General features: G+C 55.2%; 40 protein-coding genes, 2 tRNA genes and 1 pseudogene. 28 read left to right on the top strand and 15 right to left on the bottom strand.

What is annotated here, in order from left to right; translation table 11 throughout:
- Window positions 1-202, bottom strand: a pseudogene (locus PSSD_RS14545) (isochorismate synthase); the annotation flags it as partial.
- 176 nt (window positions 203-378) lie between these two features.
- Between PSSD_RS14545 and fepB the strand changes: the two are divergent.
- Window positions 379-1344 (top strand): Fe2+-enterobactin ABC transporter substrate-binding protein, encoded by a 966-nt coding sequence (gene fepB / locus PSSD_RS14540; protein WP_039327531.1) that lies wholly within the window; start codon window positions 379-381, stop codon window positions 1342-1344.
- Here fepB and entS read toward each other — a convergent pair.
- The gene (entS, locus tag PSSD_RS14535) at window positions 1339-2589 is read right to left on the bottom strand and encodes an enterobactin transporter EntS (RefSeq protein WP_058972708.1); all 1251 of its coding nucleotides are present in this window, start codon (window positions 2587-2589) and stop codon (window positions 1339-1341) included. The two genes, fepB and entS, sit on opposite strands and share 6 nt — an antisense overlap.
- Window positions 2590-2728: 139 nt before the next feature.
- On the opposite strand from entS, the gene fepD reads away from it, so the two are divergent.
- The 3 genes from fepD to PSSD_RS14520 are packed head-to-tail and all read left to right on the top strand — an operon-like array spanning window position 2729 to window position 5492.
- The gene (fepD, locus tag PSSD_RS14530) at window positions 2729-3718 is read left to right on the top strand and encodes a Fe(3+)-siderophore ABC transporter permease (protein ID WP_058972707.1); all 990 of its coding nucleotides are present in this window, start codon (window positions 2729-2731) and stop codon (window positions 3716-3718) included.
- Entirely contained in the window at window positions 3715-4698 is a 984-nt protein-coding gene (gene fepG / locus PSSD_RS14525) for an iron-enterobactin ABC transporter permease (protein WP_058972706.1), read from the top strand. Before fepD ends, fepG begins: the two co-directional genes overlap by 4 nt.
- On the top strand, window positions 4695-5492 hold the full coding sequence (locus tag PSSD_RS14520; RefSeq protein WP_058972705.1) for an ATP-binding cassette domain-containing protein: 798 nt from the start codon (window positions 4695-4697) through the stop codon (window positions 5490-5492). Before fepG ends, PSSD_RS14520 begins: the two co-directional genes overlap by 4 nt.
- 63 nt (window positions 5493-5555) lie before the next feature.
- On the opposite strand, the gene PSSD_RS14515 is transcribed toward PSSD_RS14520, so the two are convergent.
- Window positions 5556-9470 (bottom strand): enterobactin synthase subunit F, encoded by a 3915-nt coding sequence (locus PSSD_RS14515; protein WP_058972704.1) that lies wholly within the window; start codon window positions 9468-9470, stop codon window positions 5556-5558.
- Window positions 9471-9503: 33 nt separating this feature from the next.
- Window positions 9504-10715, bottom strand: a complete 1212-nt coding sequence (gene fes, locus PSSD_RS14510) for an enterochelin esterase (RefSeq protein ID WP_058972703.1) — start codon at window positions 10713-10715, stop codon at window positions 9504-9506.
- 261 nt (window positions 10716-10976) lie between these two features.
- Between fes and PSSD_RS14505 the strand changes: the two genes are divergently transcribed.
- A complete protein-coding gene (locus PSSD_RS14505) occupies window positions 10977-13250 on the top strand; it encodes a TonB-dependent siderophore receptor (protein WP_058972702.1) in 2274 nt (757 codons plus the stop codon).
- Here PSSD_RS14505 and pmrB read toward each other — a convergent pair.
- From pmrB to dacB, 3 genes are read right to left on the bottom strand one after another with little or no spacing between them, the layout of a single operon-like run.
- Window positions 13247-14305, bottom strand: coding sequence for a two-component system sensor histidine kinase PmrB (gene pmrB, locus PSSD_RS14500; protein WP_058972701.1), 1059 nt, complete (start codon window positions 14303-14305; stop codon window positions 13247-13249). The two genes, PSSD_RS14505 and pmrB, sit on opposite strands and share 4 nt — an antisense overlap.
- A complete protein-coding gene (gene pmrA, locus PSSD_RS14495; RefSeq protein ID WP_039327545.1) occupies window positions 14302-14964 on the bottom strand; it encodes a two-component system response regulator PmrA in 663 nt (220 codons plus the stop codon). The genes pmrB and pmrA overlap by 4 nt, the downstream gene beginning before the upstream one ends.
- A complete protein-coding gene (gene dacB, locus PSSD_RS14490) occupies window positions 14964-16397 on the bottom strand; it encodes a serine-type D-Ala-D-Ala carboxypeptidase (protein ID WP_039327547.1) in 1434 nt (477 codons plus the stop codon). The genes pmrA and dacB overlap by 1 nt, the downstream gene beginning before the upstream one ends.
- A 246-nt stretch (window positions 16398-16643) precedes the next feature.
- On the opposite strand from dacB, the gene greA reads away from it, so the two are divergent.
- A complete protein-coding gene (gene greA, locus PSSD_RS14485; RefSeq protein ID WP_039327550.1) occupies window positions 16644-17120 on the top strand; it encodes a transcription elongation factor GreA in 477 nt (158 codons plus the stop codon).
- A gap of 127 nt (window positions 17121-17247) precedes the next feature.
- On the opposite strand, the gene yhbY is transcribed toward greA, so the two are convergent.
- Window positions 17248-17541 (bottom strand): ribosome assembly RNA-binding protein YhbY, encoded by a 294-nt coding sequence (gene yhbY, locus PSSD_RS14480; RefSeq protein ID WP_034826542.1) that lies wholly within the window; start codon window positions 17539-17541, stop codon window positions 17248-17250.
- Window positions 17542-17667: 126 nt separating this feature from the next.
- Between yhbY and rlmE the strand changes: the two genes are divergently transcribed.
- From rlmE to PSSD_RS14400, 17 genes are all read left to right on the top strand, one after another.
- Window positions 17668-18297, top strand: a complete 630-nt coding sequence (gene rlmE / locus PSSD_RS14475) for a 23S rRNA (uridine(2552)-2'-O)-methyltransferase RlmE (protein WP_034826540.1) — start codon at window positions 17668-17670, stop codon at window positions 18295-18297.
- A gap of 173 nt (window positions 18298-18470) precedes the next feature.
- Window positions 18471-20402, top strand: a complete 1932-nt coding sequence (gene ftsH, locus PSSD_RS14470; RefSeq protein ID WP_039327554.1) for an ATP-dependent zinc metalloprotease FtsH — start codon at window positions 18471-18473, stop codon at window positions 20400-20402.
- 77 nt (window positions 20403-20479) lie between these two features.
- Complete coding sequence (gene folP / locus PSSD_RS14465; RefSeq protein ID WP_058972700.1) at window positions 20480-21313, top strand: dihydropteroate synthase; 834 nt, start codon at window positions 20480-20482, stop codon at window positions 21311-21313.
- Window positions 21314-21317: 4 nt separating this feature from the next.
- A complete protein-coding gene (gene glmM, locus PSSD_RS14460) occupies window positions 21318-22652 on the top strand; it encodes a phosphoglucosamine mutase (RefSeq protein ID WP_039327558.1) in 1335 nt (444 codons plus the stop codon).
- Between the two features lie 217 nt (window positions 22653-22869).
- The gene (gene secG / locus PSSD_RS14455; RefSeq protein ID WP_039327559.1) at window positions 22870-23205 is read left to right on the top strand and encodes a preprotein translocase subunit SecG; all 336 of its coding nucleotides are present in this window, start codon (window positions 22870-22872) and stop codon (window positions 23203-23205) included.
- Window positions 23206-23252: 47 nt separating this feature from the next.
- Window positions 23253-23339, top strand: a tRNA-Leu gene (locus tag PSSD_RS14450).
- 59 nt (window positions 23340-23398) lie between these two features.
- Window positions 23399-23475 (top strand) — tRNA-Met (locus PSSD_RS14445).
- A 212-nt stretch (window positions 23476-23687) separates the two neighbouring features.
- Complete coding sequence (rimP, locus tag PSSD_RS14440) at window positions 23688-24140, top strand: ribosome maturation factor RimP (RefSeq protein WP_039327562.1); 453 nt, start codon at window positions 23688-23690, stop codon at window positions 24138-24140.
- Window positions 24141-24164: 24 nt separating this feature from the next.
- On the top strand, window positions 24165-25652 hold the full coding sequence (nusA, locus tag PSSD_RS14435) for a transcription termination factor NusA (protein WP_039327563.1): 1488 nt from the start codon (window positions 24165-24167) through the stop codon (window positions 25650-25652).
- A 17-nt stretch (window positions 25653-25669) separates the two neighbouring features.
- Complete coding sequence (gene infB / locus PSSD_RS14430; RefSeq protein ID WP_039327565.1) at window positions 25670-28360, top strand: translation initiation factor IF-2; 2691 nt, start codon at window positions 25670-25672, stop codon at window positions 28358-28360.
- A 65-nt stretch (window positions 28361-28425) separates the two neighbouring features.
- The gene (gene rbfA / locus PSSD_RS14425) at window positions 28426-28833 is read left to right on the top strand and encodes a 30S ribosome-binding factor RbfA (RefSeq protein ID WP_034826517.1); all 408 of its coding nucleotides are present in this window, start codon (window positions 28426-28428) and stop codon (window positions 28831-28833) included.
- Window positions 28833-29777: a tRNA pseudouridine(55) synthase TruB gene (gene truB / locus PSSD_RS14420; protein WP_058972699.1), complete on the top strand. Its 945-nt coding sequence runs from the start codon at window positions 28833-28835 to the stop codon at window positions 29775-29777. Before rbfA ends, truB begins: the two co-directional genes overlap by 1 nt.
- A gap of 134 nt (window positions 29778-29911) precedes the next feature.
- A complete protein-coding gene (gene rpsO, locus PSSD_RS14415; RefSeq protein ID WP_034826514.1) occupies window positions 29912-30181 on the top strand; it encodes a 30S ribosomal protein S15 in 270 nt (89 codons plus the stop codon).
- A gap of 310 nt (window positions 30182-30491) precedes the next feature.
- The gene (gene pnp / locus PSSD_RS14410; RefSeq protein WP_058972698.1) at window positions 30492-32627 is read left to right on the top strand and encodes a polyribonucleotide nucleotidyltransferase; all 2136 of its coding nucleotides are present in this window, start codon (window positions 30492-30494) and stop codon (window positions 32625-32627) included.
- 129 nt (window positions 32628-32756) lie between these two features.
- Window positions 32757-33641, top strand: a complete 885-nt coding sequence (nlpI, locus tag PSSD_RS14405) for a lipoprotein NlpI (RefSeq protein ID WP_039327571.1) — start codon at window positions 32757-32759, stop codon at window positions 33639-33641.
- 102 nt (window positions 33642-33743) lie between these two features.
- Window positions 33744-33800 carry a protein YrbN gene (gene yrbN, locus PSSD_RS28440; RefSeq protein WP_100229640.1) on the top strand — a complete coding sequence of 19 codons (57 nt, stop codon included), beginning with the start codon at window positions 33744-33746 and terminating at the stop codon, window positions 33798-33800.
- Window positions 33801-33816: 16 nt separating this feature from the next.
- Entirely contained in the window at window positions 33817-35703 is a 1887-nt protein-coding gene (locus PSSD_RS14400) for a DEAD/DEAH family ATP-dependent RNA helicase (protein ID WP_058972697.1), read from the top strand.
- Window positions 35704-35767: 64 nt separating this feature from the next.
- Here the strand turns inward: PSSD_RS14400 and PSSD_RS14395 are convergent, their stop codons facing one another.
- A complete protein-coding gene (locus PSSD_RS14395; protein WP_058972696.1) occupies window positions 35768-36514 on the bottom strand; it encodes an SDR family NAD(P)-dependent oxidoreductase in 747 nt (248 codons plus the stop codon).
- A 183-nt stretch (window positions 36515-36697) separates the two neighbouring features.
- Between PSSD_RS14395 and PSSD_RS14390 the strand changes: the two genes are divergently transcribed.
- Window positions 36698-37615, top strand: coding sequence for an AraC family transcriptional regulator (locus PSSD_RS14390; RefSeq protein WP_058972695.1), 918 nt, complete (start codon window positions 36698-36700; stop codon window positions 37613-37615).
- Window positions 37616-37618: 3 nt separating this feature from the next.
- Here the strand turns inward: PSSD_RS14390 and PSSD_RS14385 are convergent, their stop codons facing one another.
- The 3 genes from PSSD_RS14385 to ubiU all read right to left on the bottom strand — a co-directional run bounded on the left by PSSD_RS14385 (window position 37619) and on the right by ubiU (window position 40633).
- A complete protein-coding gene (locus tag PSSD_RS14385) occupies window positions 37619-38605 on the bottom strand; it encodes a luciferase-like monooxygenase (RefSeq protein WP_058972694.1) in 987 nt (328 codons plus the stop codon).
- Window positions 38606-38743: 138 nt separating this feature from the next.
- Window positions 38744-39628 carry a U32 family peptidase gene (locus PSSD_RS14380; protein WP_058972693.1) on the bottom strand — a complete coding sequence of 295 codons (885 nt, stop codon included), beginning with the start codon at window positions 39626-39628 and terminating at the stop codon, window positions 38744-38746.
- 9 nt (window positions 39629-39637) lie between these two features.
- Window positions 39638-40633, bottom strand: coding sequence for a ubiquinone anaerobic biosynthesis protein UbiU (gene ubiU, locus PSSD_RS14375; RefSeq protein WP_058972692.1), 996 nt, complete (start codon window positions 40631-40633; stop codon window positions 39638-39640).
- A 203-nt stretch (window positions 40634-40836) separates the two neighbouring features.
- On the opposite strand from ubiU, the gene ubiT reads away from it, so the two are divergent.
- Entirely contained in the window at window positions 40837-41361 is a 525-nt protein-coding gene (gene ubiT, locus PSSD_RS14370) for a ubiquinone anaerobic biosynthesis accessory factor UbiT (protein WP_058972691.1), read from the top strand.
- Window positions 41355-41861, top strand: a complete 507-nt coding sequence (locus PSSD_RS14365; protein WP_058972690.1) for a GNAT family N-acetyltransferase — start codon at window positions 41355-41357, stop codon at window positions 41859-41861. The genes ubiT and PSSD_RS14365 overlap by 7 nt, the downstream gene beginning before the upstream one ends.
- Here PSSD_RS14365 and PSSD_RS14360 read toward each other — a convergent pair.
- Window positions 41845-42132 carry a GIY-YIG nuclease family protein gene (locus PSSD_RS14360; protein WP_058972689.1) on the bottom strand — a complete coding sequence of 96 codons (288 nt, stop codon included), beginning with the start codon at window positions 42130-42132 and terminating at the stop codon, window positions 41845-41847. The genes PSSD_RS14365 and PSSD_RS14360 overlap by 17 nt on opposite strands.
- Before the next feature lie 79 nt (window positions 42133-42211).
- Between PSSD_RS14360 and PSSD_RS14355 the strand changes: the two genes are divergently transcribed.
- Both PSSD_RS14355 and PSSD_RS14350 read left to right on the top strand, forming a co-directional pair.
- A complete protein-coding gene (locus tag PSSD_RS14355; RefSeq protein ID WP_039327590.1) occupies window positions 42212-42652 on the top strand; it encodes a YhbP family protein in 441 nt (146 codons plus the stop codon).
- A gap of 125 nt (window positions 42653-42777) precedes the next feature.
- On the top strand, window positions 42778-43815 hold the full coding sequence (locus tag PSSD_RS14350; protein ID WP_058972688.1) for a permease: 1038 nt from the start codon (window positions 42778-42780) through the stop codon (window positions 43813-43815).
- Here PSSD_RS14350 and nrdG read toward each other — a convergent pair.
- Window positions 43708-44274, bottom strand: a complete 567-nt coding sequence (nrdG, locus tag PSSD_RS14345) for an anaerobic ribonucleoside-triphosphate reductase-activating protein (RefSeq protein WP_058972687.1) — start codon at window positions 44272-44274, stop codon at window positions 43708-43710. The two genes, PSSD_RS14350 and nrdG, sit on opposite strands and share 108 nt — an antisense overlap.
- Window positions 44271-46409 carry an anaerobic ribonucleoside-triphosphate reductase gene (gene nrdD, locus PSSD_RS14340; RefSeq protein ID WP_058972686.1) on the bottom strand — a complete coding sequence of 713 codons (2139 nt, stop codon included), beginning with the start codon at window positions 46407-46409 and terminating at the stop codon, window positions 44271-44273. Before nrdD ends, nrdG begins: the two co-directional genes overlap by 4 nt.
- Between the last annotated feature and the right edge of the window lie 445 nt (window positions 46410-46854).

The following is a 46854-nucleotide window of genomic DNA, read 5'->3' as shown; positions in this document are numbered from 1 at the left end:
GTTTTTTAGCCGCCGCGAAATGCTGCCGCAACTGTTGTTGAAAATCCCCCTGCAACAGCGCCGCATCAGCAACGGATGCAGTGATGGTGGTATAACACCCCTGCGTTGCGAGGCTGCGCCAGGGCGAGGTAAAAAGGAACCCACGGCATAACGCGGAAAAATCCTTCAATAAGGCATTTTCAAACATGGATGATTCCACCATAATTTTCACCTATAAATGATAAGATTATTAAGAATGATTATCATTTTTATTATGGGCCTGTAACCTACGTCGATTGGGCAAAAGAGTCAATCCATTCGCGGGATTTCCAGCGTGTTTCGGCGTAATCGGACGCTAACGTTACCCAGGGCAATATGCTAAAAAGTGGACCAAAACTTATGAATAAATGCGGTTTATGGGGCCTCTCGGCCCTGATTTTTGTTTTCCAGGCGTTTAGCGGATTGGCACAGGCCGAGCAGGGCTGGCCGCGTACCCTTCAGGGAGCGAATGGTCCCGTGACCATCAGCAAAGCACCGCAGCGCATTGTGTCCACCAGCGTCACTTTGACGGGTTCATTGCTGGCGATTGATGCACCGGTTATTGCCTCCGGCGCGACCGCTCCCAACAGCCGTCTTGCTGACGATCAGGGTTTTTTCCGCCAGTGGGGCGATGTGGCGAAACAGCGCCATCTTAAACGTCTCTATATTGGTGAACCCAGCGCCGAAGCCGTGGCGGCTGAAGCGCCGGATCTGATTCTGGTCAGCGCGACCGGCAACGACTCGGCGATCAAACTTGCCAGCCAGCTCTCTGCTATCGCCCCCACTCTGGTAGTCAATTACGACGACAAAAGCTGGCAGGATGTGGTGACGCTGCTTGGCCAGGCGACCGGCCATGAAGCGCAAGCCGCACAGCGTGTTAAAGCGTTTGACGACCGTGAAGCGGCCTTAAAAAAAGCCATCACGTTGCCGCCACAACCGGTCTCTGCGATGGTGTGGAACGGCGATGGTCGTGCCGTCAACGTATGGACCGCAGAATCGGCACAGGGCAAGCTGTTAGAACAGCTGGGTTTCACCCTCGCCGAACCGCCTGCCTCCGTTCAACAGGGCCACAGCATGGGCCAGCGTAAAGACATCATTCAGTTGTCGGGCGAAAACGTGGGCAGCGGTCTGACGGGCAAGACGTTCCTGCTGTTCGCCGCTGACGAGAAAACCACGCAGTCAGTGCTGAGTAATCCGTTCCTGGCGCAAAATTCAGCGGTGACGCAGAAACAGGTCTTCCCGCTGGGTGTCGATTCGTTCCGTCTGGATTACTACAGCGCCAGCAATCTGCTGGCGCGTCTGGAAAAACTGTTCGTTAAATCATGATGAGGGTTGCGCCAGCTCCGGGGCTGGCGCGTGGTAACGACGCAACCGCCCCATCATCAACCACATCATGATGCCCAGCAGCGCTGCCGCAAAACCAAACACTGCGGCAGCCTGGGGCGGCAGTAACCATGATCCCATCGCACCAATCATTGCCGCGCCAATTGCATCTCCGGTGACGTTTTGTGCCGTCCACAGTCCGTTAATACGCCCCAATAAGTGATCTGGCGTCAGCACCTGGATCATCGCGTACTGCACCAAACTGTTAATGGCGCTGAAATATCCAAAGGCCACCAGACACAGCAGCGCCAGCAGTAAGTTGGGCATCAGGCTGAATAATCCCAGCGCGATAAACGCCGCCACTGCACTCCCCAGCACCAGCTGTCCCGGTCGGGCGGCATGCTTGAGTTTGCCACTGGTCAACGCGCCAATCGCGGCTCCGAGAGGCACAGCGGCATAGAGCATACCAAGTTGGTTGGCGCTTACTGACCAGTGAGGAGCCAATGCTGGATAGAGCACGCGTATTGCACTGGCGAGCGTGACCAGCGCACCAATCAATGCCACCATGCCGACTATCGGGCTGGCAAACAGGAACTGTATGCCTGCAGCGAGTGACCTCAACGGATGCTCACGTGGTTGCGGCGGCGGCGCTAACTGCGGCAGCTTTAACAGCGTTAACACGGTTAACAGCGTGCCGAACGCGGCTAAGCCGTAGTTCCACACCACGCCACCGTGCGCGATCACCAGTCCAGCAATCGCAGGCGAGAGAATCGAACCAAAGCGGACCGTCAACATGGTGATCGCCCCAGCCTGCATAATGTTTTCACGACCGACCAGCGCAGGTGTGGCTGCCAGCAGGGCGGTGACGCCAATGGCGCCGAAGAAGCCATCCCAGAATCCCAGCAGATAAACCGCCATCAACGACGGCTGCGGCAGCGCGGCATTTATCGCCAGGGCGATGAAACCTAAACCGCAGGTTGAACGGGCAATCAGTATCAGCTTTTTACGTTCGTAACGATCGGCGAGCACGCCACCGGTTAACAGACCGATAAACATCCCCGAGGCGGCCAGCGTCACCGCTAATCCTACCAACAGCGGTGATTGCGTCATGTGCTGAATTTGCACCGGCACTGCGACGGCCAGCATCCCCAATGCAACAATCGAGATAAATCGAGCGATAAACACCGCGCGAAATGCCGCATGGGTTTTCAGCAAGGAGAGATCAATAAAGTGGGAGGATTTGTTCATATGTTCGCCTTTTTGCACCAATTTTCCTCATCGTCCGCGAGGCGAGTCATGGTAACATAGGCGAACGCGAGTAATAACGATAACCATTATCAAATTGCGTTGCGTATGCGACGACGTTGAACAGTGAAGGTTTAGAACGATGCGCCAGTTCCATGCATTAGCAGGCTCAGGGATTCTGCTCATGCTCCTCATCGCGCTCAGCTTAATGCTGGGGGCCAAATCAATACCGCTTGCCGATGTCTATCATTCGCTGACCTCCAGCTGTAACAGCGCAGAGTGTGTGATTGTGCGCGACGCGCGCTTGCCGCGAACGCTGGCTGGGCTACTCGCAGGGGTGGCGCTTGGGTTGGCGGGGGCCTTGATGCAAAGCCTGACGCGTAATCCATTGGCCGATCCCGGCATTCTTGGGGTGAATGCCGGTGCCGGATTTGCCGTGGTGATTGGCATTGCGCTGTTTGGCGCCGATTCGCCGCTCGACTGGCTCGGTTTTGCTTTTGCCGGCGCGTTACTGGCCTCGCTGCTGGTGGCGATGACCGGTGCGATTGGCGGTGGCCGCGTCAACCCAGTGCGCCTGACGCTAGCGGGCGTGGCGCTGGGCGCGGTGCTGGATGGCCTGACATCGGGCCTGTCGCTCCTCAATCCTGATATTTATGACCATCTGCGTTTCTGGCACAGCGGCTCACTGGATATTCGCAACTTTGAGGTGCTGCGCACCTTGTTTCCGGCGGTGCTCATCGGAAGCGTGATAGCGTTTTGCCTGTCGCAGGCGCTGAACAGTTTGAGCATGGGCGGCGATATGGCAACGGCGCTCGGAACGCGCGTGGCACGTACGCAGCTGCTGGGGTTGCTGGCGATCGCCCTCCTGTGTGGAGCGGCAACGGCAGCGGTGGGCCCGATTGCTTTTATCGGTCTGATGACACCGCATTTTGCACGCTGGCTGGTGGGTAACGATCACCGCTGGATGCTGCCGGCCACCGCGATCATCACCCCGATTCTGCTGCTGGCGGCGGATATTCTGGGCCGCCTGCTGGTTGCAGGTGAACTGCGTGTCTCAATTGTCACCGCGATGCTGGGCGCTCCCGTGCTGATTGTGCTGGTACGTCGTCAACTCGGTCGAGGTGGCCTATGACGCGCCGTGTTCTGCTGCACACCACATGGCTGACCTTGACCTGCTTGCTGCTGGCTTATCTGGCAATGACGCGCGGCGCATTGCCGATTGGCGCAGAACAGTTCTGGCAGGTGCTGCTGGGGGAAGGGGCCAGTAACGTTAAGCTGATCGTGCTGGAGTGGCGACTGCCGCGCGTGCTGATGGCGCTGCTGATTGGCGCAGCCCTCGGGGTGAGCGGCGCCATTTTCCAGTCTTTACTGCGCAATCCCCTCGGCAGCCCGGATATTCTGGGCTTTAACACCGGTGCCTACAGCGGCGTATTGGTGGCATTGGTGCTGTTCAATCAGGGCATCGCGGCCATGACCGGCGCCGCGCTGGTGGGCGGGGTTGGAACTGCGGCGCTGGTGTACCTGTTTGCCTGGCGCAACGGTGTTGAAACCTTCCGCCTGATTATTGTTGGCATTAGCGTGCGCGCGTTACTGATGGCGCTCAATGCCTGGCTCATTATCAGTGCCTCACTGGAATCGGCGCTGAGTGCCGGTTTATGGAGCGCGGGTTCGCTGAACGGCATCACCTGGGCAAAAACCCCGCCGGTGATTGCGGTGCTGTTGTTGTCATTGTTGTTGATGGCGTTTCTGACGCGGCGGATGCGCCTGCTGGAGATGGGCGATGACACAGCCAGCGCCCTCGGCGTGCCCGTCGAGCGCAGCCGCATGTGGTTGATGCTGATTGGCGTGGTGTTGACGGCAGCGTCAACGGCGCTGGTGGGGCCGATCTCCTTTGTGGCGTTACTGGCCCCGCAGATTGCACGCCGACTGGGCGGCGGTGAGAAAGGTGCTTTGCTGCTGGCATCACTGTGTGGGGCATTGCTGCTGATTGCCGCAGATTTTGCCGCACAGCATCTGTTCCTGCCTTATCAATTACCGGTTGGCGTGATCACCGTCAGCCTGGGTGGACTCTATCTGATTGCGTTACTGGTGCGGGAGGCGCGACGCCAATGATCGATATTCCTTCACGTCTGTATGGCGAAGGCCTGACGCTCGGTTATGACAAAAAAGTGGTGGCGGAAAATTTGTCGGTGGCGATCCCGGAAGGGGAGCTGACGGTGATTATCGGCCCCAATGCCTGTGGTAAATCGACGTTATTACGTACGTTAAGCCGTCTCAATGCTCCGCTAAAAGGCGAAGTGTATTTAGACGGTGAGGCGATTGCGCGCTACCCCACCAAAGAGGTGGCTCGTCGGCTGGGGCTGCTGCCGCAGAGTTCCAATGCGCCTGCGGGCATCAGTGTGACGGAGTTGGTGGCGCGTGGACGCTATCCGCACCAACCGCTGTTTGGTCGCTGGCGGACTGAAGATGAAGAGGCGGTACAGCAGGCGATGCGCGCCACCGGCGTCGCCGATCTGGCGCTGCAGCCGGTGGATACCTTATCCGGTGGGCAGCGCCAGCGTGTGTGGATTGCCATGGTGCTGGCACAGCAGACGCCACTGCTGCTGCTCGATGAGCCGACCACCTGGCTGGATATCACCCATCAGATCGAGCTGCTGGAGTTGATGCAGGAGTTGAATCAGCAGCATGGTCGTACGCTGGTGGTGGTGTTACACGACCTGAACCACGCCTGTCGTTATGCCACGCATTTGATCGCCATGCGCCACGGCAAGATTATCGCCGAAGGTAAGCCAGCGGAGATTGTCACACCCGCATTGATTGAGCAGGTGTATGGTTTGCGCTGCGTGATTGTGGACGATCCGGTGGCGCATACGCCGATGATTGTGCCGCTGGGGCGGGGCAGGTAATCAGGGCGGCATCAATGCCGCCCCTACGATGTAGGGTGCGCATTGATGCGCACCTGGTGCCAATTACTCCAAAATCCGCTGTAACAATGGCCCGATCTGCTCAAACATCTGCGGCGAAATAATCTCCACATGCGCACAATCCATTGGCCATACGTCGAGTTCACCCACATACGGTGCCCAGGCGCGACGTGCATCCTGGCCTGGCTGCTGCGTTTTTTCAGCCAGGAACAGCGTGGCACGACCGTTGAAACGGGCACTGCGCGCAGTCGCCAGCAGGCGAACTGAACTGGCGTAGTTGGCTTCGATGGTATCGAACATCGCGCGCATCTCTTCCCCAGCCTGATGGCGCTGTGCCGCAATAAACTGCTCACGCTCGCGATTCACCTCGTCCAGCACGGCCGGATCAAGCACATTTTCGCCGCGTTTTTCATCCCAGTTCTGCGTTTCCGGCGGCCAGGTGTCGAGCAGGCCGAGGAAGGCCACCTCTTCACCCGCTGCTTCAAGACGTGCAGCGATGCCTTGTGCCAGGGTTCCGCCCAGAGAATAGCCCAGGAAATAGTAAGGTCCGTGCGGTTGCACCTCACGAAGCGTGCGCAGGTGGGCTTCACATACGTCGTCGAGATGCGCGCTCTGGTTCAACGGGCTTTCGGTATCCGGTGACTGAATCCCCACCAGCGACCAGCGCTGATCAAGATAGCGTTGCAGAATACTAAACTGCCAGGCAAAGCCGGATGCCGGATGGAAACAGAACAGCGTTGGTCCGTTGCTCTGACGCAGTGGCAGCACGGCTTCAAAACCCGCCTGCTGATGCGAATGCGCATCGCTGAGCAAACGCGCCAGTTTCTCTACGGTTGAGGCCACCATAATCTGCCCCACCGATACCGGCTGTTGCAGTTCACGGCGCAGCTGTGCGGCCAGGCGCATGGCCAGCAATGAGTGTCCGCCCAGGGCAAAGAAATCATCCTGCGCGCTGACGCTATCGCGTGCCAGCAGCTGGCAGAAGGCTTGCGCCAGCTGGGTTTCTAATCCGGCATGCGGTTCACGTCCCACGTTCTCTGCCGCATTTTGCGGTAGCGGCAGCGCTTTGCGATCCAGTTTTCCGTTGCTGCTGAGCGGGAAGGCATCCAGCTGCACAATCGCCACCGGCACCATATGGGCGGGCAGACGTTGCGCCAACGCTTCGCGCAGTGCTTCACCATCAACAGGCTGCGCCGCAATCACATACCCCACCAACTGACGCGCATCACCGCCTTGCGCCGCGCTGCCCCCCAACACCACGGCATGCGTCACCGCCTGCTCAATGCCGGGCTGAGCACTCAACACATGGTCGATTTCATTAAGTTCGATGCGCTGACCGCGAATCTTCAGCTGATCATCGCTGCGGCCGAGGTATTCCACTGCGCCGTTATCCAGCCAACGAGCGACATCGCCAGTGAGGTACATACGCTCACCTGTGGCAAAAGGGTCGGCGATAAAGCGGCTGGCTGTCAGATCTGGACGGCCGAGATAGCCATGCGCTAACTGCACGCCAGTGAGGTAAAGATCACCGGCGACACCCGGTGGCACTGGCTGCATGCGTGCGTCGAGAATACGCAATCCGGTATTCCACACCGGGAAACCAATTGGCACGCTGGCACCTTCTACTGCCGCCAGCGCCTCACCAAAGGCCGGATACCAGCTGACATCCACCGCTGCTTCGGTTGGGCCATACAGGTTGTGCAGCGGTACATGCGTCAGCTTTTCCCACTCGCGTGACAGATCGGTCGGCAGGGCTTCACCACTGCAGAAAACATTACGCAAGCTGGTGCAGCAGGCGATGGCGGCCGGTGTATCCAGGGCCGCGACAAAGGCCGCCAGCATCGAGGGTACGAAATGCGTGGTGGTGACTTTGTAGCGGGCAAACAGTTGCTGCAGCGCTTCAGGATCGCGGTGCGCCTCCGGCGGAGCCATCACCAACTGCGCGCCGACCAGCAGCGGCCAGAAGAACTCCCATACGGAGACATCAAAGCTACTCGGCGTTTTCTGTAGCACTACGTCGTCGGCTTGCAGCGGATAGCAATCCTGCATCCACAACAGGCGATTGACGATGGCCTCATGCCCCACCAGTACGCCTTTTGGACGGCCCGTTGAACCGGAGGTGTAGATGATGTAAGCCCCATCCTGCGGTGTCGGCGCACTGGCAGGTTGCGGAGCATCCGTGTGGGCGTAGAGCGCATCAAAATGCAGCTGGTTAACCGTGGCGATGGCCTGGAAACGTGCGCTGAGTTCCGCTGAGGTGATCAAGGTTTTCGGTGCGGCGTCTTCCAGCATCAGCTGTAAACGTTCGTCAGGATAGCCGGTATCAAGTGGCAGATAGGCCGCACCCAGCGAAACAATTGCCTGAAGCGCCAATGAAAGCTGCACCGAACGCGGCAGTGCCACCGCCACGATATCGCCGCGCTGTACACCGGCGGCACGCAGATCGTCTGCCAGCGCGAACAGTTGCTGCTGCATTTCGCGGTAGCTAAGTTGATGCACGGCATCCGCCAACGCCGGTGCATCCGGCGTGCGCTCAACCTGTTGTGCCAGCAACGAAGCCAGGGTTTCTGCGGGGACAGGATGTGCCGTCTGGTTGATGCCAGCAATTTGCGCATGTTCTTCGACGGTCAGCAGATCAAGTTCACCCAACGGGCGCTGCGGTTGCTCGGCAAGCTGCTTCAGCAGCAGGTCAAAGCGGCTGGTATGACGGTGCAGCGTGGATTCGCTGTAACGTTGCGCATTGGCCAGCAGCTCCAGCGTCAGTTCACCCTGTTCACTGATATAGATAGCGATCTCCAGATCGCGTACCGGGCCAGAGGCCAACTGATGCGTTATCCCCTCAACGCCGGCAAAATCGAGTTGGTAATCAAACATCTTGAGGTTGATCACTGGGCCGTACAGCGGATCGCCATCGCCCAATCGGCCGAGGTCACGCTGTACCTGTTCGGCATCATAGCGCTGGTGGCGGCGCATTTTCTTCACTTCACCCGCCAGCTGCGCTGCCAGCGCAGAGATCGGTTGAGTGGGATCGTAGTGCACCGCCATCGGCAGCACATTGATCACCGGGCCCGTAGCGCACAGTGCGGCAGAACCAATGCGTCGCATAAAGATGAAGCCGGCGGCGAAGTCGTTCTGACCACTGAGTCGCGCGAGCCACAGCGCAACCAGGGCAAAGGCTAAATCAGCGGCGCTGGATTGCGGATGCTGGTTGATCAAGGTCTGAAACGTGGCGCGATCGAGCGTGACGCTATGACGCAGGATATCGGTGGTGGCGCTTTGCCCGGCCAGTGGTAACGGCGACAGGGAAGCGGGTGAGGGCAGTGCGGCCCCTTTTTCCCGCCAGAAATCGCGGTCACGCGTGAAGGATGAGGATTCCTGATAGCGCTGATACTCTTCCACCACTTCGCTAAACGGAATAAACGGGGTGGGTTCGGCATCCTGTTGCTGAACGGCGGCGCTGTAGAGGTTGGCAATGCGGCGCGTGATGGCGGTAAAGCTGAAACCATCCACCACCAAATGATGGTAGCGCTGATACCAGAACCAGTGCTGATCGCCAATGCGATAAAGGCAGTGATGCCAGAGTTTAGCCCCGCTCAACACGCGTAAATCACCGTTCATATCTTCACGCATTAATGCGCGGGCTTTGGCGGCAGCATCGGCTTCATCGCGCAAATCCACAATCTGCGGTGCGCTGAACGTTTGCGGCTGTGCCCATTGCAGTGCTTCCCCCTCGACTTCACCAAACGCCATGTTGAGCGTATCGGCTTCCTGCATGCCTGCCACGATGGCTTGTGCTAACAAGGCGCTGTTAATCGCACCCTGTAATTCAACAAAGTGCGCCACGGCATAGGCGTTGTGGTGTTGGGTCAGCTGATCGGCAATCCAGATGCCGGGCTGTGCCGCCACCAGAGGCAGAGTGTGTTGGTCAGTCATGGTTTTGTTCATCAGAGATTCAGACATCGTTGCTCCGGTTTGCGTCCTGAGTGAGGAAATTTAAGTCGGATTGCGCCACAGAGCTTGCAGACCGTCGAGCAGCCCACCGCGCCAACATAGCGCGTCGTGACCACCCTCAACCGGTTGGTAATTCACCTGGTAACCGGCAGCAGTAAGTTGTTGTTCTAATTGTTGATTGGCTTGCAGAATCAGGCCTTCTCGTTTGCCGGCTTCCAGCCAGAAACGCAGCGGGTATTGAGGCGCTAAGCCGCCATCTAATGCCTGTAACAGCCAGCCGTGCGGATTGCCACGTTCCGGCCACCAGAACGACCCGGAGAGGCTCAGCGCGTTGCCGAAAGTCTCCGGGAAATGCAGGGCGGCGAAAACCGATGCCAGCCCACCGAAGCTTTGTCCGGCCACCAGCGTGCTGTCTGCCTGCTGGCGATACGGCGCCCATGCCGCGACCTGTGGCAGTAACTCCTGCTGCATGGCCTGCCAGAATTGCGGGTTGCAGGGCAATTCCCGGCTGCGGTGTTCGCGGTCAATGATGTCGATAAACAGATAGACCGCGGCGGGCAATTTGCCGCTGTCTGTGAGCTGCTGCAGCGGGCCAGCAATCGGCATTTGGTTGGCCCAGAATTGCCCATCCAGCAGGATCGCCAGCGGGCGTTGTGCGGGCTCTGACGCGCCGGTTGTGTAAATCCAGACCTTACGGCTGTTGCCTAACAGTGCGCTATCCCACTGATATTGCTGCAGAGATATCTCAGGCGCGCTGCCATCGTCCACCGATTGCCAGATTTGCTGATTGGGTGCCTGCGGCAAGTGCAGCGGAGAAACGCCCATTCCGCGTCCACCCGCCCAGCCACGCAGTTTATTCAGCGGATCGGCCTTCGCCGTGGGGAATTTTTCCCGCCACCAGTTGCGCAGGTTGTACATGTCGGCTTCGCCGGAGAAATCCGTGGCATGCTCATCGGGCATCAGGCAGTAGCTGCCGCGCCAGTTAGCTGGAAGCGTGGTTTGCCAGTACCACACATCACTGCCTGTCACGCGTACCAGTGATTGCGGTGGTCGCTTTTGGTGATGATCGGTCACGCCGGTGATGTTGATCCACACGCGTTGTGTGTTCGATGCTTTTTCACTGCCTTGCGGATCGCGCCAGAAGAAGGTCACCAGACAGGTGCCATCCGGTTGTGGCTCGATACGTGGAATACCTTGAGATTGTTGCTCCTGCCACCAGGCTTCGCTACCGGTTACATCATTTCGCCAGGTCATAGGGGCTGCCAGTTACTGTGTAGGGGAAGATTTACATAAGATTAATAATTAATACTATTGATAACTATTTGCATTTGCAATAGGGTGTTTCCGCTCAAAAAGAGCACGCGCGTTCCGCCTGGCTCTTTCCTTCCTGGAAGGTTATGCAACGGATAGCACTGCCAGGACTGGAACTCGGCGCGATTAGGACAGGGATATTCTCACCGGCTCGCCAGTCAAGAATCCAACGAGATTTTTACTGGCCATCCAGGAATGAAAAAAATGACGCGTTACTCAAAACTATCATTAGCTATTTTGATTGAACTGGGGCTCAGCGCCTCACTGCTCTCCGGCAGCGCTTGGGCAGCAGACACTTCCAGCAAGACGACCAGCAGCCAATCTACCGCCGACGCCGAATCCATGAACGGCGGCACCCTAATGGTGACGGCTCAGCAGCAAAACTTGCAGGCACCTGGCGTGTCGACCATCACCGCCGATGAAATTAAAAAGCATCCGCCAGCGCGTGATGTCTCAGAAATCATTCGCACCATGCCAGGCGTGAACCTCACCGGTAACTCCACCAGCGGCCAGCGCGGTAACAATCGTCAGATTGACATTCGCGGCATGGGGCCGGAAAACACCCTGATTATGGTGGATGGCATGCCGATCACCAGCCGCAACTCGGTGCGTTTAGGCTGGCGTGGCGAGCGTGATACGCGCGGTGACACCAACTGGGTGCCACCGGAGATGATCGACCACATTGACGTGATTCGCGGTCCGGCTGCGGTGCGCTACGGTAACGGCGCTGCGGGTGGCGTGGTGAATATCATCACCAAAAAATACACTGACCAGCAGTGGCACGGTTCCTGGAACACCTACCTCAATGCGCCTGAGCATAAATCAGAAGGGTCGACCAAGCGCACTAACTTTAGCCTTGAAGGGCCGCTGGGTGACGATGTTAACTTCCGTCTGTACGGTGGCTTAGCCAAAACTCAGGCCGATGCCTACGACATCAACGAAGGCCACGCTGCCGATCGTACCGGTTCGTATGCGGGTAGCTATCCATCGGGCCGTGAAGGGTCGGTGAACAAAGATATCAACGCCTTGCTGAGCTGGACGTTTGCTCCGATGCAAACCCTGGAGCTGCAAGCGGGTTATAGCCGTCAGGGCAACCTGTACGCGGGCGATACCCAAAACACCAACACCAGCGCGCTGGTGAAGAGCCTGTACGGCGATGAAACCAACCGCCTGTATCGTCAGAATATCTCGTTGAAATGGACGGGTGCGTGGGATAACGGTGTCAGCACCAATACCTATGCGCGTTACGAGAAAACCCGTAACACCCGCATTAACGAAGGTCTGGCGGGCGGCACCGAGGGCATCTTCTCTAACGATGGTTTCAATACCATTCAGTTAGACGACATCTTGCTGCACAGTGAAGTCAGCATTCCGTTTGAGTGGTTGATTAATCAGACTGCTACGCTGGGGACTGAATGGAACCAGCAGAGCATGAAGGATCCTTCTTCCACCACTCAGACAGCGAGCTATGGCTCCGTGCCGGGCGTGTCAAATACCGGCCGTAGCCCGTATTCGCAGGCGGAAATCTTCTCGCTGTTTGCAGAAGACAACATGGAGCTGACTGACAGCACCATGCTGACGCCAAGCCTGCGCTTCGATCATCACTCGATCGTCGGCAATAACTGGAGCCCGTCTCTGAACCTGTCGCAAGGTTTAGGTGATGACTTCACGCTGAAGATGGGTGCTGGCCTGGCGTACAAAGCGCCAAGCTTGTACCAGACCAACCCGAACTACCTGCTATACAGCAACGGTCAGGGTTGTGCAGCCAGTACCGGTGCCTGTTATTTGCAGGGTAACCCAGACCTGAAAGCCGAAAACAGTTTCAACAAAGAGATTGGGCTGGAGTGGAAACACGAGGGTTATCAGGCCGGTCTGACCTGGTTCCGTAACGATTACCGCAACAAGATTGAAGCGGGTTACGCGCCAGTGGGTAAAGCCTCGAACGGCACCACAGATATCTACAAGTGGGAAAACGTGCCGAAAGCGGTCGTCGAAGGGCTGGAAGGTACCGTTAACGTGCCGTTCTCTGATAGCGTGATGTGGAATAACAACTTCACCTACATGCTGCAGAGTAAAAACAAGGAAACCGGCGATCGTCTGTCGGTGATCCCGGAATACACCCTGAACTCGACGCTGAGCTGGCAAGCCACGCAGGATCTGTCGCTGCAAACCACCCTGACCTGGTACGGTACGCAGACGCCGAAGAAGTATGACTACAAAGGCCAACCGGTGACGGGCAGTGCAACCGATAAAGTCGCGCCTTACTCGATTATCGGCTTGAGCGGCACTTACGATATCAACAAGTACGCCAGCGTGACCTTGGGTATCGACAACCTGTTTGATAAGCGTCACTTCCGCGAAGGTAATGCGCAAACCACCGGTAACGCCACCACAGGCGCTTACCTGTACGGTGCGGGTGCCAATACCTACAACGAATCAGGCCGTACCTATTACGTCGGCCTGAATACCCACTTCTAAAGCAGTTGATGCGGTAAATAGCAGCGGGCAATCAGCCCGCTGCTGTCTTGACGATTCACCAACTCCAGTCTGCCACGGTGCATCTGCACGATACGCAACACGATATTCAGGCCCAGGCCACTGCCGCCATAGCGCTGGTCGCGACGACGAAAGGCCTGCGTCAACTCTTCCGCTGCATCGGCATCAATACCCGGCCCCTGATCCCAGACTTCGATAATCACCTGCTGCTTGTCTTGCTGCATTTTCACCTTAACCTCGCTGCCCTCCGGGCTGTAGCGCGAAGCGTTTTCCAGCAAATTACGCAACATCAGGCGCAGCAACACGGCTTCTCCCTGCTGCGGAATATCTTTGCCTTGCGGCCAGAGCAGAGTTTGCTGGCGCTGCTCATACAGCTCGGCCATTTCGGGTTGCAGCGGCTGCATAATGTCCTTTTGCCACTGCAACAGTTGATAGTGGCCACCGGCCAGCGCCTGTCCGGCGCGTGACAGCATCAGCAACTGTTCAACGGTGTGCATCAGTTGGTCGATTCGCTCAATCAGCATGTCACTTTGTGGCACCTTCTGCTGATGTAACAACTCCAGATGGAGGCGTAAACCCGCCAGGGGCGTGCGCAGTTCATGTGCGGCATCGGCGGTAAACAGCCGCTCCTGCTGGAGCGTGTGATCCAGCCGTGAGAACAGCTGATTGATCGATGAGGTCACCGCAACGATCTCATCCATCTCGGAATAGATGGGCAGCGGCGTGAGATTATCGGCAGATCGATGGGCGAGACTGTCCTGCAGCAAACGCAGCGGGCGAATAATCCAGTTGATGGCCCAGAACGAGAGCAGCAGCGTCAGCGCAATCATCACCAGCGAGGGCAACAGCAGCGAGGCGATGGCTTCGCGGATTTCGTTCTCGACGCGGTCGTTACGCGCCTGCGCTGAGAGGGTTTCATTCACCAGGAAGCTGATTTGTTCACGGCTCTCATGCCACAACCAGATGGCGCTCATCACCTGGCAGGTGAGGAGAATCAGCGCCAGCATAATCAGTAACCGCTGACGCATGCTATTCATTCGCGCACTTCCAGACGGTAACCCACGCCGCGTACGGTTTTAATACGATCTTTCCCGAGTTTGCGACGTAAATTGTGAATGTGAACTTCCAGAGTGTTGGATCCGGGATCGTCATTCCAGCTGTAAAGATCCTGCTGCAGCGTTTCACGATGTACGTTTTGCCCCACGCGCATCAATAAACGGGTCAGCAGCGCGAACTCTTTTGGCGTGATCTCCAGAGGACGTTCTTCCAGCAGCACCTGTTGTGAACTGAGGTTCAGAGTGAGATCCCCCTGTTGCAGCAGGTTGTCACTGTGCCCCTGGAAGCGACGAATCAGCGCACGTACGCGCGCCTGCAACTCCACCAGGGCAAAAGGTTTCACCAGGTAATCATCGGCACCGGCATCCAGGCCATCAACCCGATCTTCTAGCGCGTCGCGGGCGGTGAGGATCAGCACCGGTACATTGATGCCTTCGCGCCGCCATTGCCGCAGCAGTGTGGCACCATCGCGATCCGGCAAACCCAGATCCAACACGATCAGGCTGTACTGGCCACTGCGGAGAAACGCGTTGCTTTCTGCCGCCGTACTGGCGCAGTCAACGGCGTATCCTTGTGCGCTAAGGGCCTGAGCCAGGCCCGATTGCAACAGCGCGTCATCTTCAACAATCAGCAGTTTCATTAGTTGTTTTTGTTGATATCCGAGTAGAGGCGGCTTTCAAAGCGTACCAGAGGAATGCGCCGCGTTTTCTGATCTTCCGGCGGCACGGCATAGCCAGAAAGATACTGCACAAAGGCCACGCGTGCACCGCTGGAGGTGGTAATAAATCCAGCCAGATTATAGACGCCCTGTAGCGAACCGGTTTTGGCTGAGACTTTGCCATCCAGCCCCGCTTCATGCAAACCACCGCGATACTGCAGGGTGCCGTCGTAGCCTGCCAGTGGCAGCATCGAAATATAGTTCAGCGTCGAATCGTTTTTCGCGATGTACTGCAACACCTGCATCATGGTGTCGGGCGCGATCAAATCGTGGCGCGATAAACCCGAACCATCGACCTGAATACTGTTGCCCAGATCAACGCCGGCTTTTTCGCGCAGGATACGGCGTACCGCATCAGAACCGGCGCGGAAGGTGCCAGGAACGTTGAAATAGTGATGCCCAATAGTGCGGAACACGGTATCGGCAATCATGTTGTCTGATTTCTTCAGCATGGTGTGCAACAGATTGTGCAGCGGTGCAGATTGCGTTGACGCCAGCACGGTACCGGGTGCGGTGACCAACGGCTGTCGAACTAAATGGCCGCTGTAATCGATATCCGCGGCACGCAGCTCAGCTTTGAGGATTTCTCCTGCCCATGCGGCTCCATCCTGCACGGCGAAGGCCAACGGCAGTGGCTCGGCACGCTGACGCATACAACCTGTCAGGGTATAGCGATTAAGCTCGCCAGGCACGACATCCAGCTCACAGTACTGCCCATCACCGCTGTTACGGCCGATGGTGCGCACCTGGCTAAACATGTGTGCCGGGTAATAAGAAGCGATACGTACAAAGGCATTTTCGCCCGGCGTATTGGCGCTGTAGAGCGAGACCGAGAAGCAGTTTTTATCGACAATCGCGGCGCCTGGCGGGGCACTGAAGCACTGCGTCAGGTCATTCCACGGCCAACCAGGTGCCATATCGTGGCTGGCAAACACCGACGTATCGATGACCAGATTGCCTTTAATATGGTTAATGCCCTGTTTTTTCAGCGCAGCGACCATGTTGCGCAGATCCTGTCGACTGAGCGTCGGATCGCCGCCAAAACGCGCGACTAAATCGCCATTCAGCGTGCCATCACTGACCGCGCCTTTGGTTTCCATGGTGGTCTGGAAACGGAAGTCCGGTCCCAGTTCCAGCAATGCGGCCAGCGCGGTAATCACCTTCATGGTACTGGCTGGCAGTGCCATCTGTTTGCCGTGATAGTCGATTATCGGGGTTGATGCGCCCACTTTTTGTACCATCAGCGCCAGGTTTGCGCCGTCTGGCAAATACTGCATGTATTCTTCAACGGGGGCTGCTTGTGCCTGCAGCATAAACGCACAGGTTAATCCGGTAACAAGTCGTGAAAATCGCATAATCTCGCGGTAACTAGCGGGTGAAGGCGTCAATACTACGTCCCGAGGCGGTGCAAAGTAAACGATGACCCACAGGGAACTCTGGGGTAAAATACGTATCAAAATGCAAAACCGAACCTGACCCGGAAAGCTTTCCGGGTCAGGCTTCTTTTGCTTGTGAAAAGAGGTAACGCGCCGCAGAAGCTGTTTTCTGCTGTCACCGGTCAGGATGACGCCGTTAACCAGGACAGATGACGAGGAGCCAAAATGAATCAGATTCCGATGACGTTGAAAGGCGCTGAGAAGCTGCGCGAAGAGCTTAACGAACTGAAGTCCGTTAAGCGTCCGCGCATTATCGCCTCCATCGCCGAAGCCCGTGAGCACGGCGATTTGAAAGAGAATGCCGAATACCACGCAGCACGCGAAGAGCAGGGCTTTTGTGAAGGGCGCATTCAGGAGATTGAAGCCAAACTCTCTAATGCACAGGTCATTGATGTGACTGCCATGCCAAAAACCGGCCGTGTGATTTTCGGTGCGACGGTCACGGTGTTGAATGTCGATACCGACGAAGAATTTACCTACCGCATCGTGGGTGATGACGAGGCTGACTTTAAGCAGAATCTCATCTCAGTGAACTCGCCAATGGCGCGGGGTTTGGTGGGAAAAGAAGCGGATGACGTCGCGATCGTGAAGACACCGGGTGGCGATGTGGAATATGAAGTCTTAAAGGTGGAATACCTTTAAGATATTGCTACGCTTTGAAATGTGTAGCCGCATATTGTAAAGAAAGGAAAAAGGCCGCATCGCGGCCTTTTATCCCATGCAGGAGCATGGCACTTTCTCTGCCCGTTATGGCAGCCTTACGGCTTCATTAACGTGGCAGAGTAATTTTGCGCTCTTTTGCAGGGCGATACAGCACCAGCGTATTGCCGATGACCTGTACGTTACACGCTTTAGTTTCACGTACGATTGCGTCAACGATCAGCTGCTTGGTCTCACGATCTTCCGAGGCAATTTTTACCTTGATCAATTCGTGATGCTCGAGCGCCAGTTCGATTTCGGCGAGCACGCCTTCGGTCAGGCCATTACCGCCCAGCATGACAACGGGCTTAAGGGGATGGGCCAGGCCTTTCAGGTGCTGTTTTTGTTTGGTACTCAGATTCATCGTATTTTTTACTTACTCAGGGATTGAAAACGGTTCATTCTACCGCCATCTCGTGTATATCGCCAAATCAACGCAACCCATTGCGGACTGATTTATCGCTACGATGAAGATTTAACTGGAAAAATTATGACGGGTAAAAAGCGTTCGGCCAGTTCCAGTCGCTGGCTACAGGAACACTTTAGCGATAAATATGTGCTGCAGGCACAGAAAAAGGGGTTGCGTTCGCGCGCCTGGTTTAAACTTGATGAAATTCAGCAGGGTGACAAGCTTTTCAAACCCGGCATGACAGTGGTAGATCTAGGTGCTGCACCCGGCGGTTGGTCGCAATATGCGGTACAACAGATTGGATCGAATGGTCGTATCATTGCTTGCGATTTGCTGCCGATGGACCCTATCGTCGGTGTCGATTTTTTGCAGGGTGATTTTCGTGAAGAAGCGGTGTTAAACGCTTTGCTGGAACGTGTCGGTGACCAAAAGGTGCAAGTTGTCATGTCTGACATGGCACCGAACATGAGCGGTACACCTGCGGTTGATATTCCACGATCAATGTATTTGGTAGAGTTGGCGCTGGAAATGTGTCGAGATATCCTGGCACCTGGCGGCAGTTTTGTAGTGAAAGTGTTTCAGGGAGATGGCTTCGAGGAATACCTGCGGGAAATTCGCTCCCTATTTACGAAAGTGAAAATTCGTAAGCCAGACGCTTCTCGTTTACGTTCACGTGAAGTGTATATTGTGGCGACAGGGCGCAAACTATAGCCCTCGGTGCTGGAATCAAAGCAAGGCGAACTGCGTTTACTCTGATGTGTAATTCTGAGTTTCAGTGGAAAGCAGTAAAATCATCAGCGCCGCGATTCCAGGTCTGAAGGATATATAGTACCCTACGCTGTCTGTTAACACCGTTGTAATATGAGGTTAATCCCTTGAGTGACATGGCGAAAAACCTGATTCTCTGGTTAGTCATCGCGGTCGTGCTGATGTCTGTCTTCCAGAGCTTTGGGCCCAGCGAGTCGAATGGCCGTAGGGTTGATTATTCAACCTTCCTGTCGGAAGTGAACCAGGATCAGGTCCGCGAGGCACGTATTAACGGGCGTGAGATTAACGTTGTCAAAAAAGACAGTAATAAATATACGACTTACATTCCTGTCAACGATCCTAAGTTGCTTGATAACCTCTTGACCAAAAACGTCAAAGTGATTGGCGAACCACCAGAAGAGCCAAGCCTGCTGGCTTCCATCTTCATCTCCTGGTTCCCAATGCTGCTGTTGATTGGTGTTTGGATCTTCTTTATGCGGCAGATGCAGGGCGGCGGTGGCAAAGGCGCGATGTCCTTTGGCAAGAGTAAAGCCCGCATGCTGACCGAAGACCAGATTAAGACCACTTTTGCTGATGTCGCAGGTTGTGATGAAGCAAAAGAAGAAGTCGGTGAACTGGTTGAATATCTGCGTGAGCCAAGCCGCTTCCAGAAACTGGGTGGTAAGATTCCGAAAGGCGTCTTGATGGTGGGCCCACCGGGTACCGGTAAAACGTTGCTGGCGAAAGCGATCGCTGGCGAAGCGAAAGTACCTTTCTTTACCATCTCAGGTTCTGACTTCGTCGAAATGTTTGTCGGTGTCGGTGCATCTCGTGTGCGTGACATGTTCGAACAAGCGAAGAAAGCGGCGCCGTGCATTATCTTCATCGATGAAATCGATGCGGTGGGCCGTCAGCGTGGTGCCGGTTTGGGCGGTGGTCACGATGAACGTGAGCAGACGCTGAACCAAATGCTGGTCGAAATGGATGGCTTCGAAGGTAATGAAGGCATCATCGTGATCGCGGCAACTAACCGTCCAGACGTACTTGACCCTGCGCTGCTGCGTCCAGGTCGTTTTGACCGTCAGGTTGTGGTCGGTCTGCCAGACGTTCGCGGGCGTGAACAGATTTTGAAAGTGCATATGCGTCGTGTGCCGCTGGCAACCGACATTGATGCAGCCATCATCGCACGTGGTACGCCGGGCTTCTCGGGTGCAGACCTCGCTAACCTCGTCAACGAAGCAGCGCTGTTTGCTGCACGTGGCAACAAGCGTGTGGTCTCGATGGTTGAGTTTGAAAAAGCGAAAGACAAAATCATGATGGGTGCGGAACGTCGCTCCATGGTGATGACGGAAGCGCAAAAAGAATCAACCGCTTACCATGAAGCTGGCCATGCGATCATTGGTCGTCTGGTACCGGAACACGATCCGGTGCACAAAGTGACCATTATTCCTCGCGGCCGTGCTTTGGGTGTGACCTTCTTCCTGCCTGAAGGTGACGCAATCAGCGCCAGCCGTCAGAAACTGGAAAGCCAGATCTCTACGCTGTACGGTGGTCGTCTTGCTGAAGAGATCATCTATGGTGCAGAGCACGTCTCTACCGGTGCGTCTAACGACATCAAAGTGGCGACCAACCTGGCACGCAACATGGTCACGCAGTGGGGCTTCAACGAGAAATTGGGTCCGTTGCTGTACGCTGAAGAAGAAGGCGAAGTGTTCCTGGGCCGTTCAGTGGCGAAGGCTAAACACATGTCTGATGAAACAGCGCGTATCATCGACCAGGAAGTTAAACACCTGATCGACAGCAACTACCAGCGTGCTCGCGTTCTGTTGGGTGAGAATATGGATATCCTTCATGCGATGAAAGATGCGCTGATGAAGTATGAAACCATTGACGCACCGCAGATCGATGACCTGATGGCGCGCCGTGAAGTTCGTCCACCTGCGGGTTGGGATGACTCCGGCAACAGCAGCTCTTCAGACAACAATGGTACGCCAAAGGCGCCACGTCCGGTTGATGAACCGCGTACGCCGAATCCAGGCAATACCATGTCAGAGCAGCTCGACAAATAAGAGGCGTTTAACCTCAGCAAAAACCCCGGCCGGTCCGGGGTTTTTTACATTTAGTGATTCCCAAGGAGATTTCCGCCATGAAGTTGTACGCCCGTGATTCCCATCTCGATCTGTCGTTTCCCCATGTGATGGGTATTTTGAATGTCACGCCGGACTCTTTTTCTGATGGTGGAACGCATAACACACTGGTGGATGCGCTGACGCATACCAATGAGATGGTGAATGCTGGTGCCACCATTATCGATGTGGGCGGCGAATCAACGCGACCCGGTGCGGATGAGGTGAGTGTTGAGGAAGAACTGGCACGTGTGATTCCGGTGGTGGAAGCGATTGCCCAGCGCTTCGAGGTCTGGATTTCTGTTGATACCTCTAAACCAGAAGTTATCCGTGAATCTGCGCGAGTGGGTGCTCACATCATTAATGACATTCGTTCACTCTCTGAGCCGGGTGCATTGGCTGCTGCGGCAGAGACCGGGCTGCCGGTGTGCCTGATGCACATGCAGGGTGAGCCGCGGACTATGCAGCAGGCACCGGAATATAACGATATCGTGAGTGAAGTGGACGCTTACTTCACTACGCAGATTGCGCGCTGTGAGGCCGCAGGCATTAAAAAAGAAAATCTGTTACTCGACCCTGGCTTCGGTTTCGGTAAGAATCTCAACCACAATTATCAACTGCTGGCCGAACTCAGCCATTTCCACCACTTTGGTTTGCCGCTGTTGGTGGGGATGTCGCGTAAGTCGATGATTGGCCAGTTGTTAAATGTCGGTCCGGCACAGCGCCTGACCGGTAGCCTGAGCTGTGCGGTGATTGCCGCGATGCAGGGGGCACAAATTATTCGCGTTCATGATGTGAAAGAGACTGTCGAAGCGATGCGCGTCGTCGAAGCGACACGGAGAGCAAAAGGATAAAGGCATGAGTAATCGTAAATATTTCGGTACAGATGGCATCCGTGGCAAAGTAGGCGAAGCGCCTATTACACCTGACTTTGTACTGAAGCTGGGCTTCGCGGCCGGTAAAGTGCTGGCACGTTCTGGCTCTAAGAAAGTATTGATAGGTAAAGACACGCGTATTTCCGGTTATATGCTGGAGTCCGCGTTGGAAGCGGGACTTGCCGCGGCAGGCCTGTCTGCGGCCTTTACCGGCCCAATGCCAACTCCCGCCATTGCTTATCTGACGCGAACTTTCCGTGCTGAGGCCGGCATTGTGATCTCGGCATCGCATAACCCGTTCGATGACAACGGCATTAAATTCTTCTCTGCTGAAGGCACCAAACTGCCGGATGAAGTCGAAGAAGCCATTGAGCTGGAACTTGAGAAGCCACTGACCTGCGTGGAATCAGCCGAACTGGGTCGTGCGAGCCGCATTGTCGATGCTGCTGGTCGCTACATTGAGTTCTGCAAAGGCACTTTCCCCAGTGAGCTGAGCCTCAACAGTTTGAAGATTGTAGTGGACTGCGCCAATGGGGCGACTTACCACATCGCACCAAACGTGCTGCGTGAACTGGGTGCCAAAGTGATTGCGATCGGCGTGCAGCCTGATGGCATGAACATTAACAAAGAGTGCGGTGCCACCGATCTGCGTATGCTGCAACAGCGTGTGCTGGATGAAAAAGCCGATCTCGGTCTGGCCTATGACGGTGATGGTGACCGTATCATGATGGTTGACCATTTGGGTGAGAAGGTCGATGGCGACCAGATCCTCTACATCATTGCACGCGAGGCACTGCGTCAGGGGCAGCTGCGCGGCGGTGTGGTGGGCACGTTGATGAGCAACATGGGTCTGGAACTGGCGTTGAAGCAGTTAGGCATTCCGTTTACCCGTGCCAAAGTCGGTGACCGCTATGTGCTGGAGAAAATGCAGGAGAAGGGCTGGCGCATGGGCGCTGAAAACTCCGGGCATGTGATTTTGCTCGACAAAATCAGCACTGGCGATGGGATCGTGGCAAGTTTGCAAGTACTCACTGCGATTGTACGCAATCACATGAGTTTGCACGATCTGTGCAGTGGGATGAAAATGTTGCCTCAGGTGCTGGTCAATGTGCGTTTCACTGGCAGCCATGATCCTCTGGAGAGTGACAGCGTGAAAGCCGTGACAGCGGAAGTAGAAAAGACGCTGGCGGGAAGAGGGCGCGTGCTGCTGCGTAAATCGGGCACTGAGCCACTGATTCGCGTGATGGTGGAAGGTGAAGACGAGAAGCTGGTGACTGAACTCGCGCACAAAATTGCCGATGCGGTGAAAGCCGTATAACGCCACGCCAGGCGGAGAGGCTGCGACCATTCCGCCTGTAAAATCACCACGATGGCGCTTTTTTCCGCAATCAATAAAGTTCGTGTAAATTGCACTTGCAGAGGTATGCACCATTGGTTAGTATTCACACCCGCTTCTGATGGGTGATGACGATACTCCCCGTCAATATTGGTGAAGCTTTAACTGTGCAGATAACGCGCAAGGAATCAGGTTGATTATGTACGAAGCTCTGTTAGTTGTTTTCCTTATTGTAGCGATTGGCCTCGTAGGTCTGATCATGCTGCAGCAAGGCAAAGGCGCTGATATGGGAGCCTCATTCGGTGCAGGCGCCTCTGGTACACTGTTCGGTTCAACCGGGTCTGGTAACTTTATGACTCGTATGACCGCTGTGCTGGCGACCCTGTTCTTCATTATCAGTCTGGTTCTGGGCAATCTGAACACCAACAAGTCTTCTAAAGGAAGCGAGTGGGAAAACCTCACTGCGCCGGCTCAGTCTCAACAACAGACTCAGCCAGCTAAGCCGGCCACGCCGGGCAATGACATCCCACAGTAACATCGTCAACGCTTAAAGCGGCAATACAACGTCGCAGTCAGTGCAGTACCGAGGTGGTGAAATTGGTAGACACGCTACCTTGAGGTGGTAGTGCTCGAAAGGGCTTACGGGTTCAAGTCCCGTCCTCGGTACCAAATCTCAGTAAAACTTGCTTTTTTCGCAAGATCGGCGTAATATTCGCCACGTTTTCGGACGCGGGGTGGAGCAGCCTGGTAGCTCGTCGGGCTCATAACCCGAAGGTCGTCGGTTCAAATCCGGCCCCCGCAACCACTTTCCCTTAGAGTTCTTTTTCAAATATACTGTATGCATCGACGGACGCATCCTCAGTGAGTTTTTGAAAAAAATTCTTTTGGATTGTGTGCCGAAGCCGCCATGCGGCGTACAGGGTCCAGTCACAAAAAGCCCCGAATTTTCGGGGTTTTTTGTTATCAGGAATCGCAACACTGGGCTATAGGCCCTTTTTTTATGTCTTGGGGGTGGGCTTGTCCACATTAGAGCAAAAATTGACTGATTTGATCACCGCTCCAGTAGAAGCGCTTGGCTACGAATTGGTCGGTATCGAATTCGTTCGCGGTCGCACATCGACTTTGCGCATCTATATTGATAGTGAAGACGGTATCAATGTTGATGATTGTGCCGATGTTAGCCACCAGGTCAGCGCTGTAATGGATGTGGAAGATCCGATTACTGTCGCTTACAACCTTGAAGTTTCCTCGCCAGGTCTCGAGCGTCCTCTTTTCACTGCTGAACACTATACTCGTTTCGTCGGTGATGAAGTGAGCGTGGTACTGCGTATGGCCGTACAGAACCGCCGTAAATGGCAGGGCATCATCAAGTCTGTTGAAGGCGAGATGATCACGGTGACCGTTGAGGGTAACGATGAAGTGTTCGCGCTGAGCAACATTCAGAAAGCGAACCTGGTCCCCCACTTTTAAAAGTCCGGATTGAGGCTAACCAGGATGAACAAAGAGATCTTAGCTGTAGTAGAAGCCGTTTCTAACGAAAAAGCCCTGCCGCGTGAGAAAATCTTCGAAGCGCTGGAGAGCGCTTTGGCCACTGCGACCAAAAAGAAGTATGAGCAAGAGATCGAAGTGCGCGTCAGCATCGACCGCCGCAGCGGCGATTTCGATACTTTCCGTCGCTGGCAGATTGTTGAAGAAGTCACTCAGCCGACCCGTGAGATTACGCTGGATGCCGCTCGCTTCGAAGATGAAGCGTTCAATCTGGGCGAATACGTTGAAGATCAGATCGAATCTGTGACCTTCGACCGTATCACCACGCAAACCGCGAAGCAGGTTATCGTGCAGAAAGTGCGCGAAGCTGAGCGCGCGATGGTGGTTGATCAGTTCCGTCAGCACGAAGGTGAGATCATCACCGGCGTGGTGAAAAAAGTGAACCGCGATAGCATTTCACTGGACCTCGGCAGCAATGCTGAAGCTGTGATTGGTCGTGAAGACATGCTGCCACGCGAAAACTTCCGCCCAGGCGACCGTATTCGCGGTGTGCTGTATGCCGTGCGTCCAGAAGCACGTGGCGCGCAGCTGTTTGTGACCCGTTCTAAGCCGGAAATGCTGATCGAGCTGTTCCGCATTGAAGTACCAGAAATCGGCGAAGAAGTTATCGAGATCAAAGCGGCAGCGCGCGATCCGGGTTCACGTGCGAAAATCGCTGTGAAGACCAACGATAAACGTATCGATCCCGTGGGTGCTTGTGTCGGTATGCGCGGTGCGCGTGTGCAGGCTGTTTCAAGCGAACTGGGTGGCGAGCGTATCGACATTGTGCTGTGGGACGATAACCCCGCGCAATTCGTCATTAACGCCATGGCACCAGCCGATGTGGCGTCAATCGTGGTGGATGAAGACAATCACACCATGGATATCGCGGTTGAAGCCGGCAATCTGGCTCAAGCGATCGGCCGTAACGGCCAAAACGTGCGTCTGGCTTCCCAACTGAGTGGCTGGGAACTGAACGTGATGACCGTCGATGATCTGCAGGCTAAGCATCAGGCTGAAGCCCACGCAGCGATCGATATGTTCACCAAACATCTCGACATCGACGAAGAGTTCGCCACCGTTCTGGTGGAAGAGGGCTTCTCTTCGCTGGAAGAATTGGCTTATGTGCCAATCAACGAGCTGCTGGAAATCGACGGCCTCGACGAAGAGACCATTGAAGCCCTGCGTGAACGAGCAAAAAATGCGTTAACCACCCTGGCATTAGCGAAAGAAGAGAGCCTTGGTAATCAGGAGCCCGCTGAGGATCTTCTGAATCTTGAGGGCTTAGATCGTGCGCTGGCGTATCGCCTGGCGTCTATCGGCGTTTGCACGCTGGAAGATCTCGCTGAGCAAGGTGTTGACGATCTGACAGATATTGAAGGGCTGGATGATGAGAAGGCCGGTGCGCTGATCATGGCTGCACGTAATATCTGCTGGTTCGGCGATGACGCGTAATAACAGGAAGGAACAGCATGACAGATGTAACCGTAAAATCGCTGGCCGCCGAAATTCAGACTCCGGTCGATCGCCTGGTACAGCAATTTGCTGATGCAGGGATCCGCAAGTCTGAAAACGATGCGGTATCCCAGCAAGAGAAAGAAACCTTACTGTCCCATTTGAATCGTGAGCACGGTCAGACAGGTTCAAGTAAACTGACTTTGCAGCGCAAAACGCGCAGCACCTTGAATATTCCCGTCACCGGGGGTAAAAGTAAGTCGGTGCAAATCGAAGTCCGCAAAAAGCGCACATACGTGAAAGGTGATGCAGAGTCTGAGCAAGCTCAGGCAGAAGCTGAAGCCGAGGCGCAGCGTGAAGCGGAAGAGCAGGCGCGTCGCGAGGCGGAAGAACAAGCCCGTCGCGAAGCTGAACAAAAAGCGCAACGTGAAGCCGAAGATAAAGCCAAGCGCGAAGCCGCTGACAAGGCTAAGCGTGAAGCAGCGGAAAATGAGAAAGTGACTAATCAACCTACCGACGAAGTAACCAAGGCTGCGCAATCTGATAAAGCCCGTCGTGAAGCCGAAGCGGCTGAACTGAAACGTAAATCAGAAGAAGAAGCGCGTCGTAAGCTAGAACAAGATGCCCGTCGCGTGGCAGAAGAAGCTAAACGCCTGGCTGAAGAAAAAGCAGCGGAATGGGAAAAACCTGAAGAAGAGGATAAAGGTGATTACCACGTCACTACCTCGACCCATGCCCGTCAGGCTGAAGACGAGAACGATCGTCAAGTTGAAGCTGGCCGTGCGCGTACGCGTACCGCTAAAGCTGCTCGCCCGGTGAAGAAAGGCAACAAACATTCTGAAGCGAAAACCGACCGCGAAGAAGCACGTGCTCAGGTACGTGGCGGTAAAGGTGGCAAGCACCGTAAACCAAGCTCACTGCAGCAGGGCTTTAACAAGCCAGCACAGGCGGTGAACCGCGATGTCATCATCGGTGAAACTATCTCCGTTGCTGAGCTGGCCAATAAAATGGCAATCAAAGGCTCCCTGGTTGTAAAAGCGATGATGAAGATGGGCGCCATGGCGACCATTAACCAGGTCATCGACCAGGAAACGGCTCAGATGGTCGCGGAAGAAATGGGTCACAAAGTGATCCTGCGCCGTGAGAATGAGCTGGAAGAAGCGGTAATGGACGATCGTGATACCGATGCCGCGCAAGAGAGCCGCGCGCCAGTCGTGACCATCATGGGTCACGTTGACCACGGTAAAACGTCACTGCTCGACTATATCCGTTCAACCAAAGTCGCCTCTGGCGAGGCTGGCGGTATTACTCAGCATATCGGTGCATACCACGTTGAAACTGACAACGGTATGATCACCTTCCTGGATACCCCTGGTCACGCCGCGTTTACCGCTATGCGTGCTCGTGGTGCTCAGGCAACGGATATCGTTATCCTGGTTGTTGCCGCGGATGACGGCGTGATGCCACAGACCATCGAAGCTATCCAGCACGCAAAAGCGGCGCAGGTGCCGGTTGTGGTTGCTGTGAACAAAATCGATAAGCCAGAAGCCGATCCCGATCGCGTTAAAAACGAACTGACTCAGTACGGCATCATTCCGGAAGAGTGGGGCGGCGAGAACATGTTCGTTAACGTCTCTGCGAAAGCCGGTACCGGTATTGATGACCTGCTGAATGCGATTCTGCTGCAGGCTGAAGTCCTGGAGCTGACGGCGATTCGTGCAGGTATGGCGAGCGGTGTGGTTATCGAATCGTTCCTCGACAAAGGTCGTGGTCCGGTTGCTACCGTACTGGTGCGTGAAGGTACGCTGAACAAAGGCGATATCGTACTCTGTGGCTTCGAATACGGCCGTGTCCGTGCGATGCGTGATGAACTGGGTCGCGAAGTACTGGAAGCGGGTCCATCGATTCCTGTGGAAATCCTTGGTCTGTCTGGTGTGCCAGCAGCAGGTGATGAAGCGACGGTCGTTCGTGATGAGAAGAAAGCACGTGAAGTTGCACTGTATCGTCAGGGCAAGTTCCGCGAAGTGAAGCTGGCGCGTCAGCAGAAGTCGAAGTTGGAGAACATGTTCGCCAACATGACCGAAGGCGAAGTGTCCGAGCTGAACATCGTACTGAAATCCGACGTACAGGGTTCTGTGGAAGCGATCTCCGATTCTCTGCTGAAGCTCTCTACCGACGAAGTGAAAGTGCGCATCATCGGTTCAGGCGTGGGTGGTATCACCGAAACTGACGCAACCCTGGCTGCAGCATCCAACGCGATCATCCTCGGCTTCAACGTACGTGCTGATGCTTCTGCTCGCCGCGTGATTGATGCTGAAAACGTTGACCTGCGTTACTACTCCGTCATCTATAATCTGATCGACGAAGTTAAAGCGGCAATGAGCGGTATGTTGGCGCCAGAGTTCAAACAGCAGATTATCGGTCTGGCTGCAGTACGCGACGTGTTCAAGTCACCGAAGTTCGGCGCTATCGCAGGCTGTATGGTCACCGAAGGCAACATCAAACGTCACAACCCGATTCGCGTTCTGCGCGACAACGTGGTGATTTACGAAGGCGAGCTGGAATCTCTGCGTCGCTTTAAAGACGATGTCAACGAAGTGCGTAATGGCATGGAGTGTGGTATCGGCGTGAAGAACTACAACGACGTTCGTGTTGGCGATATGATCGAAGTCTTTGAAGTGATTGAAATTAAACGCACCATCGATTGATTATTATCTGATGTGTTGCAATTTGGGAGGCCTCTGGCCTCCCGAATTATTTGGGAGAAAGAAAAATGGCAAAAGAATTTGGCCGCCCACAGCGCGTATCTCAGGAACTGCAAAAAGAAATCGCTATCATCCTGCAGCGCGAAATCAAAGATCCGCGTCTTGGCATGATGGTGACCGTCTCTGGCGTGGAAGTGTCACGCGATCTGGCTTACGCCAAAGTCTTCGTGACCTTCCTGAATGATCAGGACGAAGATGCGGTAAAAAATGGCCTGAAAGCGCTGAAAGAAGCGTCGGGCTATATCCGTATTCTGGTGGGTAAAGCGATGCGTCTGCGTATCGTGCCGGAATTGACCTTCTTCTATGACAACTCACTGATCGAAGGTATGCGCATGTCTAACCTCGTCAGTAACGTTATCAAGAGTGATGTCGAGCGTCGTGGTGAAAGCCCGGCGGAAGATGACAAGGAGGACTGATGAGTCGTCCTCGTCGTCGCGGTCGCGACGTCCACGGTGTGTTTTTGCTGGATAAGCATCAGGGTGCATCCTCTAATGATGTTTTGCAGAAAGTGAAGCGCCTGTTTAATGCTAATCGAGCGGGCCACACCGGCGCGCTGGATCCCTTGGCAACCGGCATGTTGCCAGTTTGTCTCGGTGAAGCGACCAAGTTCTCGCAGTTTCTGCTCGATTCGGATAAACGGTATCGTGTGATTGCACGATTGGGTGAGCGCACGGATACCTCAGATGCCGATGGTAATATCGTCGAAACACGCCCGGTGACCTTTAACCAGGCGATGTTGGACGATGCGCTGGAGAGCTTTCGTGGTGACACCATGCAGGTGCCGACCATGTTCTCCGCACTCAAGTATCAGGGTCGTAAGCTGTACGAGTATGCGCGCGAAGGCATTACTGTTCCGCGTGAAGCACGCCCCATCCGTGTATTCGAACTGCAGTTTATCCGCTGGGAAGGCGATGAACTGGAGCTGGAGATTCATGTCTCCAAAGGCACTTACATCCGCACCATCATCGATGATTTGGGTGAAAAACTTGGCTGCGGTGCGCATGTGATTATGCTGCGTCGTTTGCAGGTAGCGCGTTATCCGATTGAAAGAATGATCACGCTGGAACAGCTGCAAGAGATGGCCGCTGCAGTTAATGCCACTGAAACGCCGGATTACACCACTCTGGACGCCTTGCTGTTACCGATGGACAGCCCAGCAGAAGAGTTTCCCATCGTGAATTTGCTCCCTTCTGTGGCGGCCTTTTTCAAACAAGGTATGCCGGTGCAGGTGGCGAATGCGCCTGAACAGGGTTTGGTGCGTGTCACGGAAGGTGACGGTCACAAATTCATTGGTATGGCTGAAATCGCGGATGATGGGCGTGTCGCACCGCGTCGTCTGGTGGTTGAGTTTCCCGCCTAATTGAAACACAGGCTTTAGCCTTTACGACGCATTTGCGTTGCTATCTGGCGAAGAGTAGAATAGCGCGGCTTTTAAAGCGGGCTGCTGAATTAGAGATCGGCACCCATACATTCATTTTTTATCTGGAGTTTATTATGTCTCTAAGCGTAGAAGCTAAAGCAGAGATCGTTGCTAAATTCGGTCGTGGTGCTAACGACAGCGGTTCAACTGAAGTTCAGGTTGCTCTGCTGACTGCTCAGATTAACCACCTGCAGGGTCACTTCTCTGAGCACAAGAAAGACCACCACAGCCGTCGCGGTCTGCTGCGCATGGTATCTCAGCGTCGTAAGCTGCTGGACTACCTGAAGCGTAAAGACGTTGCACGCTACACCAGCCTGATCGAAACCCTGGGTCTGCGTCGCTAAGTCTGAAGAATCTGATCAACGATGTAGTGCATGCAGTATGCAGAAAACCGCATCTGACGATCAGATTTGTGCGAGTTTCGCGAAAAGGGGGCCTTTATGGCCCCTTTTTTCGAGCAATCCGCAGCAATCCGTACCAAACTCATGTATTGTTGCTGAGAGTGATCTTTGCTTGCAGCGTTTCGCGCGGCTAATGAGAGGCTTTACCGCCAGAGCGGTTGAAGATTGTCATTAGTCGCGAGGATGCAACTAAAGATCGGTAAATCCCGGCGAGCCAAAATGGGCTTGCCCCTCGAATTTAAGGACTTAAATTTTGCTGAACCCGATCGTACGCAAATTCCAATATGGTCAGCATACCGTCACGCTGGAAACCGGCATGATGGCGCGCCAGGCCACTGCAGCAGTAATGGCGAGCATGGACGACACTGCGGTATTCGTTACCGTTGTTGGCCAGAAAAAAACCAAACCAGGTCAGGATTTCTTCCCGCTGACGGTTAACTATCAGGAGCGTACTTACGCTGCTGGTCGTATCCCGGGTAGCTTCTTCCGTCGTGAAGGCCGTCCAAGCGAAGGCGAAACTCTGATCTCCCGTCTGATTGACCGTCCAGTTCGTCCTCTGTTCCCGGAAGGTTTCATCAACGAAGTGCAGGTTATCGCTACCGTTGTTTCCGTTAACCCTCAGGTCAACCCAGATATCGTTGCGATGATTGGTGCCTCTGCTGCACTGGCATTGTCAGGCCTGCCATTCAACGGCCCTATCGGTGCTGCACGTGTTGGTTATATCAATGACCAGTACGTTCTGAACCCAACCGCTGATGAGATCAAAACCTCTCGTCTGGACCTGGTGGTTGCAGGTACGCAGAACGCGGTTCTGATGGTTGAATCTGAAGCTGAAATTCTGACTGAAGATCAGATGCTGGGCGCAGTGGTGTTTGGCCACGATCAGCAGCAGGTTGTTATCGAAAACATTAACGCACTGGTTGCTGAAGCAGGCAAACCGCGTTGGGACTGGCAGCCAGAGCCAGCCAACGATGCGTTGATTGCACGTGTTGCAGCATTAGCTGAAACCGGTATTAGCGATGCTTACCGCATCACTGATAAGCAAGAGCGTTACACTCAGGTTGGTGTGGTTAAAGATGCCACCATCGCTGCATTAAAAGCGGAAGATGAGACGCTGGATGCGGCTGAAATCGCAGACATCGTTCATGATCTTGAGAAAAGTGTTGTACGTAGCCGCATCATCCGTGGTGAGCCGCGTATCGATGGTCGTGAAAAAGACATGATTCGTGGTCTGGACGTGCGCACTGGCGTATTGCCACGTACTCACGGTTCTTCCCTGTTCACCCGTGGTGAAACGCAGGCGCTGGTTACCGCCACCCTGGGTACCGCACGTGATGCACAGAACCTGGATGAGCTGATGGGCGAGCGTACTGACAGCTTCCTGTTCCACTACAACTTCCCTCCGTACTCCGTGGGCGAAACCGGTATGGTTGGCTCACCTAAGCGTCGTGAAATCGGTCACGGTCGTTTGGCTAAGCGCGGTGTGCTGGCAGTGATGCCTAAGCAGGAAGAGTTCCCATACACCGTTCGTGTGGTCTCTGAAATCACCGAATCCAACGGTTCTTCTTCAATGGCGTCTGTGTGCGGTGCTTCTCTGGCGCTGATGGATGCAGGTGTACCAATCAAAGCGGCCGTAGCCGGTATCGCGATGGGTCTGGTTAAAGAAGACGAAAACTTCGTGGTTCTGTCTGATATCCTGGGTGACGAAGATCATCTCGGCGATATGGACTTCAAAGTTGCGGGTAGCCGCGACGGTATCACTGCACTGCAGATGGATATCAAAATCGAAGGTATCACCCGCGAAATCATGCAGGTGGCACTGAACCAGGCTAAGGGCGCGCGTCTGCACATCCTGAGCGTGATGGAACAGGCTATCAGCACGCCGCGTCAGGAAATCTCTGAGTTCGCGCCGCGCATTTACACCATTAAGATCAGCGCAGACAAGATCAAAGATGTCATCGGTAAAGGCGGTTCTGTTATCCGTGCTCTGACCGAAGAAACCGGCACCACCATCGAAATCGAAGATGATGGCACCGTGAAGATCGCTGCAACCGACGGCAACAAAGCGAAAGAAGCGATTCGTCGTATCGAACAGATTACCGCTGAAATCGAAGTCGGCCGTATCTACGAAGGTAAAGTGACACGTATCGTTGACTTCGGTGCCTTCGTGGCAATCGGCGGCGGTAAAGAAGGTCTGGTACATATTTCTCAGATCGCTGATAAGCGCGTTGAGAAAGTGACCGATTACCTGCAGATGGGTCAGGAAGTTCCAGTGAAAGTCATGGAAGTGGACCGTCAGGGCCGCGTACGCCTGAGCATCAAAGAAGCGACAGAGCAGAAACCAGCAGAAGAAACCACTGCTGCGACTGATGTACCTGACGCCGAGTAAGCGTTTACTGATTGGCCTCTCCCTGCATTGTGGGGAGAGGTGTTTGGATCATCGCGAGGGCGGGAATCCTTGTGCACAGCAGGCGGATGACAGGATGGTTATCCCAATGTTTGTATTCGGGAGTGGGAAATGAAGCCTTTTTTGCGCTGGTGTTTTGTTGCGACAGCTATCACGCTGGCAGGATGCAGCAACTCCAATTGGCGTAAGAACGAAGTTCTGGCAGTACCTTTGCAGCCCACACTGCAGCAAGAGGTGATCCTGGCGCGCATGGAACAAATTCTTGCCAGTCGTGCCCTCACCGATGATGAACGCGCACAGCTATTATATGAGCGCGGAGTGTTGTATGATAGTTTGGGTCTGAGGGCATTAGCGCGGAACGATTTTTCGCAAGCGCTGTCTATAAGACCAGATATGCCCGAGGTGTTTAACTACCTTGGTATATATCTAACGCAGGCAGGCAATTTTGATGCTGCCTATGAAGCGTTTGATTCTGTACTTGAGCTTGATCCAACTTACAACTATGCGCATTTAAACCGTGGTATCGCCCTCTATTACGGCGGTCGATACAAGTTAGCGCAAGATGATCTGCTGGCGTTTTATCAAGACGATCCTAACGATCCTTTCCGCAGCCTTTGGCTCTATCTCGTTGAAAGCGATATGGATGCAGACAAGGCAAAAGTCGCGCTACAACAGCGCCATGACAAAGCGGTCCGGGACCAATGGGGATGGAATATTGTCGAGTTCTACCTTGGTGACATCAGTGAAAAAACGCTGATGGAACGTCTCAAGGCGGACGCAACGGATAACACCTCGCTCGCTGAACATCTCAGTGAAACCAACTTCTATTTAGGTAAGTACTACCTAAGTCTGGGGGAGAAGGACGACGCGAAAGCGTTGTTCAAACTGGCGGTGGCTAACAACGTTAACAACTTTGTTGAGCACCGATACGCATTGTTGGAACTGGCGCAACTCGGCCAGACACAAGACGATTTATCAGAATCTGACCAGCAATAGCTGACGAACTTTTTTGCCTGAATTCTTGTAAAGTCATCATCTTCAAGGTGAGGGCTTTTCTGTTCGTCAAAACTTCTAATTTGAGCCGGTTCACACTTTTTGATGAAAATGACTGAAAATTTTCACGACGAGTTATGTAGACTGGCCGCCGCAATCTAAGAGGCACGTGTACTACATGACTGATATTCAAACCACTTTTTCTGACCTTGGCCTGAACGCTGACATCCTCGAATCACTGAACGGCATGGGCTACGTTAAGCCATCCCCAATCCAGGCTGAGTGTATTCCTCACCTGCTGGCGGGCCGTGATGTGCTGGGTATGGCGCAGACCGGTAGTGGTAAAACGGCGGCATTCTCCCTGCCGCTGCTGAACAACATTGATCAATCTGTTAAAGCACCGCAAATTTTGGTGCTGGCTCCAACTCGCGAATTGGCTGTTCAGGTTGCTGAAGCCATGACCGAATTCTCTAAACACATGCGTGGCGTCAACGTCGTGGCCCTGTACGGCGGCCAACGTTATGACGTGCAGTTGCGTGCACTGCGTCAGGGTCCACAGGTTGTTGTGGGTACGCCTGGCCGTCTGCTGGATCACCTGAAACGTGGCACCTTAGACCTGTCTAACCTGCGTGGCCTGGTGCTGGACGAAGCGGATGAAATGCTGCGTATGGGCTTCATCGAAGACGTTGAAACCATCATGGCGCAGATTCCAGACGGTCATCAGACTGCGCTGTTCTCCGCTACCATGCCAGAAGCGATTCGTCGTATTACTAAGCGCTTCATGAAAGATCCACAGGAAGTACGCATTCAGTCAAGCCTGACCACGCGTCCTGATATCTCTCAGTCTTACTGGACCGCTTACGGTCGTAAAACTGACGCGCTGGTGCGTTTCCTGGAAGCGGAAGATTTCGATGCGGCTATCATCTTCGTGCGTACCAAAAACGCGACGCTGGAAGTGGCCGAAGCGCTGGAGCGCAGCGGTTATAACAGCGCCGCGCTGAACGGTGACATGAACCAGGCACTGCGTGAGCAGACGCTGGAGCGTTTGAAAGATGGCCGTCTCGACATCCTGATCGCCACCGATGTTGCAGCTCGTGGTCTGGACGTTGAACGTATCAGCCTGGTGGTTAACTACGACATCCCGATGGACGCAGAGTCTTACGTTCACCGTATCGGTCGTACCGGCCGTGCGGGTCGTGCGGGTCGCGCACTGCTGTTCGTTGAGAACCGCGAGCGTCGTCTGCTGCGTAACATCGAGCGCACCATGAAGCTGACCATTCCAGAAGTTGAGCTGCCAAACGCAGAACTGCTGGGTGAGCGTCGTCTGGCTAAGTTCGCCGCAAAAGTACAGCAACAGCTGGAAAGCAGCGATCTGGACATGTACCGCGCACTGCTGAGCAAAATGCAGCCGGGCGAAGATTTGGACATCGAAACACTGGCCGCAGCACTGCTGAAAATGGCACAGGGCGAACGTCCACTGATTCTGCCACCAGAAGCTCCGCGTCCGCCACGTCGTGAATTCCGCGATCGTGATGACCGTCGTGACTCACGTGACTCTCGTGGTCCACGCGAAAGCCGTGGTGACCGTGATGGCGCTCCACGTCGCGAACGTCGTGACGTTGGCGAAATGCAGCTGTACCGCATTGAAGTGGGTCGTGATGATGGTGTTGAAGTTCGTCACATTGTTGGTGCGATCGCTAACGAAGGCGACATCAGCAGCCGTTACATCGGTAACATCAAGCTGTTTGGTACTCACTCAACCATCGAACTGCCGAAAGGCATGCCGGGCGAAGTTCTGCAGCACTTCACTCGCACGCGTATTCTGAACAAGCCGATGAATATGCAGCTGATGGGTGATGCGCCAGTACATGAGCGTGGCGATCGTCGTCCTGCTGGCCGTGATGGCGAGCGTCGTGGCAATGGCGCACCTCGTGGTGAAGGCGCACCGCGTCGCTTCTCTGAGCGCCGTGAAGGTGGTCGTGAAGGCGGACGTTTCAGCCGTGATGGCGGTCGTGCTCCACGTCGTGAAGACGGCGCTGCTGCACCACGTCGTCGTGACGCGTAAGCGTTAATCGCTTAAAAATAAAAGGGACGCTTCGGCGTCCCTTTTTTATTGCGTAAACTAAATTTTACACACCGCCAGCAATCAGCACTCGCTCACCACTCACATAAGCTGACTCTTCAGAGGCCAAAAACAGCGCCACCTGAGCAACATCTTCCGGCAGACCAAATCGTCCTAAGGGTGTGGCCGCGATCAGCTTGGCTTTGACGTCTGGATTCATCTTCTTCGCCGCCAGCAACCCTTCCGTCAAAATAATACCCGGCGCCAACGCGTTAACGCGGATATTACGCGGTCCCAGTTCGCGCGCCAGCCCCTGCGTTAAGGTATCAATGGCACCTTTGGTGGCGGCCCACAATACCGAACCCGGGGAACTGCGCTGGCTGTTCAACGCACTGAGGTTGATGATGGTGCCGCCACGCGCGGGGAAGTGCCTGGCGGCTTGTTGACTGACCAGCAGTGTGCCCAGCACATTCACATTGAGTTGTTGCTGCATCTCGCTGATGTTGAGTTCGGTAAAGTCACCGTGATGAAAAATACCGGCGTTATTGACCACGATATCCGGTGCGCCAAACTGCTCGATGCTGCGCGCGAATAAACGCTGCACATCGGCCTCGCGGGAGATATCAGCCTGTACGGCGATGGCGTCACTGCCCAGTGCACAGATGTCGGTGACCACGTCAGCCGCACCCACTTCGTCCTGGCGATAATTCACCACTACCCGGGCGCCGGCCGCCGCGAAAGTCATAGCAATGGCGGCGCCAATGCCTTTCGACGCGCCCGTCACCAGCGCAATTTTGCCTTCAAGTGCTTTCATTGGGTCTCTCCACCTGAGAATTCGGGGAAGGGTAAGCATGCGCTGTCCATACAATCTGGCGGTAGCGCAATCCTGCAAGGTTTTTGCACGATCCTGCAAATGTGAGGGTTTTAGACTAGGCGGCGCATCGACGACAAGCGAGAATAACCCTACAGTGATTTCTCATCGCGGAGCGCATAACGCATGATTCATCAGGAACAGTGGCAGCAACTGGTGGCGATGATTGCCCGCCACACCCCGGAAGATGGCCGCCACTTCAGCGCAATTGATTTTCTTTCCTTTGGACGAAGCTCCAAGCCGACCAGTCTGGCTCATGTGGCCACCTGGGCCAGTTTCGCTCTGGTGGCGCAGGGGCAAAAAGCCCTGCGAATGGGCGATGACGTGATGCATTACGGCGCGGGTGACTTGCTGCTGGTGACGCTGGATATGCCGGTGCAATCCTGCGTGGTGTTGGCCACGCCAGAGAAGCCTAATCTCGGCGTCGGCATCACCATCAACGAAACCCGCTTGATGCGTTACCTCGAACACTTTCCGCTACAGCAGGTGGAGGCGGCAAGGCTGAATGAGCGCGGCATCACCGTCCACAAAGTCGCTCCACCGTTGGTGGATGCGGTAATTCGCCTGGTCGAGTTGTTGGATCAGCCGCAAGACATTCCCGCGCTGGCCCCCTTGATTGAGCAGGAGATTTTCTATCGCTTGCTGACGGGACCAGAAGGGCCACGCATCCTCAACATGGCGCTAACCGAACGTCCGGGCAACAAGGTGGCGCGCGCGGCACGCTGGTTGCGCGAACACTTTCATCAGCCATTAAAAATGGACCAACTGGCGAGCAGCGTCGGCATGAGCATTTCATCGCTGCATCATCACTTTAAAGCGGTGACGGCGATGACGCCGATGCAATACCAGAAGCAATTACGCCTCAACGAAGCGCGGCGTTTAATGCTGATTGAGAAGCTAGATGCGGGAACGGCGGGGTATCGCGTGGGGTATCAGAGCGCGTCGCAGTTTAGCCGCGAGTACAGTCGATTTTACGGGCAATCCCCCGCGCGGGATGTTCGTACGGTGGCGGTGGGGCCAGAAGGGTTGAACCCACCGCAGTAACCATTACAGCGAGCGAGCCGCTGCCATCGCCAAAGCAAAGGAGCGCAGACGCGCTTGCGGATCGAAAATCTGGCCGTTAACCATGATTTCATCCGCCTGGGTTTCACGTATTAACGCGGCCAGCCCCTGGCGAACTTTGTCACTGTCACCGACGATGGACATGCTCAGCGCCTGCTGTACACCATATTGTTCGGACGGTGACCACAGGTTATCCATATTCTCAACCGGCGCAGGCAGTGGACCCGGTTTGCCACGACGCAGGTTGATGAACTGCTGCTGCATAGAGGTGAACAGGAAGCGCGCATCGCGTTCTCTATCGGCTGCCACTACATTGACGCACACCATGGCGTAAGGTTTTGCCAGACGCGCAGAAGGTTTAAATTTCTCGCGATAGAGATGCAGCGCCTGGAACAACAGGTCAGGTGCAAAGTGGGAGGCGAAGGCAAACGGCAAGCCCAGCTGCGCGGCCAACTGTGCGCTGTAGAGACTGGAGCCCAGCAGCCACACTGGAATTTTCAGACCCAAACCGGGTACCGGCTGCACTGGCGGATGTTCACCCTCTTCGGCGTCAAACCAGCGAATCAGTTCCGCCACGTCTTCTGGGAAGCTATCCGCCTGAGCACTGGAGAGATGACGGCGCAACGCCAGCATGGTGCGCTGGTCGGAACCCGGCGCACGGCCCAGTCCCAAATCGATACGGCCAGGATACAGCGATTCCAGCGTACCAAACTGTTCGGCGATCACCAGCGGTGCGTGGTTGGGCAACATGATGCCGCCAGAACCTAAACGCAAGGATTCCGTATTGGCGGCCAGATAGCCAATCAACACGGAGGTCGCCGCACTGGCGATACCGGTCATGTTGTGGTGCTCAGCGAGCCAGTAACGGTGGAAACCTAACGCTTCAGATTGACGCGCCAGCGCCAGTGAATTGTGGAAGGCTTCTCGCGCGGCAGAACCTTGTGGAATCGGTGCCAGATCCAGTACGGACAGGCGAACAGTTTTTTCTCAGACATGGGCACTCCAGCTTATGATGGCGCAGGTGTTGATAAACCTGCGCCAGTCAGTATTACGCATCATTACCCATATTAAAACTGCTAATAACAGCAGGAATATAGCCGGAACGTGCCTTTATCGGCCACCCTCCAGCGCCATACCGGCTAAACGACGCCAGTAACCATTGCTGTCACTGCCGCGCGCCATCATCAGCGGCGCTTCTCCTGCTTCGTTAGCGCGGAAACGATCGATCTCAGCCAGTGTGGTTTCATCCTGTGGTGACAGGCGCACAATGTCGATCCAGTTATGCATGCCGGCAAGGTCATTACCCAGGTTATAGCAGTAGCCGCTCATGGTCTGAATCCCATTCAGCACAAACACCTGTTGGCCCTCTTGCGACAGCACGCGACGTCCGGTGGGATAGTTGATGCAGCACGTCTGGCAATCATCTTTGGATCGGTTTTCCGAACGCGCAGTGAAGCAGCGAGCCGAGAGTGCCAAAGGCAGATGACCGTAGCCGAGTACTTCTACTTCGAATTTATCGCGCACGCCGGCGGCGTCACACTGCTGTAGCAGCTGAATCAGCCAGTCGCGTGACATCTCTACCGGCATACACCAACGCGTCATTCCCTCTTTGAGTAACAGCTGCAGCGTTTGTGCGTTGTAGACGTTAAGTGTGGGCCCGGCAACAAACGGCAGCTGACGTTCCGCCGCCATGTTCACCGTGCCGATGTCGTTCGCCTCCAGCAAAAACTCGCCATTTTCGACATAGCGTCTTAGCTCTTTCACTTCAGAGGGCGACTGCAGCAGCGCCAGCGTGCTAAGCACCACTTGTTTACCGTGCTGAGCCAGCGTGCGGCCCATCTCCATCCACTGGTTAAACGAGGTGGCGCGGCGTTTGCTGCATACCGCTTCACCGAGATAGATAATCTCGGCGCTGCTCTCTGCGGCTTTCTGATAAAAAGCGTCCAGTGATTCGGTTGGCCAGTACCACAGCACCGGCCCGATTGCGTATTTCATCGGTTCTCCTTACTGCCAGTCGCGGTGATAAGCACCCAGCGTGGTCTGGCTACCCTCAGAAAGCTCACCCAGTGCGCGCATCCACGGCTCTTGCACAGCAAACTGCTCGGGCGAGGCCTTGCAGCGATCAATCGCCTGGCGCCACACTTTGGCGACCTGCGCCACATAGGCGGGGCTGCGTTGGCGTCCCTCAATTTTCACCGAGGCAATATTAGCGCGCAGCAGTTCAGGCAGCAGCGACAGCGTATTCAGGCTGGTGGGCTCTTCCAGCACGTGGTAGCGCTGGTTATCCACTTCATAACGGCCTTTGCACAGCGTGGGATAACCAGCGCTCTCATCAGCGCCGTAACGGTCGATCAGTACCTCATTGAGACGGGATTCCATCCCCTGCGGCGTTTGCTGCCAGCGCACAAATTTGGCGGGCGAGCAGGCCCCCGCGCTGTTGGGGGATTCTCCCGTCAGCCACGAAGAGAGATAGCAGCGGCCTTCAGCCATGATGCACAGGCTGCCGAAGGCAAAGACCTCCAGCGGCACCGGCGTCTCGCGCGCCAGCTGTCTTACCTGATGCATCGACAATACGCGCGGCAACACCACACGACTTAAATCGAAATGGCGATGATAAAAGTGAATGGCCTGCAAGTTTGTTGCTGAGGCTTGTACAGAGAGATGGCGCTCAACCTGCGGATAACGCTGCGCGGCATATTCCAGCGTGGCGATATCTGCGAGAATCAAGGCATCGGCCCCGTTTTGCGCTGCGACATCAATGGCGGTCTGCCAGCGATTGATACCGTCTGGATGCGCAAAAGTGTTGATGGCCACATGCAGTCTGCGGCGATTCTGATGCAGAAAGCGCGCGGCTTCGGCCAGTTTCTTATCGGTAAAATTGAGGCCAGCAAAGTGGCGGGCATTGGTGTCATCTTTCAGGCCGACATACACCGCGTCGGCGCCATGCTCCACCGCCGATTTCAGCGCAGGCAAATTCCCCGCTGGACACAGCAGTTCCATACGTTTTCCTCCCCGAATTCAGAAGCGGTAAAGTGTAGAGAAGGTGCCAGACAGGAATGTTGATTTAAGGCAGTGAAAGCCGTATTGATGAGGCGGAGTGAGGATTATTTAACCAGTTGTTCAGCGATTTCCTTGATCTCAGTGGAGTCGCAGCGGCAGGGATGTGGCAATATAGGTAAAATTTTCTGAAGGGATTGTTGATTATGCTCACGCGCTTACGCGGCCTGATTGTCGAAAAAGGCCCAGAATTCCTTGCCTTACCTGTTTCATTTACCCCATTCCCTGTAAAAAAAGTGGTTTTGCAACAACTCTTAAACTGGCAATTTCGTCATGCTTTGTCTGAAGGTGAGTTAGACTTTCTGGAAGGGCGCTTTCTGGGGATCGAGATTGCGGATGTCAATCTGCGCTGGATCACCACCTTGCAAGATGGCCGCCTGACCGTTTCGCGCGACGCCGAGGCAGATGTCTGGTTTCGTGGCGAAGCCAACGATCTGTTGCTGGTAGCAGCACGCAAAGCAGACCCTGATATGTTGTTTTTTCAACGCCGTTTGGTGATTGAAGGCGACACGGAGCTGGGGCTGGAGGTGAAGAATCTAATGGATGCTATTGAACTGGATGCCATGCCCACGCCTTTGCGCACCGGGTTACAGCAGCTGGCTGCCTTCGTTGAGGCAGGAATGAAACAGGACGCGAAGGCCGCTGAGGCGCGCGCGGGGATCTCATGTTGATTCGTACTGAAATTGGTGTGGATGCGGCGGGCATCGACAACCTGTTAAAGCGCAGTTTTGCTACCGCAGCCGAAGCGGAACTGGTGCAACAACTTCGCGAAGACGGTTTACTCACGCTCGGTGTAGTGGCCACGGATGAAGAGGGGCAGGTGCTGGGCTACGCGGCCTTCAGCCCGGTCATGCTTCAGGGTGAAGATCGCAACTGGGTGGCATTAGCACCGCTCGCGGTGGATGAATCGGTGCGTAAACAGGGCATTGCCAAAAAGTTGGTATATGAAGGATTGGATTCGCTTAATGAATTCAGCTACAGCGCGGTGGTGGTTCTGGGCGATCCGGAATTTTACAACCCGCTGGGCTTCGAACCGGCAGCGAGACACGGTTTGCATTGTCGCTGGTTAGGCAGCGAAGCAGCGTTTCAGGTGTATAAACTCGCGGATGACGCATTCGTGGGCGCTGAAGGGCTGATTGCATTCTCCGAGCCTTTTAATCGGTTCGATTGAACCACGCGTTCAGGCAGGCAGGCTGCTGCGCCACCAGCAGCAGCTTTTGCGTGCGGCTCAACTGCTTCACCTGATATTCCAGGCGGGAGGCGGCGGAGCGATCCCCGGCGGCACAGTGAAACACCAGCGTCAGCGGCCCTTTGCCGCGCAGTGAGCGCGCACCGCGTCCTGACTGGTGTTGTTGCAGACGGCGATCAACATCGGTTGTGATGCCGGTATAAAGCATCCCGGCGGCGGTTTGCAGCATATAGAGCTGCCAGCTCTGTTGCATTTCACTATCCTGATTAATTGCTGGCAGGCAGTGTAGCGCGCTTATCTCAGCATCGCTATGCGCCGCATGGAGTTGTATTTTGTCTGACCATTCCCACCTGATTCGTTATTTAAAAAAACAGCATGCCCTGTCGTTGTGCGCCACTAGCGGAGACGATTTGTGGTGCGCCAACTGCTTTTACGTATTCGACGCAACGCGCATGGCCTTCTGGTTGATGACCGAACCGGACACGCGGCATGGCGCGCTGATGCTGGCCAATCCCCAGGTCGCGGGCACGGTTAACGGTCAGCCGAAAACCGTCTTGTTGATCAAAGGCGTGCAGTATCGTGGTCGCATTCAGCCGTTGAGTGAGGAAAACGAAGCGCAGGCGCGCCATGCTTACCAGAAGCGTTTTCCCATCGCGCGCAAAGTCACAGCACCGTTGTGGGAAATCATGCTGGATGAAGTCAAGATGACCGACAACGCGCTGGGCTTTGGCAAAAAGATTGTCTGGCAGCGCAGCGAGGCAAACCCGCGCTAATTTCCGCGGCGGATCAAATTTACGTCAGTTAAGCGTGGCAGATTTCGATAACCTGAATAACACTGTGGTTTATCCGCCGCACATCATCGTGCGGCTTCCGTTATTCAGTTGAATACGAGATCTGTATGACCCAACTTGCACCCTCAGCGCCAGCGATACGTTTCGCATGGTGGAAACCACTGCTGTTTCTCGCGGTGGTGGTGATTGGCCTGTGGTATGTCAAATGGCAGCCCTATTACGGCAAAGCCTTCACCGCCGCCGAAACCCATTCAATCGGAAAATCTATTCTGGCCAATGCAGCCGATTCGCCGTGGCGTGCGGCGCTGGATTACGCCATGGTCTATTTTCTCGCAGTATGGAAAGCGGCGGTGCTCGGCGTGATCCTCGGTTCGCTGGTGCAGGTGCTCATTCCGCGCCATTGGCTGTTGCGCCTGATGGGCCAGTCACGTTTTGGTTCGACGTTGATTGGCACGGGTTTCGGTTTACCGGGGATGATGTGTACCTGCTGTGCGGCACCGGTCGCGGCAGGGTTGCGTCAGTCTCAGGTGTCAAGCGGGGCGGCGATGGCGTTCTGGCTTGCCAATCCACTGCTTAATCCTGCCACGCTGATTTTTATGGGATTTGTGCTGGGCTGGCACTTTGCCGCGATTCGGCTGGTGGCCGGGTTGGCAATGGTGCTGGGCATTGCATCACTGGTGCAGCGTAGCGTTCCAGAACAGATGATCGCTGCGCCAAAGGTGTTGGCGACCCGTGATGAATCACCGTTTCTCGCGCGCTGGCTGGGGGTGATGTGGCGATTGTTCTGGAACACCATCCCGCTGTATATCATCGCCGTGCTGCTGCTGGGCGCGGCACGCGTCTGGCTGTTCCCACATGCGGATGGCGTAGTGGGAAATACGCTGTTTTGGGTGATGCTGATGGCGATAGCAGGCTGTTTGTTTGTCATCCCCACGGCGGCAGAGATCCCGATCGTGCAAACCATGATGCTGGCGGGCATGGGTATCGCACCGGCTCTGGCGCTGTTAATGACCTTGCCCGCCGTGAGTGTGCCGTCGCTACTGATGCTGCATCGTGCCTTCCCGGCGCGCGCCTTGTGGATCGCGCTGCTGGGCGTGGCGTTCAGCGGGTTTATTGTCGGTCTGCTCGCCTTGTGGCTGGCGTAGATACCAGATCTTTTGATTGCGGCTGCCGCGCCACAGCAGCCGCGCATCGCTCTCCGCTTCAATGAAACGCCCGTCGATCAACACATCAATTTCAGCGACCACCTCGCGCTGGGCCTCACTGAGTTCCGCCATCTTATAGCCGGTCCACAGCCAAATATCTTTGTCCGGACATTCCCGGCGCACCCGGTTTACCAGCCGACGGATGTGCGGCACATTGTGCGGATGCAGCGGATCGCCGCCGCTTAGCGACAATCCCTGGCGCGGAATTCGCGTGTCTTTGAGGTCAGCAATCAGCTGCTCTTCCATCTCCAGCGTGAACGGCACGCCAGAATCGAGCCGCCAGGTGCTCTGGTTGTAGCAGCCACGGCACTGATGCTCGCAGCCGGCAACAAACAGCGTGCAGCGCGTGCCCGGTCCGTTAACGATATCGACAGCGTAATAGCGATGAATATGCATCATCCCAATTGTCCGTTTTCCAGATGTTTAACGCGGCGCTGCACCTCTTCCTGTTTACCGGCGTTGAAGGGGCGCGCATCAGGGCTGCCAAGATAGCCGCAGACGCGGCGCGTAACGGAGACGCGTGCCGGATCGTGGTTGCCACAACACTGACAGGTAAAGCCTTTGCTGGTGCAGCTGAACTCGCCGCTGAAACCGCATTCGTAACACTCATCAATCGGCGTGTTAGTGCCGTAATAGGGCACGCGGTGATAGCTGTAATCCCACACGTCCTCCAGCGCCTTGAGGTTGTGCTGAATATTGGGGTATTCGCCGTAGCAGATGAAGCCGCCATTGGCGAGAGCGGGATAGGGCGCCTCAAAGTCGATCTTGTCGTAGGGGTTCACTTTCTTCTCGACGTCGAGATGGAAGCTGTTGGTGTAATACCCTTTATCGGTGACACCCGGCACTACGCCGAATTCCGCCGCATCAAGACGACAGAAACGATCGCACAGGTTCTCGCTCGGCGTGCTGTACAAACTGAAACCGTAGCCGGTCTCGGTTTTCCACGCATCAACCGCATCGCGCAGGTGCTGGACAATGGCGATGCCCTTTTCACGCAAATGCGGCGCGTCATAGGGATGCACTTCGTTGCCGCTCAACGCGTTGAGCGTTTCATGCAGACCAATATAACCGAGGGAGATGGAAGCGCGGCCGTGACGGAAAATCTCACCGACTTCGTCATCGGCATTGAGCCGCACACCGCAGGCACCTTCCATATAGAGAATGGGGGCGACACGGGCTTTGGTTTTCTCCAGCCGCGCGATGCGCGTCATCAATGCGCGCTTGGCCAGCGCCAGCCGCTCGTCGAGCAGCAACCAGAAATGGGCCTCGTTACCTTTGGCTTCTAACGCGATGCGCGGCAGGTTGAGGCTGATCACGCCAATGTTGTTGCGGCCTTCATGGATCTGCTCGCCGTTTTCTTCATACACGCCGAGGAAACTGCGACAGCCCATCGGTGTTTTAAATGAGCCGGTAATCTCGACCACTTTGTCGTAGTTCAGGATGTCGGGATACATGCGCTTACTGGCGCATTCCAGCGCTAATTGCTTGATATCGTAATTGAAATCACCAGGGCGGCGATTCACGCCTTCGCGGATAGCGAACACCAGCTTGGGGAACACTGCCGTTTTGTGATTTTTGCCGAGGCCGGCAATGCGATTGCGCAGAATCGATTGCTGTATCAGCCGAGCGGCCCAGTCAGTACCCAGACCAAATCCGAAGGTCACAAAGGGCGTCTGTCCGTTGGCGGTGTGCAGCGTGTTGACTTCATACTCCAGCGACTGGAAGGCGTCGTAGCACTCTTTCTCGGTGCGCACCCGTGCGTAGGCTTCGGCATCGGGGATCTGCCACGCGTGTGCCACGGCGCGGTGCTTCTCCAGGCTGAGGTTCACAAAGGGCGCTAACACTTCATCGATGCGATTAATGGTGGTGCCGCCGTAGATGTGGCTGGCGACCTGGGCGATGATCTGCGCCGTGACGGCGGTGGCGGTGGCGATTGATTTTGGTGGCTCAATCTCGGCATTGCCCATTTTAAAGCCGTTGTTCAGCATGCCCTGAAGATCGATCAACATGCAGTTAAACATCGGGAAAAACGGCGAGTAGTCGAGATCGTGATAGTGGATCTCGCCGCGCTCGTGCGCCAGCACCACGTCACGCGGTAGCAGTTGCTGTTGGGCATAATGTTTGGCGACGATGCCTGCCAGCAGATCGCGTTGAGTCGGGATCACCTTGCTGTCTTTGTTGGCGTTTTCATTCAGCAGTGCGGCATTGGTCTGCTCCACCAGACCACGAATGGCGTGGTGCAGTTTGCCACGCTGTTCACGGGCGAGATCACGGTCATGACGATATTCGATATAGGCACGCGCCAGTTGCGGCCAGCGTCCCGCCATTAGCGTCTCTTCGACTGCGCATTGAATATCGCGGATATCCACCTCCGCGCGATCGGCCAGTTGCTGACTGACCTGCATCGCCACCTGACTGCACCAGGCCGCATCATCAATTTGCGCTGCCTGGGCTGCGGCCTGCACGGCCAGCTCAATCCGCTGTGCCTCAAAGGGCACCCTGCAGCCGTCACGCTTAATCACCACCGTCGCCATCATCTCTCCATAAAACTATATGTGGGTATTTTTATGGAGTGTAATCGCTATATGTGGGGTTGTGACGGAAATTAATCGCACCGTTTTTGACCTGCCGCAAAGAAGCCATAACGAAGATTGAAAGCCGCACAATGGTGAAGCGAACTAAACTTCAAAAGTTTTAACCCGCCCAAACTTCGACCGATGCAAACTTGATTTGCGAAGCGAAGCAGGTTTAATGAGTTCTTTGCTTTTTTTTGGCCCGTCATTTATCTACAAGGAAGCCTCACATGCCTTTGCAACGAACGCTGCTTGCCTGTTGTCTCTCCCTCTCTTTTTCTGCTTTTGCCGCTCCCGCAAGCGATTTGCCATTAATGCCCTGGCCACAAAAAGTGGTCCAGCCCGCGGGTGGCGGCGCACTGACGCTGACGCCGCAGTTCACGCTGCATATCTCGGGCGATCATCT

The sequence above is a fragment of the Type-D symbiont of Plautia stali genome (assembly GCF_001485335.1).
Lineage (GTDB): Bacteria > Pseudomonadota > Gammaproteobacteria > Enterobacterales > Enterobacteriaceae > Pantoea > Pantoea vagans_C.
The sequence above is the reverse complement of the archived record's forward strand: the minus strand, read 5'-3'. Positions and strand labels throughout refer to the sequence as shown.

Excerpts from the sequence above, each read along its gene's own strand:
- fepB (WP_039327531.1), top strand. The coding sequence starts at position 379 with ATGAATAAATGCGGTTTATGGGGCCTCTCGGCCCTGATTTTTGTTTTC.
- entS (WP_058972708.1), bottom strand. The coding sequence starts at position 2,589 with ATGAACAAATCCTCCCACTTTATTGATCTCTCCTTGCTGAAAACCCAT.
- fepD (WP_058972707.1), top strand. The coding sequence starts at position 2,729 with ATGCGCCAGTTCCATGCATTAGCAGGCTCAGGGATTCTGCTCATGCTC.
- fepG (WP_058972706.1), top strand. The coding sequence starts at position 3,715 with ATGACGCGCCGTGTTCTGCTGCACACCACATGGCTGACCTTGACCTGC.
- PSSD_RS14520 (WP_058972705.1), top strand. The coding sequence starts at position 4,695 with ATGATCGATATTCCTTCACGTCTGTATGGCGAAGGCCTGACGCTCGGT.
- PSSD_RS14515 (WP_058972704.1), bottom strand. The coding sequence starts at position 9,470 with ATGTCTGAATCTCTGATGAACAAAACCATGACTGACCAACACACTCTG.
- fes (WP_058972703.1), bottom strand. The coding sequence starts at position 10,715 with ATGACCTGGCGAAATGATGTAACCGGTAGCGAAGCCTGGTGGCAGGAG.
- PSSD_RS14505 (WP_058972702.1), top strand. The coding sequence starts at position 10,977 with ATGACGCGTTACTCAAAACTATCATTAGCTATTTTGATTGAACTGGGG.
- pmrB (WP_058972701.1), bottom strand. The coding sequence starts at position 14,305 with ATGAATAGCATGCGTCAGCGGTTACTGATTATGCTGGCGCTGATTCTC.
- pmrA (WP_039327545.1), bottom strand. The coding sequence starts at position 14,964 with ATGAAACTGCTGATTGTTGAAGATGACGCGCTGTTGCAATCGGGCCTG.
- dacB (WP_039327547.1), bottom strand. The coding sequence starts at position 16,397 with ATGCGATTTTCACGACTTGTTACCGGATTAACCTGTGCGTTTATGCTG.
- greA (WP_039327550.1), top strand. The coding sequence starts at position 16,644 with ATGAATCAGATTCCGATGACGTTGAAAGGCGCTGAGAAGCTGCGCGAA.
- yhbY (WP_034826542.1), bottom strand. The coding sequence starts at position 17,541 with ATGAATCTGAGTACCAAACAAAAACAGCACCTGAAAGGCCTGGCCCAT.
- rlmE (WP_034826540.1), top strand. The coding sequence starts at position 17,668 with ATGACGGGTAAAAAGCGTTCGGCCAGTTCCAGTCGCTGGCTACAGGAA.
- ftsH (WP_039327554.1), top strand. The coding sequence starts at position 18,471 with ATGGCGAAAAACCTGATTCTCTGGTTAGTCATCGCGGTCGTGCTGATG.
- folP (WP_058972700.1), top strand. The coding sequence starts at position 20,480 with ATGAAGTTGTACGCCCGTGATTCCCATCTCGATCTGTCGTTTCCCCAT.
- glmM (WP_039327558.1), top strand. The coding sequence starts at position 21,318 with ATGAGTAATCGTAAATATTTCGGTACAGATGGCATCCGTGGCAAAGTA.
- secG (WP_039327559.1), top strand. The coding sequence starts at position 22,870 with ATGTACGAAGCTCTGTTAGTTGTTTTCCTTATTGTAGCGATTGGCCTC.
- nusA (WP_039327563.1), top strand. The coding sequence starts at position 24,165 with ATGAACAAAGAGATCTTAGCTGTAGTAGAAGCCGTTTCTAACGAAAAA.
- infB (WP_039327565.1), top strand. The coding sequence starts at position 25,670 with ATGACAGATGTAACCGTAAAATCGCTGGCCGCCGAAATTCAGACTCCG.
- rbfA (WP_034826517.1), top strand. The coding sequence starts at position 28,426 with ATGGCAAAAGAATTTGGCCGCCCACAGCGCGTATCTCAGGAACTGCAA.
- truB (WP_058972699.1), top strand. The coding sequence starts at position 28,833 with ATGAGTCGTCCTCGTCGTCGCGGTCGCGACGTCCACGGTGTGTTTTTG.
- rpsO (WP_034826514.1), top strand. The coding sequence starts at position 29,912 with ATGTCTCTAAGCGTAGAAGCTAAAGCAGAGATCGTTGCTAAATTCGGT.
- nlpI (WP_039327571.1), top strand. The coding sequence starts at position 32,757 with ATGAAGCCTTTTTTGCGCTGGTGTTTTGTTGCGACAGCTATCACGCTG.
- PSSD_RS14400 (WP_058972697.1), top strand. The coding sequence starts at position 33,817 with ATGACTGATATTCAAACCACTTTTTCTGACCTTGGCCTGAACGCTGAC.
- PSSD_RS14395 (WP_058972696.1), bottom strand. The coding sequence starts at position 36,514 with ATGAAAGCACTTGAAGGCAAAATTGCGCTGGTGACGGGCGCGTCGAAA.
- PSSD_RS14390 (WP_058972695.1), top strand. The coding sequence starts at position 36,698 with ATGATTCATCAGGAACAGTGGCAGCAACTGGTGGCGATGATTGCCCGC.
- PSSD_RS14380 (WP_058972693.1), bottom strand. The coding sequence starts at position 39,628 with ATGAAATACGCAATCGGGCCGGTGCTGTGGTACTGGCCAACCGAATCA.
- ubiU (WP_058972692.1), bottom strand. The coding sequence starts at position 40,633 with ATGGAACTGCTGTGTCCAGCGGGGAATTTGCCTGCGCTGAAATCGGCG.
- ubiT (WP_058972691.1), top strand. The coding sequence starts at position 40,837 with ATGCTCACGCGCTTACGCGGCCTGATTGTCGAAAAAGGCCCAGAATTC.
- PSSD_RS14365 (WP_058972690.1), top strand. The coding sequence starts at position 41,355 with ATGTTGATTCGTACTGAAATTGGTGTGGATGCGGCGGGCATCGACAAC.
- PSSD_RS14360 (WP_058972689.1), bottom strand. The coding sequence starts at position 42,132 with ATGCAACAGAGCTGGCAGCTCTATATGCTGCAAACCGCCGCCGGGATG.
- PSSD_RS14350 (WP_058972688.1), top strand. The coding sequence starts at position 42,778 with ATGACCCAACTTGCACCCTCAGCGCCAGCGATACGTTTCGCATGGTGG.
- nrdG (WP_058972687.1), bottom strand. The coding sequence starts at position 44,274 with ATGATGCATATTCATCGCTATTACGCTGTCGATATCGTTAACGGACCG.
- nrdD (WP_058972686.1), bottom strand. The coding sequence starts at position 46,409 with ATGGCGACGGTGGTGATTAAGCGTGACGGCTGCAGGGTGCCCTTTGAG.